Source organism: Pantoea sp. YU22, assembly GCF_003970755.1.
Taxonomy (GTDB): domain Bacteria; phylum Pseudomonadota; class Gammaproteobacteria; order Enterobacterales; family Enterobacteriaceae; genus Pantoea; species Pantoea piersonii.
The window spans coordinates 795564-852904 of the sequence record NZ_RYDU01000001.1; the positions used below are offsets into that span (position 1 = coordinate 795564).

General features: G+C 58.6%; 49 protein-coding genes (2 of these 49 cut by a window edge). 22 read left to right on the forward strand and 27 right to left on the reverse strand.

Features of this window, described 5'->3' with window-relative positions:
• Positions 1-1184, reverse strand: partial view of an L-rhamnose isomerase gene (locus EKL29_RS03870; protein WP_126688891.1) — the 5' portion only. The gene continues 73 nt to the left of window position 1, outside the view; 1184 of the gene's 1257 nt are visible here — the first part of the coding sequence; the start codon lies at positions 1182-1184; its stop codon lies beyond the left edge, outside the window.
• Entirely contained in the window at positions 1168-2649 is a 1482-nt protein-coding gene (rhaB, locus tag EKL29_RS03875) for a rhamnulokinase (RefSeq protein ID WP_126688892.1), read from the reverse strand. The genes EKL29_RS03870 and rhaB overlap by 17 nt, the downstream gene beginning before the upstream one ends.
• 290 nt (positions 2650-2939) lie before the next feature.
• Here rhaB and rhaS point away from each other — a divergent pair, with 290 nt between their 5' ends.
• Both rhaS and rhaR read left to right on the forward strand, forming a co-directional pair.
• Complete coding sequence (rhaS, locus tag EKL29_RS03880; protein WP_126688893.1) at positions 2940-3761, forward strand: HTH-type transcriptional activator RhaS; 822 nt, start codon at positions 2940-2942, stop codon at positions 3759-3761.
• 14 nt (positions 3762-3775) lie between these two features.
• Positions 3776-4648: an HTH-type transcriptional activator RhaR gene (gene rhaR / locus EKL29_RS03885; protein ID WP_120452674.1), complete on the forward strand. Its 873-nt coding sequence runs from the start codon at positions 3776-3778 to the stop codon at positions 4646-4648.
• Between the two features lie 196 nt (positions 4649-4844).
• Here the strand turns inward: rhaR and rhaT are convergent, their stop codons facing one another.
• Positions 4845-5879 (reverse strand): L-rhamnose/proton symporter RhaT, encoded by a 1035-nt coding sequence (gene rhaT, locus EKL29_RS03890; protein WP_126688894.1) that lies wholly within the window; start codon positions 5877-5879, stop codon positions 4845-4847.
• Positions 5880-6236: 357 nt separating this feature from the next.
• Here rhaT and EKL29_RS03895 point away from each other — a divergent pair, with 357 nt between their 5' ends.
• Together EKL29_RS03895 and EKL29_RS22990 are read left to right on the forward strand one after the other, a co-directional pair.
• Positions 6237-6560, forward strand: a complete 324-nt coding sequence (locus EKL29_RS03895; protein ID WP_120452678.1) for a hypothetical protein — start codon at positions 6237-6239, stop codon at positions 6558-6560.
• Between the two features lie 21 nt (positions 6561-6581).
• Positions 6582-6680 (forward strand): YoaK family small membrane protein, encoded by a 99-nt coding sequence (locus EKL29_RS22990; protein ID WP_143806249.1) that lies wholly within the window; start codon positions 6582-6584, stop codon positions 6678-6680.
• Position 6681: 1 nt separating this feature from the next.
• Here the strand turns inward: EKL29_RS22990 and EKL29_RS03900 are convergent, their stop codons facing one another.
• Entirely contained in the window at positions 6682-6948 is a 267-nt protein-coding gene (locus tag EKL29_RS03900) for a DksA/TraR family C4-type zinc finger protein (protein ID WP_120452680.1), read from the reverse strand.
• Positions 6949-7188: 240 nt separating this feature from the next.
• On the opposite strand from EKL29_RS03900, the gene aldA reads away from it, so the two are divergent.
• On the forward strand, positions 7189-8628 hold the full coding sequence (gene aldA, locus EKL29_RS03905) for an aldehyde dehydrogenase (RefSeq protein ID WP_126688895.1): 1440 nt from the start codon (positions 7189-7191) through the stop codon (positions 8626-8628).
• Positions 8629-8660: 32 nt separating this feature from the next.
• Here the strand turns inward: aldA and EKL29_RS03910 are convergent, their stop codons facing one another.
• The gene (locus tag EKL29_RS03910) at positions 8661-9935 is read right to left on the reverse strand and encodes an MFS transporter (protein WP_126688896.1); all 1275 of its coding nucleotides are present in this window, start codon (positions 9933-9935) and stop codon (positions 8661-8663) included.
• Positions 9932-11353 carry a M20 family metallopeptidase gene (locus EKL29_RS03915; protein WP_126688897.1) on the reverse strand — a complete coding sequence of 474 codons (1422 nt, stop codon included), beginning with the start codon at positions 11351-11353 and terminating at the stop codon, positions 9932-9934. Before EKL29_RS03915 ends, EKL29_RS03910 begins: the two co-directional genes overlap by 4 nt.
• Before the next feature lie 155 nt (positions 11354-11508).
• On the opposite strand from EKL29_RS03915, the gene EKL29_RS03920 reads away from it, so the two are divergent.
• On the forward strand, positions 11509-12420 hold the full coding sequence (locus EKL29_RS03920; protein ID WP_120452902.1) for a LysR family transcriptional regulator: 912 nt from the start codon (positions 11509-11511) through the stop codon (positions 12418-12420).
• Here EKL29_RS03920 and EKL29_RS03925 read toward each other — a convergent pair whose 3' ends face one another.
• The gene (locus tag EKL29_RS03925; protein WP_179256427.1) at positions 12421-14010 is read right to left on the reverse strand and encodes an ABC transporter substrate-binding protein; all 1590 of its coding nucleotides are present in this window, start codon (positions 14008-14010) and stop codon (positions 12421-12423) included.
• Positions 14011-14132: 122 nt separating this feature from the next.
• On the opposite strand from EKL29_RS03925, the gene pepT reads away from it, so the two are divergent.
• Entirely contained in the window at positions 14133-15359 is a 1227-nt protein-coding gene (gene pepT, locus EKL29_RS03930; protein ID WP_311778960.1) for a peptidase T, read from the forward strand.
• Between the two features lie 100 nt (positions 15360-15459).
• Here pepT and EKL29_RS03935 read toward each other — a convergent pair whose 3' ends face one another.
• Positions 15460-16239, reverse strand: a complete 780-nt coding sequence (locus tag EKL29_RS03935) for a transporter substrate-binding domain-containing protein (RefSeq protein WP_120452690.1) — start codon at positions 16237-16239, stop codon at positions 15460-15462.
• 17 nt (positions 16240-16256) lie between these two features.
• Positions 16257-17417 carry a methionine aminotransferase gene (locus tag EKL29_RS03940; protein ID WP_126688899.1) on the reverse strand — a complete coding sequence of 387 codons (1161 nt, stop codon included), beginning with the start codon at positions 17415-17417 and terminating at the stop codon, positions 16257-16259.
• Between the two features lie 129 nt (positions 17418-17546).
• On the opposite strand from EKL29_RS03940, the gene EKL29_RS03945 reads away from it, so the two are divergent.
• Positions 17547-18386 carry a LysR substrate-binding domain-containing protein gene (locus EKL29_RS03945; RefSeq protein ID WP_120452694.1) on the forward strand — a complete coding sequence of 280 codons (840 nt, stop codon included), beginning with the start codon at positions 17547-17549 and terminating at the stop codon, positions 18384-18386.
• On the opposite strand, the gene EKL29_RS03950 is transcribed toward EKL29_RS03945, so the two are convergent.
• From EKL29_RS03950 to EKL29_RS03965, 4 genes are all read right to left on the reverse strand, one after another.
• Positions 18383-20044 (reverse strand): methyl-accepting chemotaxis protein, encoded by a 1662-nt coding sequence (locus tag EKL29_RS03950; RefSeq protein WP_120452697.1) that lies wholly within the window; start codon positions 20042-20044, stop codon positions 18383-18385. The genes EKL29_RS03945 and EKL29_RS03950 overlap by 4 nt on opposite strands.
• Positions 20045-20254: 210 nt before the next feature.
• Positions 20255-21772 carry a carboxylesterase/lipase family protein gene (locus EKL29_RS03955; RefSeq protein WP_126688900.1) on the reverse strand — a complete coding sequence of 506 codons (1518 nt, stop codon included), beginning with the start codon at positions 21770-21772 and terminating at the stop codon, positions 20255-20257.
• A 98-nt stretch (positions 21773-21870) separates the two neighbouring features.
• Positions 21871-23214 (reverse strand): VOC family protein, encoded by a 1344-nt coding sequence (locus tag EKL29_RS03960; RefSeq protein WP_120452700.1) that lies wholly within the window; start codon positions 23212-23214, stop codon positions 21871-21873.
• 69 nt (positions 23215-23283) lie between these two features.
• Positions 23284-24618 carry an aromatic acid/H+ symport family MFS transporter gene (locus EKL29_RS03965; protein WP_120452702.1) on the reverse strand — a complete coding sequence of 445 codons (1335 nt, stop codon included), beginning with the start codon at positions 24616-24618 and terminating at the stop codon, positions 23284-23286.
• A gap of 323 nt (positions 24619-24941) precedes the next feature.
• Here EKL29_RS03965 and EKL29_RS03970 point away from each other — a divergent pair, with 323 nt between their 5' ends.
• Positions 24942-25862, forward strand: a complete 921-nt coding sequence (locus EKL29_RS03970; protein ID WP_120452704.1) for a LysR substrate-binding domain-containing protein — start codon at positions 24942-24944, stop codon at positions 25860-25862.
• Here the strand turns inward: EKL29_RS03970 and smrA are convergent.
• A complete protein-coding gene (smrA, locus tag EKL29_RS03975) occupies positions 25859-26425 on the reverse strand; it encodes a DNA endonuclease SmrA (protein WP_126688901.1) in 567 nt (188 codons plus the stop codon). The two genes, EKL29_RS03970 and smrA, sit on opposite strands and share 4 nt — an antisense overlap.
• A gap of 320 nt (positions 26426-26745) precedes the next feature.
• Between smrA and EKL29_RS03980 the strand changes: the two genes are divergently transcribed.
• Together EKL29_RS03980 and uspE are read left to right on the forward strand one after the other, a co-directional pair.
• A complete protein-coding gene (locus tag EKL29_RS03980) occupies positions 26746-27498 on the forward strand; it encodes an FNR family transcription factor (RefSeq protein ID WP_120452708.1) in 753 nt (250 codons plus the stop codon).
• Positions 27499-27672: 174 nt separating this feature from the next.
• Entirely contained in the window at positions 27673-28632 is a 960-nt protein-coding gene (gene uspE, locus EKL29_RS03985; RefSeq protein ID WP_120452709.1) for a universal stress protein UspE, read from the forward strand.
• Between the two features lie 29 nt (positions 28633-28661).
• Here uspE and pntB read toward each other — a convergent pair whose 3' ends face one another.
• Positions 28662-30050: a Re/Si-specific NAD(P)(+) transhydrogenase subunit beta gene (gene pntB / locus EKL29_RS03990; RefSeq protein WP_120452711.1), complete on the reverse strand. Its 1389-nt coding sequence runs from the start codon at positions 30048-30050 to the stop codon at positions 28662-28664.
• Positions 30051-30053: 3 nt separating this feature from the next.
• Positions 30054-31586, reverse strand: a complete 1533-nt coding sequence (pntA, locus tag EKL29_RS03995; protein ID WP_120452904.1) for a Re/Si-specific NAD(P)(+) transhydrogenase subunit alpha — start codon at positions 31584-31586, stop codon at positions 30054-30056.
• 535 nt (positions 31587-32121) lie between these two features.
• On the opposite strand from pntA, the gene ydgH reads away from it, so the two are divergent.
• The gene (ydgH, locus tag EKL29_RS04000) at positions 32122-33075 is read left to right on the forward strand and encodes a DUF1471 family protein YdgH (RefSeq protein WP_126688902.1); all 954 of its coding nucleotides are present in this window, start codon (positions 32122-32124) and stop codon (positions 33073-33075) included.
• A gap of 203 nt (positions 33076-33278) precedes the next feature.
• Positions 33279-34670 (forward strand): amino acid permease, encoded by a 1392-nt coding sequence (locus tag EKL29_RS04005; RefSeq protein ID WP_126688903.1) that lies wholly within the window; start codon positions 33279-33281, stop codon positions 34668-34670.
• On the opposite strand, the gene EKL29_RS04010 is transcribed toward EKL29_RS04005, so the two are convergent.
• A complete protein-coding gene (locus tag EKL29_RS04010) occupies positions 34667-35083 on the reverse strand; it encodes a hypothetical protein (protein ID WP_120452717.1) in 417 nt (138 codons plus the stop codon). The genes EKL29_RS04005 and EKL29_RS04010 overlap by 4 nt on opposite strands.
• Positions 35084-35258: 175 nt before the next feature.
• On the opposite strand from EKL29_RS04010, the gene rstA reads away from it, so the two are divergent.
• The 5 genes from rstA (at position 35259) to EKL29_RS04035 (ending at position 40513) form a co-directional block, all read left to right on the forward strand.
• Positions 35259-35996 (forward strand): two-component system response regulator RstA, encoded by a 738-nt coding sequence (rstA, locus tag EKL29_RS04015; RefSeq protein WP_120452719.1) that lies wholly within the window; start codon positions 35259-35261, stop codon positions 35994-35996.
• Positions 35993-37294, forward strand: coding sequence for a two-component system sensor histidine kinase RstB (rstB, locus tag EKL29_RS04020; protein ID WP_126688904.1), 1302 nt, complete (start codon positions 35993-35995; stop codon positions 37292-37294). The genes rstA and rstB overlap by 4 nt, the downstream gene beginning before the upstream one ends.
• A gap of 20 nt (positions 37295-37314) precedes the next feature.
• A complete protein-coding gene (locus EKL29_RS04025; protein ID WP_120452722.1) occupies positions 37315-38802 on the forward strand; it encodes a carboxypeptidase M32 in 1488 nt (495 codons plus the stop codon).
• Between the two features lie 155 nt (positions 38803-38957).
• Positions 38958-39419 carry an acid resistance repetitive basic protein Asr gene (asr, locus tag EKL29_RS04030; protein WP_120452906.1) on the forward strand — a complete coding sequence of 154 codons (462 nt, stop codon included), beginning with the start codon at positions 38958-38960 and terminating at the stop codon, positions 39417-39419.
• 284 nt (positions 39420-39703) lie between these two features.
• The gene (locus EKL29_RS04035) at positions 39704-40513 is read left to right on the forward strand and encodes a serine protease (protein WP_120452723.1); all 810 of its coding nucleotides are present in this window, start codon (positions 39704-39706) and stop codon (positions 40511-40513) included.
• A gap of 76 nt (positions 40514-40589) precedes the next feature.
• Here EKL29_RS04035 and EKL29_RS04040 read toward each other — a convergent pair whose 3' ends face one another.
• On the reverse strand, positions 40590-41165 hold the full coding sequence (locus EKL29_RS04040; RefSeq protein WP_120452725.1) for an Ail/Lom family outer membrane beta-barrel protein: 576 nt from the start codon (positions 41163-41165) through the stop codon (positions 40590-40592).
• Between the two features lie 231 nt (positions 41166-41396).
• Positions 41397-45299, reverse strand: coding sequence for an ATP-dependent RNA helicase HrpA (gene hrpA / locus EKL29_RS04045; RefSeq protein ID WP_120452727.1), 3903 nt, complete (start codon positions 45297-45299; stop codon positions 41397-41399).
• A gap of 254 nt (positions 45300-45553) precedes the next feature.
• Here hrpA and EKL29_RS04050 point away from each other — a divergent pair, with 254 nt between their 5' ends.
• Positions 45554-46153 (forward strand): FMN-dependent NADH-azoreductase, encoded by a 600-nt coding sequence (locus EKL29_RS04050; protein ID WP_120452728.1) that lies wholly within the window; start codon positions 45554-45556, stop codon positions 46151-46153.
• A 55-nt stretch (positions 46154-46208) separates the two neighbouring features.
• Here the strand turns inward: EKL29_RS04050 and EKL29_RS04055 are convergent, their stop codons facing one another.
• Genes EKL29_RS04055 through EKL29_RS04065 form a run of 3 tightly spaced genes read right to left on the reverse strand, consistent with a single transcriptional unit; the run spans position 46209 to position 49335 of the window.
• Positions 46209-46538, reverse strand: coding sequence for a YdbL family protein (locus tag EKL29_RS04055; RefSeq protein ID WP_120452730.1), 330 nt, complete (start codon positions 46536-46538; stop codon positions 46209-46211).
• Positions 46538-46726 carry a YnbE family lipoprotein gene (locus EKL29_RS04060; RefSeq protein ID WP_120452731.1) on the reverse strand — a complete coding sequence of 63 codons (189 nt, stop codon included), beginning with the start codon at positions 46724-46726 and terminating at the stop codon, positions 46538-46540. The genes EKL29_RS04055 and EKL29_RS04060 overlap by 1 nt, the downstream gene beginning before the upstream one ends.
• Positions 46723-49335 (reverse strand): YdbH family protein, encoded by a 2613-nt coding sequence (locus EKL29_RS04065; RefSeq protein ID WP_126688905.1) that lies wholly within the window; start codon positions 49333-49335, stop codon positions 46723-46725. Before EKL29_RS04065 ends, EKL29_RS04060 begins: the two co-directional genes overlap by 4 nt.
• A 144-nt stretch (positions 49336-49479) precedes the next feature.
• On the opposite strand from EKL29_RS04065, the gene EKL29_RS04070 reads away from it, so the two are divergent.
• Positions 49480-50472, forward strand: a complete 993-nt coding sequence (locus tag EKL29_RS04070; protein ID WP_120452735.1) for a 2-hydroxyacid dehydrogenase — start codon at positions 49480-49482, stop codon at positions 50470-50472.
• A gap of 1 nt (position 50473) precedes the next feature.
• On the opposite strand, the gene EKL29_RS04075 is transcribed toward EKL29_RS04070, so the two are convergent.
• The 3 genes from EKL29_RS04075 to EKL29_RS04085 form a co-directional block, all read right to left on the reverse strand.
• A complete protein-coding gene (locus tag EKL29_RS04075) occupies positions 50474-50743 on the reverse strand; it encodes a DUF333 domain-containing protein (protein WP_126688906.1) in 270 nt (89 codons plus the stop codon).
• A gap of 215 nt (positions 50744-50958) precedes the next feature.
• On the reverse strand, positions 50959-53085 hold the full coding sequence (gene feoB / locus EKL29_RS04080) for a Fe(2+) transporter permease subunit FeoB (RefSeq protein ID WP_126688907.1): 2127 nt from the start codon (positions 53083-53085) through the stop codon (positions 50959-50961).
• Positions 53082-53321, reverse strand: a complete 240-nt coding sequence (locus EKL29_RS04085; protein ID WP_120452741.1) for a FeoA domain-containing protein — start codon at positions 53319-53321, stop codon at positions 53082-53084. The genes feoB and EKL29_RS04085 overlap by 4 nt, the downstream gene beginning before the upstream one ends.
• A gap of 213 nt (positions 53322-53534) precedes the next feature.
• On the opposite strand from EKL29_RS04085, the gene EKL29_RS04090 reads away from it, so the two are divergent.
• Positions 53535-53717 carry a hypothetical protein gene (locus tag EKL29_RS04090; protein WP_126688908.1) on the forward strand — a complete coding sequence of 61 codons (183 nt, stop codon included), beginning with the start codon at positions 53535-53537 and terminating at the stop codon, positions 53715-53717.
• A gap of 12 nt (positions 53718-53729) precedes the next feature.
• On the opposite strand, the gene EKL29_RS04095 is transcribed toward EKL29_RS04090, so the two are convergent.
• Positions 53730-55511 (reverse strand): EAL domain-containing protein, encoded by a 1782-nt coding sequence (locus EKL29_RS04095; RefSeq protein WP_120452744.1) that lies wholly within the window; start codon positions 55509-55511, stop codon positions 53730-53732.
• 331 nt (positions 55512-55842) lie between these two features.
• On the opposite strand from EKL29_RS04095, the gene EKL29_RS04100 reads away from it, so the two are divergent.
• The gene (locus EKL29_RS04100; protein WP_126688909.1) at positions 55843-57288 is read left to right on the forward strand and encodes a methyl-accepting chemotaxis protein; all 1446 of its coding nucleotides are present in this window, start codon (positions 55843-55845) and stop codon (positions 57286-57288) included.
• A 4-nt stretch (positions 57289-57292) separates the two neighbouring features.
• Here EKL29_RS04100 and EKL29_RS04105 read toward each other — a convergent pair whose 3' ends face one another.
• Positions 57293-57341, reverse strand: the 3' portion of a protein-coding gene (locus EKL29_RS04105; protein ID WP_120452748.1) for a DUF3606 domain-containing protein. The gene runs 155 nt beyond the window's last position; the window shows 49 of its 204 coding nt (coding positions 156-204); its start codon lies off the right edge, out of view; its stop codon occupies positions 57293-57295.

Sequence of the window (57341 nt, forward strand, 5' to 3'; positions counted from 1 at the left end):
TGGCGCAGGCACCAGGCCTCCCATACCGCCTGCCACGGCAGCGATTTCTGCTCTTCCAGCAGCGCGAGGCGTGCGGTGTAATCCCCTGCTGCTTCGGCCTGACGCAGGCGCTCGGTCGGTTCCAGCAGCGCGCGCAGCAGCGCTTTTTTCGTGTTGCGCGTGCCAATGACCCAGGCGGCGATACGGTTAATAGAGGCGTCGAAGAAATCGAGCCCAATGTGCACTTTGTCGAACAGCTGATGACGCACGATTTCGCTGGCGATCGCCTGGGTTTCATCGTCCAGCAGCACCACATGGTCGCTGTCCCAGCGCACCGGTCGGCTGACGTGCAGCAGCAGGCGCGGCACGTAGAGCATGGCCGTAGAGATCTTGTCGGAGATCACTTCAGTCGGGTGAAAATGGCCCGCATCCAGCGTCAGCGCGGTCTGACGGCTGGTGGCGTAGCCCATAAAGAACTCGTTGGAACCGACGGTATAGCTTTCCGCGCCGATGCCGAACAGCTTGCTCTCTACCGCATCGATATGGTGCTGCGGATCGAGCTTGTCGGCGATCACCTCATCCAGCGCGCTCAGCAGTCGCTGACGCGGCGCAAGGCGATCGACAGTCAGATCCTTCATGCCGTCCGGCACCCAGATATTCATTACCGACGGCGTCCCGAGCTGCTCGCCAAAGTAAGCCGAGACGCGACGGCTCGCTTTACAGTGATCGATCCAGAACTGACGAATTGCCTTGTCAGGGTGTGAGAGCGTGAACCCGTCGGCGCTCAGCGGATGCGAGAAGCAGCTCGGGTTAAAATCCAGCCCCAGCTGCTGCTGTTTCGCCCACTCCACCCAGCCGGCGTAATGCTTCGGCTCAATGGCATCGCGCTCTACCGGCGTATCGCTTTCCAGATAGATAGCGTGCAGGTTCAGACGCTTAGGTCCTGGGATCAGCGACATCGCTTTTTCCAGATCGGCGCGCAGCTCAGCGGCGTTGCGCGCTTTGCCTGGATAGTTGCCGGTCGCCTGAATGCCGCCGGTCAGCGCGCCTTGCGGGTTCTCGAAGCCGCGTACGTCGTCCCCTTGCCAGCAGTGCATGGAGACCGGAACGCTATCCAGTCGCGCCATTGCCTGATCGACATCCACGCCAATATCGGCATAACGTTGTTTAGCCAGCTCAAAGGCTTGCTCAATCAGCTTTGTCATATGCGAGTTCCTTAGCAGGCTGAGTCAGCGCCGAGAAGCGTGCCTGGCAGGCACGAAAGGCGCTGTTGGTCAGCGGTTCAAATGTCTTTAATGGGAAGTTGTTTTCTACGCAGCGGCGAAAATCCGCGACGTCGGCCAGCTCGCCTAATGCGATAAGCTGGCAGCCGACATTGCCCAGCGTTGAGGCTTCCACCGGTCCGGCCAGCACCGGTATTTCACAGGCGTCGGCACAAAGCTGGTTGAGAAACTGGTTCTGGCTGCCGCCGCCTACAATATGCAGCTGACGAAACGCGCTACCGCGCAGCCCGGCCAGTTCGTTAAGCACTTCACGGTAGAGCAGCGCAAGGCTGTCGAAAATACAGCGCGCCAGCGCGGCGGCGGACTGCGGCACCGCCATATGCTGTTCGGCGCAGGCATTCTGAATTTCGTTCACCATGCTGTCGGGATTGATAAAGCGCGCGTCGTTAGGATTGATCAGCGCGCGGCAGGCAGGCTCTTTTTGCGTCTCCGCAATCAGCGTGCAAAGATCGTCAATCTGCAGCTCGGCGCAGACCCGCTGCAGCAGCCAGAGCCCCATAATGTTTTTCAGAACGCGATAGCCCTCTGCACCGCCCTCGTTGGTAATGTTAGCCTGGAGCGCGGCAGCGCTGGCGTAAGGCAGCAGGCTTTCGAATCCCATCAGCGACCAGGTGCCGGAGCTGAGATAGGCCGCGTTCTCCTGAGTCAGCGGCGTGGCAAGCACTGCGCTGGCGGTATCGTGCGTCGTAACGGCGATCACCGGAATGTCGACGCCGTTGGCGTTCTGCCAGTAACCGATAACATTGCCCGGCGACGTGGGCGTACCGAACCACGCAGGCGACGCGCCTGCCCAGTTGAGCAATTCGGCGTCCCACTCGCCGCTTTCGATATTCAACAGCTGCGTGGTGGTGGCGTTGGTGTATTCCCAGTTGAGCTTGCCCGTCAGGCGATAGTGCAGATAGTCGGGGATCATCAGCGCATGGGCGGCCTGCTCTTTCCAGTCAGGCTGCTGCTGGCTCAGGGCGCGGAACTGATAAAGCGTGTTAAACGGCAGAAACTGAATGCCGGTGCGGCCATAAATAGCCTCTTTACCCAGATCGCGCAGCGCCTGCTCCATCAGCCCGTGGGTGCGTTTATCGCGATAGCTCACCGCTTCGCCGACCCGATTGCCCGCCTTATCCAGCAGCACCATATCAACGCCCCAGGTGTCGATGCCGATGCTGTCCGGCACGATGCCTTCATCGCCCAGCTGCGCCAGCCCGGCGCGGATCTCGCGTTCAAGATGGTCGAGGTCCCAGCAGTCATAGCCGCCCCGACGTTCGCGAAGACTGGCGAAACGACGCACCTCGCGTAGATCGATTTGCTGTGATGCGGCGTCCCACCGGGCGAGCATCACACGTCCGCTGGATGCGCCCAAATCAACCGCAACGATATTTCGCTTACTCATGGCCCGTTCTTCCTTAGATATGATGCTGACAGAGTAAAAACGTTACGTGTTCGCCACCTTCCCCGTACTGCCAGCGCGGCTATGCCGCTGGCAGGTTTGCAAAGATGTTCGTGAGAGAGATCACAGAGGCGTAAGGGCGACAGATGTGAGCTTCGCCGCAATTCTTTTATCTGGCGGGAATATCTTGAATAAAAAGCGAATTTACTGCGCTTCGCAGTACAAAATTCAAGGTAAGCGGCGTGGGCGCTGAGTAGACTCGGTTACGCTTTTGTTAAACGAACGAGGCCACTATGACGATTTTACACAGCGCCGATTTCTTTCCTCAGGGCGATTACGCTATCGCTATCGAACCGCGTGTGCCGCAGCAGGCGTTTCCCGAGCATCACCACGATTTCCATGAAATCGTGCTGGTAGAACAGGGTTCGGGCATTCATGTGTTCAACGGCCAGCCGCAAACGCTGTGCGCCGGTTGCGTCTGCTTCGTGCGCGACCACGATCGGCATCTGTATGAGCAGACGGATAATCTCTGCCTGACCAACGTGCTCTACCGCAGCCCTGCCGCCTTTCGCTTTCTTTCGGGTTTGCAGGCGCTGCTGCCGAACGAGCGAGAGGGCAATTACACCTCGCACTGGCGCATAAATAGCAAAGCCATGACGCAGGCGCTGGATGTCGTGGCGAAGATGCGGCAGGATGAGGGCTGGTCGCTGGAGAAGCAGGCTCGCCAGGAGCAGCTCTTCTTGCAGCTGCTGGTTTTGCTGCGCGAAGCGTGCCGCAATGAACAGGCGCAGGATCAGGAAGCCCGCCTGCACCGTCTGCTCGACTGGCTTAACGATCACTACAGTGAAGATATTTTGTGGGACGCGCTGGCTGACCGTTTTTCGCTGTCGCTGCGCACGCTGCATCGTCAGATGAAGCAGCAAACAGGCAGTACGCCACAGCGCTATCTGAACCGCCTGCGGCTGCTGCAGGCGCGGCATCTGCTGCGCCACAGCGATCTGCGTATTACCGATATCGCCTTTCAATGCGGTTTCGGCGACAGCAACCACTTCTCTACTCTGTTTCGGCGTGAATTTGGCTGCGCACCGCGAGCGGAGCGCCAGCAGATGATGTAAAAAAGGAGCGAGCGATGACGCTGATACTGAGTCGGGACGACTATTTTCCCGCGCCTGGCCTGCCGGTTACGGTGGCTGAACGTATGCCACAACCCTCTTTTCCCGCCCACCGGCATGAGTTTAGCGAAATTGTCATCGTCTGGCGCGGCAACGGCCTGCATATTCTCAACGATCGCCCCTGGCTGATTACCTGCGGCGACGTCTTCTATATTCGCGACCAGGATTGCCACAGCTACGACAGCGTCAACGACCTGGTGCTGGACAATATCCTCTACTGCCGCGATCGCTTCGGTCTTGCTCTCGACTGGGGGCAGCTATTGCCGCCGCAAGGCGTTGACGCGCCGGGCTGCTGGCGTCTGACCACCCGTGGTATGGCGCTGGCGCGCGGCGTAATTAGCCAGCTGGAGCGCGAAAGCCGCAAGAGCGATCCCCTTTCCATTCAGCTTACGGAAGCGCTTTTTTTACAGCTGGCGCTTATTCTTCGCCGCCACGGCTATGCGGCAGATCGCCCCTGGGCGCTGCCGGAAGGCGAGCAGCTCGATCTACTGATGTCGGCGCTACAGGGCGCGGTGGCGCGCCCTTTCGATCTGGCGACCTTTTGCCAGCAAAATTCGCTGAACGAACGCGCGCTGAAGCAGCTCTTTCGCCAGCAGACCGGAATGACGGTCGGTCACTATTTGCGGCAGCTGCAGCTTTGTCAGGCAAAATATCTGCTGCGCACCCAGGATTGTCTGATCAGTGAAGTGGCGGCGCGCTGCGGCTTCGACGACAGCAACTATTTTTCGGTAGTGTTTACGCGCGAAACGGGTTTAACGCCCAGCGCCTGGCGCCAGCGGTTTGTGCCGCAGCGCTCGGGAAGCTCAGCACAGGACCGCGCGCCGTCCTGAAAAAGAGGTTGCCAGCAGGTTCCTGAACGGTTACTCCGTGCCAGCGCAGGTGAGATGGCCCGATCGCAAAGACGCAAAAGGCGGCATCCTTGCCAGCTCGGCCCGCGACATCCTTGTCGCGGGACGCTTTGCTCCTCGGTCCATCTCACCTGCTTAGCGAGCTTATGAGCTCTCTGTGAGCTAGTCGGATAAGCACTCAGGCGGCCAGTCCAAGCCCGACAATATTAGCGGCGATAATAATCACCACGCAGCCGATCGACAGTACGCTGACCGGACGGCGTCCAGCCGATTTCCACTCTTTCATCAGCAAACCAACCAGCCCGCCGCACAGCACATAGAGACTCATATGCAGCATCCAGCTGACATAGTCATACTGCGGTGGAATGCTGGCGTGGCCCCAGGCATAGAAGAAAAACTGCAGATACCACATGGTGCCGCCCAGCACCGCGAAGGCGATATTGGCGATCAGCAGCGGTTTCGCCACGGAGAGATCCTGCCGCAGCGACAGCTCCGGCTTAACCGTCAGGCGGATAAAACAGAACGCCAGGTTAACCAGCGCCCCGCCGCCCATAATCACCACGTAGCTTGGCAGCGCGACGTAGAGCGGATCGATGCCCAACTGCGCCGCCGCCTCATGCATCGGCTTAGCCGCATCCATGGCGAACGACATGCCTGCCGAAAAAATGCCGCACAGCACCGCCAGCAGCAGCCCTTTTTTGAGATTGAACTCTTCCGCATTGATCCCCAGCGCGCGCTCTTTCAGCAGGCCGGCGCGCGAAACAATCGCTACGCCCATCAGCGCCACGGCAACACCGAGCAGGGTTAACCGGCCGCCGGTTGAGGCGAACAGCTCGCCGAAGCGTCCCTGGATAAGCGGCGTCATCAGGGTACCGACCACCAGCGTAATGCCGATGGCGATGCCGATGCCCATCGACATGCCGAGATAGCGCATCGTCAGACCGTAGTTAATGTTGCCGATGCCCCACATTGCGCCAAACAGAAATACCGGCAACAGCTGAGAAAGGCTGAAGCTGCTGTAGTAGGCCCAGAAGTTCGGCAGCAGTACAGCACTCACGGCCCATGGCAGGATCAGCCAGGACATAAAGCCGCCTACTGACCACATCGTTTCCCATGACCACTTTTTCACCTGTTTAAACGGCGCGTAGAAACACGCTGCGCTGGCAGCACCGACGAGATGCCAGAAGATACCTGCGATAATGGCACTGTTCATTGTTATTCCTTGCGTAAGGTTGAGGCCTACAGGAAACCCGGTTCCTGATTAGCAGGCAGTCTACGGCGCGCCTGAACGCCTCAGCCTTTGGATGGCTGCCGACCGCAAAGCGGGAATGGCAATATCCACCAGTTAGTCCCTACGCGGATCACAGTTTCGACTTTGTCGGATTCGCCGCGCACAGACCTGTTAAGTCGCTTATTATTCAGCATTTTTTTGAAAAGTGCTGTGCCGCGCAGCACATTTAACCGTTGGCTGCCGCCTTTTCCCGAACCCTGGCAAAAAAGGAAAGATCGCTTCACTAATGCGCGTTAACGCCGTATAAGACGTAGAAAATCTTCTATTGCCGGGATTGAGATGACGGGAAAATGGTTAACGCTGTTTTTAACGCGTTCGGTAAGCCGCGCGATGCTGGATGACCTGCGTGCCATTCTGCCCGCCAGCGCGTTAAAGATTTTTATTAATGAACTGGAAGAGGCGCAGTACGCCACGCTGGAGTGTCAACAGGCGGAAGAGAACTGCGCGCTGATCGCCTCGGCGCTGGTGGTATGGCGTCAGCTGGGCCAGGTCCACACCATTACCTATAAAAAAGGGGAAGTGCTGCGCGACGTCAGCGACGCCAGCCAGTTTCAACTCTTCAGTATGCTGAAAACGCACCGTGCAGTGATGCAGGTCGCCTGACGCGGAGATAACGAGGTTTCTATGAGAGTGGGTATTCTGTTTCCGATCGCCATTATTGTCGCCGGCGTCGGTTTTCTGGCATGGTTTATCGGCAGCGGACTCGCCATGCCAGGTTCCTGAACTAACGCAGCTGGCTGTCTTTACTGCCGCGTCGGTTATAGAGGGCGCTGCCTTTTAGCTGCTTATCGTGCGCCTGCTGACAGGCCAGGCAGAAGCGTACGCCCGGCACCGCTTCACGGCGCGCCTGCGGTATCGGCTCGCCGCACTCGTCGCAAAACTCCGCGCTTTCGCCCTTGCTCATCGTGCCGCGCACGCGAGCGATCTCATCGTTAACTGTACTTTCGATCTGTTCCTGAACGGCGCCGTCTGACGCCCATCCGCTAGCCATAACATCCTCCTCATGCTTCCTGAAAGTGTTGGCCCAAAATCCGTTTTGCGCAACGTAGAGAAGATATGCGGGCCATAGCGGATGAATACAACCTTTTGTCGCCGTCATCACTTTAATCTGCGTTTGTTTGCCAGCGCCGCGCCGCGGATGGCAGCCAGACTAAGGTGTCGCGGTCTGTTTTGTTTCACGCTGCATTTATAAAACATTTTATTAACGTACCCGACATCGGAGATGCAGCAGATGACAACAGAACTAAAACATTACATTAACGGCGAATTTGTCGCGCACCAGAGCGATAAATGGATTGAGGTGATCAATCCTGCGACCGAAGCGCTGCTGGCTCGCATACCCGAAGGCTGCGCGCAGGAGGCCAGCCGCGCGATTGAGGCGGCCGAAACTGCGCAGCCCGCCTGGGAAGCCCTGCCCGCCGTTGAGCGCGGCAACTGGTTGCGCAAGCTGGCGGAGGCTATTCGCGACCGCGAGCCTGAACTGACCGCCACCATCGTCGCTGAAGGGGGCAAAACGCAGGGGCTGGCACAGACAGAAGTATTGTTTACCGCTGATTATCTCGACTATATGGCCGAGTGGGCGCGCCGCTATGAAGGCGAGATCGTCAACAGCGATCGCCCCAATGAAAATATTTTCGTATTTAAAAAGGCGATCGGCGTGACCACCGGCATTCTGCCTTGGAACTTCCCTTTCTTTTTGATTGCGCGTAAAGCCGCACCGGCGTTGATTACCGGCAATACCATCGTGATTAAACCAAGCGAACTGACGCCGCTCAACGCTGGCATCTTCGCCGAGATCGCGCATCACATCGGCCTGCCGCCGGGCGTAATCAATTTTGTCTATGGCTACGGCCCGGAGATTGGTCAGCAGCTGGCCTCTGACCCCAGAGTCGGTCTGGTCAGCCTGACCGGCAGCGTCGGGGCGGGCGTTGCCACCATGGCGGCCGCGGCGAAGAACGTCACCAAAGTTTCACTGGAGCTGGGCGGTAAAGCGCCAGCCATCGTGATGGATGATGCCGACGTGGACCTGGCGGTGAAGGCGATCGTCAGCTCGCGCGTAATCAACAGCGGACAGGTCTGCAACTGCGCAGAGCGCGTCTATGTGCAGGAAGGCATTTACGATCGCTTTATGACCGCCTTAACCGAGGCGTTTAAAGCCGTTAAATTTGGCGATCCGGCGGAGCAGCGCGAGATCGATATGGGACCGCTGATTACCGCCGCCGCGCTGGCGCGCGTAGAGAAAAAGGTAGCGGACGCCGTGGCGGCTGGCGGCAAAGTGGTGCTGGGCGGCAAACGCGCCAGCAGTAAAGGCTTCTTTTTCGAGCCGACCATTATCACCGACGTGCGTCAGGATATGGAGATCATGCGCGAGGAGATCTTTGGGCCGGTATTGCCGGTAATGACGTTCAAAACGCTGGACGAGGCCATTGCGCTGGCCAATGACTGCGAATATGGCCTGACCTCTTCTCTCTATACGCAAAATCTCAATACCACCATGGTGGCGCTGCGTAAGCTGAAATTCGGCGAAACCTATGTCAACCGCGAGAACTTCGAAGCGATGCAGGGCTTCCACGCGGGCTGGCGTAAATCGGGCATCGGCGGCGCGGACGGGCGTCACGGGCTGGAGGAGTATCTGCAGACGCACGTCGCCTATCTGCAGTTCACGCTGTAATTGTTAAGCCGCCCTGTACGGGCGGCTGTTTTTCATGCGACGCGATGACGGCAGCGCAGCAGTGCCGCGGCGCTCAGCAGCGATACCGCCATCAGGTAGTAACCCGGCGCAAGGCTGCTGCCGGTAGCGTTAATCAGCAGCGTGCAGATCAGCGGCGCGAAGCCGCCGAAAATCGTGACCGCGACGTTATAGCTGATCGCCATGCCGCTGGCGCGCGTGCCGAGCGGAAAAAGATCCGCCATCACCGAAGGCACAGTGGAGAAGTAGATCGATTTCAGCAGCGCCATCCAGCCCACCAGCAGCAGCAGCGTCAGCGGCGAGGTGTGATCCACCATATAGCGGAAGGCTGGATAAATCGTTACCAGCAACAGCAGCAGCGAACCCCACATCAGCGGCACACGTCCCACGCGCTCAGCCCAGAGCCCCATCAGCGGCGTCATCAGGGTCAGAATAATACCTGCCAGCAGCGTGGCGCTAAAGGCGACGCTTCCCGGCAGATGCAGCGTTTTGGTGGCATAGGTCGGCACATAGTTCAGCATGTAGTTTACCGCTGTTGAAATTACCATCAGACCGACCGCCAGCAGCATCAGCTCTTTCTGACGGCCAAACAGCTGCTTCAAAGGCGCTTCTGGTCTCTCCTGCTGCGTGAAGCTGGCTGGCTCATGAACGTGGCGACGGATATAAAGCCCCAGCGGACCGATCAGCAGGCCGAAGGCGAAAGGAATGCGCCAGCCCCACGACAGCATCTGCGTCTCACTGAGCATCTGCGTCAGTCCCAGCCCGAAAGCGGAAGCCATCAGCGTGCTCGCGCCCTGTGTCGCGAACTGCCAGCTGGCGATAAAGGCTTTACGCTCGGGAAAGTGCTCCACAAGAAACGCCGTGGAGCTGCCGAACTCCCCGCCCGCCGAGAACCCCTGAATCAGGCGCGCCAGCATAATCAACAGCGGCGCCGCCAGTCCGATGGTGCCGTACTCCGGCATAAAGGTGATCATCGCGCCGCCCAGCATCATCAGATTAATGGAGAGCAGCAGCGCCTTTTTGCGCCCGTGGCGATCGGCATAGTTGCCCAGCACCACCGCGCCGAGCGGCCGGATAAGAAAGGAGACGCCAAAGCTGCCGAAAGTCAGCAGCAGCGAAACGGAGGTGTCGCTGGTGGGAAAAAAGGCGTGCGCGATATAGCTGGCGAAAAAGCCGTAGACCGCAATGTCGAACCACTCCAGCGCATTGCCGATACAGGTAGCGAACAGGGTTTTATGCAGGCTCGGCTTGTTCTGAACCAGCGGAACCGCTTGCGTCAGGTTGCTCATGTGCGCGCTCCCTGATAAGCCTGCTGCCGCGCCAGCAGCGCCTCGCCCTCTTCGCCCAGCTGCCAGAACAGCCGCGTCATGATTAGCAAACCTTCGCGCGCTACGGACTTCAGCATATGCTCGTTAACGCCGTGCTGGCCGCAGGCGGGATAGGAGTGTGGCACCCACAGCGTCGGCAGACCAAGAATGTCGGAAAAGACCTCATTCGGCAGGGAGCCGCCCAGATTAGGCAGCAGCGCCGGTTTTTTGCCGCTGCTGGCGGCAAGGCTCTCCAGCGCCCAGGCGACCAGCGGGCTTTGGGGATCGAGACGCGTTGCGGGCGATCCGCGCAGGAAATCGACCTGAACATTGTCAAAACCCTGCGCGCGCAGATGCGCCTCGACGTGCGGCACCAGATTCTCCCAGTCGGTGCCCACCACAAAACGCAGCTGACACACGGCGGTCGCCTTACCGGGGATGGCGTTCATCGGACGCGCCGGGTTGCCGGTTTCGAACGCCAGCACCTCCAGCGTGTTCCAGCCGTAAAGGCGCTCGGCAGGGGTCAGGCCGGGTTCGCCCCAGTTTGCGTCCAGCGCCGGATCGCCCGGCATACCACCTGGCTCGATATCGCTAAGAATGGCGCGCACCGCCGCGCTCAGCGAGTCGGGCTTCAGCGCCTCGACCTGCAGCACGCCGTGCGTGTTGACCAGCGAGGCGATAGCGTTTGCCAGCTGCGTGCCGGGATTGCTTAACAGCCCGCCCCAGTTGCCGGAGTGGTAGGCGTTGTCACGCGCGTTGATGGTCAGACGGAAATTGGCCGCGCCGCGCGATCCCAGGAAAAGCGTAGGCCGCGGCGCGCTGACGCGCGGGCCGTCCGACGCGATAAAGAGGTCAGCGCGCAGCAGCGCCTGCTGCTGCTGGCACAGCTCGGCCAGCCCTGGCGAGCTAATCTCTTCGCCCATCTCGAACAGAATCTTGCAGTTAAAGCCGAGACGGCCGCCGCGCGCATGGTAAACCTGCTCCAGCGCCGCAAGATTAATAGTGTGTTGCCCTTTGTTATCGGCGCTGCCGCGCCCATACCAGCGATCGCCCTCTTCCGTCAGCCGCCAGGGCGCAAGGCCGTCACGCCAGTTTTCATCATCGCCGAACACCACGTCGCCGTGGCCATAAACGAGCAGCGTTGGCAGCGCCTCGTCCTCGATGCGCGTCGCCACCAGAAACGGGCGGTTTTCAACGACCGGATTATCGATAAAGTGCAGCGCAAACCCGAGCGCCGACAGCTGCGGCGCGATCTCTTCATGCAAATAGTGATGTAGCTCATCGTCGCGATCCGCGCGCTGGCTTTCGGTCACGCACGCCACGCGGCGCGCCAGAAGCTGTTTGAATTCCCCGCTGTCGAAGTAGCGCATCGCCTGTTGAATAGCCTGTTGTTCCGTCATGTTTGCCCTGTCTTTTTTTATTTTGCCGTCGCTCTATCTTTGCCAAAAGGTTGGCCTTGCCACAATTATCAATTTATCGACATAGCCTTGCTTTTAAAGCAAAGCTAAAATGCCCGATAAAGAAGCATGCACCGACGGGGTGCAGAGGTCAGATGATGCTGAGCAGTGAAATTCGTTATTTTCTTGCCGTCGCCAGCAGCGGTTCGCTGAGCGCCGCCAGCGAACAGCTTTTTGTGGCGGTATCGGCTATCAGTCGGCAAATTCAGCGGCTGGAGGCGCAGGTGGGCGCGCCGCTGTTCGATCGCCATGCGCGCGGCATGGTGCTTAATGAGGCGGGTGAAATCCTTGCCCGTCAGGTACGACAAAGCATGCTGGATATGGATTACGCGCTGGCGGAAATTAAAGGACTGAAGGCGATCCGCCGCACCCTGATCCGCATCGCCTGTACCGACGGCATGGCGTTCAGCCTGCTGCCCGGCCTGCTGGCGGAATTTCGCGCCCTTAATCCCGGCGTTTACTTCGCACTCAAGGTCGAGGGTTCCCAGGCGGTGGCCGAGCGGGTACGCGCTGGCGAATGCGATGTGGCGCTACAGTTCAGCCTGCATCCTGAGAGCGGCGTGGAAGTGATGGGCTCCTGGCCTGCCCCGGTGCTGCTGGCGATGCATAAAGATCATCCGCTGGCGCAGCAGCCAGCGCCGGTGACGCTGGAGGCGCTCAGCCCCTATCCGATGGCGCTGCCGGAGCAGAACACCACGGTGCGTCAGCTGTTCGATCTGGCCTGTCAGATGCGCGGCTGCGTGATTGAGCCGGTGCTGACCTGCGACTATTTCGCCACGCTCTACCACTTTCTGCTCAGCACGCCAGAGGCGATCACCATCAGCAGCGCCTTTACCCTGCTTAACGAAACGCAGCGCGATCTGGTGCTGCGGGAGATGGGCGTTGACCAGCTCAGCCAGCGTACGCTGCAGCTGCAGCGGGTTTCAGGGCGGCAGCGCAACGCGGCGCTGTCGCCCTTTCTCTCTTTTCTCCAGCAGCGCCTGAATGAGATCGCCGCCGGACTGGCGTAATTACTCGTTGATATCGACCGGGTAGAAGATGTGCTTGCCGAAGGGATCGATATCGTAGCCGCTCACCTCTTTACGCACCGGCTCGAAAATGGTCGAGTGCGCAATCATCACCGCAGGCATCTGGTCATGCATTATCTGCTGCGCCTGCAGATAGAGCGCAGTGCGCTTGCCCTGATCCGGCTCGGCGCGCGCCTCGGTAATCAGCTTTTCAAACGGCTGATAGCACCACTTCGAGGAGTTCGAGCCGCCCTGCGTCGATTTACAGCTGTAGAGCGGCCCGAAGAAGTTGTCCGGATCCCCGGTCGCGGTTGTCCAGCCCATCAGCGCCGCCTGGTGTTCGCCGCTGCGCACCCGCTTGAGATATTCGCCCCATTCGTAGGTCACGATGGTCGCCTTGATGCCGACCTTCGCCCAGTCTGCCTGGATCATCTCCGCCATACGGCGCGCGTTAGGGTTATAGGGACGGGAAACCGGCATCGCCCAGAGCGAAATTTCGGTGCCGGGAGCGATGCCCGCCTGCTTCAGCAGCGCTCGGGCCTTTTCCGGATCGTAATCATAATCCTTCAGATCTTTGTTTTCGCTCCAGACCCCTGGCGGCAGAATATTTTTGGCCGCGGTGCCGGTGCCTTTGAAGATAGCGTCGATGATGGCGGGCTTGTTGATCGCCATTGCCAGCGCCTGACGCACCTCGACCTTATCCAGCGGCGCTTTAGTGGTGTTAAACGCCAGGAAACCGGTATTCAGTCCCGCTTTATGCATCAGGTTGATAGCCTGATTGCTGCGCATTTTCTCCAGATCGGCAGGATTGGGGAACGGCATCACCTGACATTCCCCCTTCTCCAGCTTGGCGAGCCGAACCGAGGCGTCCGGCGTAATGCTGTAGACGATGCGATCCAGCTTCGCCTTGCCTGCCCAGTATTGCGGGAAGGCTTTATAGAGAATGCGGGAATCTTTCTGGTACTGCACCAGCTGGAACGGGCCGGTGCCGATGGGATCCATATCGACTTTTTCCGGCGTACCCGCCTTCAGCATCCGATCGGCGTATTCGGCGGAGTGGATGGAGGCGAAGTACCAGGCGAGATCGGCGAGGAATGGCGATTCCGCATGGTTAAGCGTAAAGCGCACGGTGTGGTCGTCGACGCGGTCGATGCTTTTAATCAACGTCGTCAGCTCCAGACTGTCGAAGTTAGCGTAGGTGCCGCCAGAGACGTTGTGGTAGGGATTTTTCGGATCCATCTGGCGCATAAAAGAGAAAATAACGTCATCGGCGTTGAAGTCACGGCTGGGTTTGAAGAGTTTGTTGCTCTGAAACTTAACGTTTTGACGCAGATGGAAGGTATAGACCTTGCCGTCCGGGCTGATCTCCCAGCTTTCAGCCAGGCTCGGCACCAGTTCAGTTGTGCCATATTTAAAATCCACCAGCCGGTTGAATACCGGCACTGCGCTGGCGTCCACGCTGGTTCCCGAGGTGTAGAGCTGCGGATTGAAGTTCTCCGGCGACCCTTCCGCGCAGTAAACCAGCGTTTTCGCGCTGGCGTTATGCGCCATGGCGGCGGTCAGCAACGCCAGCATCGCTATCTTCGCTTTCATCATTTCCTCACTTTTTATTGACTTCCGTTGGTCAGATTCCCTAAATGATCCAGGCGCTTTATGGATATCACGTTTTCGTAACATAGCGAACCCTGCTGATGGCAGACAAATAAGGAACAGTGATGACAGCCCTTGCAAATCAGTTAACCCAACGCTTTTTCCGTTACCTGGCCGTTAGCAGTCAGAGCGACGCTACATCGAACACTTTGCCGAGCACGCCCAGCCAGCACGCGATGGCGCGGCTGCTGGCGGAGGAGCTCACCGCTCTCGGCCTCGACGAGGTGGTGATCGACGACTGCGCCACGGTGACCGCCGTGAAGCGCGGCAACCGGCAGGATGCGCCGCGCATCGGTTTTATCACCCATATCGATACCGTTGACGTAGGCCTGTCGCCCGATATTCATCCGCAGGTCCTCACCTGGCAGGGAGAAGATCTGCTGCTCAACGCGCGCGAAGATATCTGGCTGCATCGGGACGCGCACCCGGAGATCGCGCCCTATCTCGGCGAAGAGATTATTTTCAGCGACGGCACCAGCGTGCTGGGCGCGGACAATAAAGCGGCGGTGACGGTGGTGATGACATTGATGGAGAATTTGCAGGGCGATCACGGCGATATCCTGGTGGCCTTTGTGCCCGATGAGGAGATCGGTCTGCGCGGCGCGAAAGCGCTGGATCTGGAAAAGCGTTTTAACGTCGATTTTGCCTGGACCATCGACTGTTGCGAACTGGGCGAAGTGGTATATGAAAATTTCAATGCCGCGTCGGCGGAAATAACCTTTACCGGCGTGCCTGCGCACCCGATGTCGGCCAAAGGCGTGCTGGTCAATCCGCTGCTGATGGCGCACGACTTTATCAGCCTGTTCGATCGTCGGGAAACGCCCGAGCACACCGAAGGTCGTGAAGGCTATATCTGGTTTAATGAAATGCAGGCGGGCGCCAGCCAGGCGACGCTAAAAGCCTCGATCCGCGATTTCGATCTGACGCAGTTTGCCGCGCGTAAAGAGCAGCTACATCAGGCGGTAGCAGAGATCGCCCGGCGCTACCCGACGGGCAGCGTCGCAATTCGCATCAGCGACATTTACAGCAATATCAGCAACGCCGTGGGCGAGGATCGTCGCGCTATCGATCTGATCTTCACCGCGCTGGCAGATCTAGATATTGAGCCGAAGGTGATCCCGATGCGCGGCGGCACCGACGGCGCGGCGCTCTCGGCGAAAGGCCTGCTGACGCCGAACTTCTTTACCGGCGCGCACAACTTCCACTCCCGCTTCGAGTTTCTGCCGATTTCGTCGTTTGTGAAGTCCTACCAGGTGGCGGAGAGGCTCTGCTTGCTGGCGGCGCAGCGCTAAATCATCGAAAAAGCAGCCAGGCGCAGGGCGCGGGTCATATCCTGTGCGACCGCCCCCTGCCCAGCCTGGTTCAAGGCGGCTGTCCGCCGCCTGCCTGCTCTTACTTTTTCACGCTGACGTCGATGCCGGGGAAATATTTCTCCGCCAGTTTTTTCACCGTGCCGTCATCCTGAATTTTAGTAATCGCCGCATCCAGCGCCTGCTTCAGTTGGGTATCGCCCTTACGCAGTCCAAAACCGATGCCGGTACCGAGAATCGCGTCATCTTCTACCGCTTTACCGGCAAAAACGAAGCCCTTGCCCTGCGGTTTATCGAGGAAACCTGACTGGCCCGCGGCAGACATCACCAGCGTGCCGTCAAGACGGCCTGCGACCATATCGTTATACACCTGATTCTGATCCTGATAAGAGGTCACGGTAACGCCCTGCGTTTCCCAGTGCTTTTTGGCGTAGGTTTCCTGAATCGACCCCTGCAGCACGCCGATATTCTTGCCCTTCAGCGCCTCAGCGGTCGGCTGCAGCTTCTCGCCCTCTTTGACGATCAGCATGCTCGGAATACGGTAGACAGGTTTGGTGAAATCGATGCTTTTCGCCCGCGCTTCGGTGATATTCATCGCTGAGTTAATGGCGTCGAACTTCTTCGCCTGCAGCGCCGGGATCAGCGCGTCAAAACTGCTCTCCACCCAGTGACAGTCGAAATTGCCGGTCGCGCAGATAGCTTTGCCCAGCTCGATGTCGAAGCCTTCCAGCTCGCCCTGCGCGTTACGGCTCTCAAACGGCGCATACTGCGACTCCAGGCCATAACGCAGCGTTTCCGCCGCCAGCGCATGCACCGAACTCATCAGCCCCAGCGCAAGAAAGAGCGCGTTTAGTTTTTTCATCTTATTTTCCCCTGAGATTAACCCTTCACCCGACAGAGCGCCTCTGCGCCGCGCTGCAGAGTGGCGTCGTCTTTTGCAAAAGAGAGACGAATCACGTTGTTATCGGTGCCGTCCATATAAAACGCCGAGAGCGGAATGGTTGCCACGCCGTGCTCGACGATAAGACGTTTTACCATCTCGCTGTCAGCTTCGTCACTGAAATGTCCGTAGCTGGCTAAAACAAAAAACGAACCGGCGCACGGCAGCAGCTTAAACGGCGAATCCTGCAGCAGCGACACCAGACGATCGCGCTTCTGCTGGTAGAACGCCGACAGCGACAGATAGTTTTCGGCGCGCTGCAGATAATGCGCAAAGCCAATCTGCATCGGCGTATCGGCGGCGTACATCATAAACTGATGCACTTTCACCAGCTCCTCCATCAGTTCGGCGGGCGCAAGACAATAGCCGACGCGCCAGCCGGTAACGTGAAAGGTTTTGCCGAAGGAAGAGACGATCACGCTGCGCTGCGCCAGCTCTGGATGGGTCGCCATCCCGCAGTGCGCGCGGCCGTCGAACACAATATGCTCATAGACTTCGTCAGAGAGCACCACAATATCGGTGCCGCGCGTCAACGCCGCCAGCTGCGCCAGATCGGCGGGCGTCAGCACCTGTGCGCTCGGGTTGTGCGGCGTATTAATAATGATCATGCGGGTGCGCGGCGTCAGCGCGGCGCGCAGCTCATCCCAGTTAATGGCATAGTCGGGGAACTGCAGCTTCAGGCCAACCGGCGTGCCGCCCTGCAAACGCACCACCGGCGCGTAGCTGTCGAAAGCGGGCTCGAAGAAGATCACTTCGTCGCCCTGGCTCACCAGCGTTGTAATCGCCATATAGATGCCCTGGCTGGCGCTGCCGCTGATCAGCACTTCGGTCGCAGGATCGTAGTGTTGACCATAGAGCGCGGCGACCTTAGCCGCCAGCGCCTCTTTCAGCGCAGGCCAGCCGGTCATCGGCGCATACTGGTTATGCCCTTCGCGCATGGCACGGCTGACCTCCACCACCAGTGCCGGATCGCACGGGAAGTTGGGCGCGCCCTGTGACAGATTGATCGCGCTGTGCTGCGCAGAGAGCTGACCGATGACGCTGAATATCGTGGTGCCTACGTCGGGCAATTTAGAGGTGACGTTAACGCTGCTTTTCATCGGACGAGCTCCTGCGCGGCTGCATAAAAATGTCGATTTAATTGATTTCTATTCAACGACCCGGCGCTTGAGCCGACAAGCGAATTGTTGTCATAATAGCCATGACTAAAATGCATAGCTGGAGTGATAATGCCGCGTTCTCTGCCGCTTAACGCTATACACGCCTTTCTGGTGACCGCGCGCCATCTCAACCTGACGCGCGCAGCGGGCGAGCTCTGTATTACTCAGGGCGCAGTCAGCCGCAAAATCGCCACGCTTGAACACTATCTGGGCTTCGCGCTGTTCGAGCGGCACGCGCGCGGCCTGCGCCTGACCGCACAGGGAGCAGCGCTGCTGCCAGAACTGCGCCAGGGTTTTGAACAGATGCTGAGCGCCACGGACAGGGCGATGCGCCATCACGGCGTCATTCGGCTAAAAGCGCCGACCTGCGCGATGCGCTGGCTGGTGCCGCGCCTGGTGGCGCTGGAGCAGCAGCGGCCGGAACTGCATGTCGCCCTGACCACCACGCTGGAGCATCACGCTCAGCTGGATGGATTCGACGCTGCCATCCTTTACGGTACGCCGCTGCCAGGGACGATACATCTGTTTGATGAGGCGATTACGCCGGTCATGGCCGCCGACATCGCGCCGCCCGCCTCGCCCGAGGCGCTGGCGGCGATGACCTTTCTGCATCCCACCAGCGATAGCCGCGACTGGCAGCTGTGGCTCGACGCCCAGAATACCAGGCTGACGATGACGCGTAATCAACACTTCAGCACCATGGATCTGGCGATCAGCGCGGCGATACAGGGTTTTGGCGTAACGGTAGCGGATATTAATCTGGTGGAGAGCGATCTGGCGAACGGACGCCTGATTGCGCCGTTCGCCAGTCGGGTGAAAACCGGGGCGGCCTACAGCCTGCTGCAGCGCCCGGTCAAAGATGCGCCGCCTTTCCTGTCGGATCTGGCGGCATGGCTGTCACGCGATTAAAAGGTTACCCATTCGCCGCTCTGGTCTGCCCCAGAGCGATGCGCTGCGGCTACGGACGGCGTAGCGCTGTTGCCGCGAGGCGGCGCGCTGGCAATCGGCTCGTGCGACGAAAGACGGAACCGGGAGACCGAGGCTTCCAGCGATTCGGTCTGACGCGCCAGCGCGGCGGCGGCGGATGAGACCTCCTCCACCAGCGAGGCGTTCTGCTGCGTCACGCTGTCCATTTCGGTGACGGCTACGCCAACCTGCGAAATGCCTTTGCTCTGCTCTTCCGACGCGGCGGCAATCTGTTTCATGATGGCGTCGACATCCTGCACCGACTTAAGAATATTGTGCATGGTGCTGCCGGTGTTGCTCACCAGGACCGCGCCTTTGTCCACGCGCTGTACCGAATCTTCAATCAGCGCGGCGATCTCTTTCGCCGCGGCGGCGCTGCGCTGCGCCAGATTGCGCACCTCGCTGGCGACGACTGCGAAGCCACGCCCCTGTTCGCCGGCACGCGCCGCTTCAACCGCTGCGTTCAGCGCCAGAATATTGGTCTGGAAAGCGATGCCGTTGATGACGCTGGTGATCTCGGCAATTTTTTTCGAACTGCCGGAGATGCCGTTCATGGTAGAGACCACTTCGCTCACCAGCTGGCCGCCCTGCTGCGCCGTTGACGAGGCGGTTTCTGCCAGCATGCTGGCCTGACGCGCGTTGTCGGCGTTGAATTTCACCGTTGCGGTCAGCTGTTCCATACTGGCGGCAGTCTGTTCCAGCGCCGCCGCCTGCTCTTCCGTGCGTGAAGAGAGATCGTTGTTGCCCGCTGAGATCTCTGCCGCGCCGCGCGAGATATTCTCGGTACCGCTGCGGATCGCGCTGACCGCTTCGCGCAGGCTCTCCTGCATGGCGCTCAGCAGCGGCACCAGCTTGCCGACGCAGTTGCGTCCGAACGGCGCAACCGGCTGGCTAAGATCGCCTGTGGCGATCACGGCGAAATGCTCACGGATGCGATCCAGCGGTTTCACCAGCATGGTGACCAGATAGCGATCGGTAAACAGCAGGATCACTAAGCCCAGAATGACCGCTGCCACCAGCGTAATTTTCGTCAGTACGGTGAGGCGATCGACTCTGACACGGGTCTGATCCAGCTTGACGGCCGCCGCCTGATTGAACGCCTCGGCGCTGGCGCCAAAAGCGCGGCTCAGCGCAGGGGTTACCGTACTGGCGTGCTGGCGATAGGCTTCCAGCGAGTCCTGACGCGCTTTCTGCAGCTGCGGCGTCACACCCTCATCCAGCAGCTTTTGCCAGCTGCCGATCACCTGGTCGACGATCTGCGCCTCCATCGGGCCTGGCGCCATCTGCTTAAACTGCGCCAGCTGTTGCGTCATATTGTTCAGCGCCTGCTGAACCGGCTGCCAGTCCGCCTCAGTCGGCTGCGCACCGCCCGCTTTGCTTTCCATAATGCGCGACAGGCGCGTGATGACGCGAAAATACTGGTCGTTGCCTTTGCTTAAGGTGGTCATCTGCGCCACCAGATGACGATCGACGTCGTTGCCCTCACTGAGCGAACCGAGCGAGTGCACGCTGAACCAGCCTACTGCGCACCACAGCAAGCAAAAGAGACCGAGTATCCACAACATGACGGTGCGAATCGTGAAATTTTTTAATATACCCATAGCCAAATCCTTGACGGTGAAAACCGAGAGGGGCCCGATAATCTCGGGCATAATGGCGTTATCGGCAGAAATTAAGGAAGATACAGCGGTTTAGTTAGCAATAAAGTTGCTTAATGCTTCTGGGAGGCTTAAGCATAACGTAATGATTTACAAAGGTTAGCATCGAAAATGCCGGGTAAAAATCAGTTCTGCTGCCTTAATAATTAGCCGTCAAAGCTTTACCATACTTTTCATCATCAGGCGAAACAGCCTCAGACGCGCGCGCATAAAATTGCGTTTGAGCAGTAGCGTCTTCTCACCGCCTTCACCGAACGACAGCGTGAGATCTTCGCCGGGATGCCAGGTGGGCCAGCTTATTTCGCCCTCCAGCCGGTGGCTGAATTCATTTGCGTCGCGCGCAAAGGCGAACCAGTAATCCGCCATACGCTGCGAAAAGGCGCGATCGCTGGCGGTGTAGGGGCGTTCACTGTCGGCAGGCTGCATCGTCGCCAGGGTATTAAGCGTATAGGGCACCTCATTGCCATGCCATGCGCCGTGCGGATAGAGATCGCGCGACTGTTCGGAAACATAGTCGAACCAGTAGCGCCAGCCCGGCATGCCGACGTTGTGCTGCGCGCGCATCAGGATCCACGGCATGACGCTAAAGGCCATATCGCGCGCTGCCGCACGTCCCAGCAGGCGATCGTCGTGAATATCGTATAGCCATTTCAGCAGCCGATAGCTGAGCGGCCTGCTGGCGCGCAGCTGTCGTATGACTGTGGCGGTATCCACATTAAAATAACCCAGCACGCTGGCTTCGTCGCTGTTGCTGCCAGCCATCAGCGGAATGCGATGCTGTCGCCCCGCCATAAAGGTGGGCAATACCGGCTGCGGCAACACGGCGTCGCCAGCAATCGGCACCGGCCCGTGCCACAAAGGCGACTCCAGCGGCCAGAAGGCGTCGGCAGGCAGTTCGCGTAGCTGCTGCGCGGTAGCGTTGCGCAAACCGAAATGCGCCGCGACCTGCTCGCCCACTTGCAAAGCCGCTTTACGCGGTTTGTCCGGCAGGCTGTAGGCGCTTTGCACGATCGCTTTATGAAACAGCCCCTCCGCCAGCGGCGAGCAGCAGAGCGAAAGCACGCTGCGCGCGCCGGACGATTCGCCAAAGATAGTGACGTTGTCACGATTACCGCCAAATGCAGGAATATTGCGCTGTATCCACTGCAGCGCCGCTATCTGGTCGAGCAGAGCGAAGTTATTAACGATGCCGCCGTCGCGGTACTCCGCGTCCAGCGCCGGATGCGCGAAAAAACCGAGATGACCGAGACGGTAATTCACCGTTACGACCACTGCGCCGCGCGCCGCCATCGGCTTGCCGTTATAGGGTGTCAGCCCGCCCGATCCCATAACGAAACCGCCGCCGTGCAGCCAGACCATCACAGGCAATGGCCGTGACGGCTCGACGTCAGGCGTCCAGACGTTGAGATAAAGGCAGTCTTCGCTGAGCGGGCCGGGATCGCCGCCGCCTGCGGCAACGCAGAGCGCGCGGTTCTGCCAGCAGGCGGCGCCGAATGCGGTCGCGTCGCGCACCTCCTGCCAGGGCGTTACCGGCTGCGGCGCGCGCCAGCGCAGCGCGCCCACCGGCGCGGCGGCATAAGGAATACCCTTAAAGACAAAGAGATCATCATCCATACTTCCTCTTAGCTCGCCTTCCGCTGTTCGGAGGCGCAGAGGTCGTCTGTTTTTCATTACCTGTTCCCTGATAAAGCGTTAAGGCATTATCTACAGGCCGTTAAGATATTGTCTATGTCCTTAGTGCATTTGCAGAATATGCTGAGCCGCCCGCGTTAAGCGTCGCTGATACCGCATCGTACCAGCGATTGCTGCTGACGCGCCTGATAGAGTTGCATCTCATCCTGCACCGACGCGCCCAGCGCCGCTTCAAAATCCGCCCTGCTGGCATTGCCTGCTGTACGCGCCTGCGCCTTATCGCCCAGGTTTGACTGGAATATACCTGCCGCGCTGACCGGCAGAAAATCTTCATAAACAACCGGATCGGCGATAATGCGTCCCTGCTCGATCAGCGTCGCCAGCGATTCGCCCGGACGCGGCGGCTGCGCCTCGCCCTTTTCGCTCAGCCGATAGTCGAACCAGGCGAGCTGCTGCTCGCGCAGGCTGCGCTCATCGTCGGGAAAATCGCGAAATACCTCGGCCAGCCGCTGCTGATGCTGCTGGTTGTCGGTGCCTGTGCCCGCTTCCGCCAGCAGACGATCGTACAGCGCGCGGCCTTTCGGCGTCAGCGCCACGCCGCGCTGCTCGATTTCGCCAAAGCGCGCGGTATGGGTGCCGCTCTCGCCCTGCTGGAAACGTACCGGCTCCTCCAGCGCCTTAAAACTGGTCTGCCGCAGCAAAATCGGCACTTCGCGTCGTGGCGGCCCTTCAATCAGGGCTTTTGGATCGATGCCGTATTCCGGCATCAGCGACTGCACCAGGTCGATGTCGAGCGTGCGCGGCGTCAGGTGATTGATATGGCATCCCGGAAAGCAGACCACGTCGGCAATCAGGCGATGCTGCTGGCTCAGCGCCTGATAGGTCTCGCTGTCGACAGTGCTCACGCCATGCCAGCGGAACGTCTCCAGCGCCTCTTTGACAAAGGCGTCGGCGTCCGCGTCACTGAGGCCGCCCTGCTGCTGATGTTGCGCGATCAGCGCCCGGCAGCGCGGCGTAAAAATGTCGCGCCGCGCCAGTATCGCCGCCGCTTTTTCCCGCAGCTGAAGATCGTCAATGAGCTCCAGCCGCAGCAGCGAGGTAAAAATGCGGAAGGGATTGCGGCGCAGCGCCGCGTCGCTGACCGGACGAAACGCGGTGGAGTGCACCGGCACGCCCGCTTGCGACAGATCGTAGTAGCCGACCGGCTCCATACCCATTACCGCGAACATCTGCCGCAGCGTCGCCAGCTCTTCAGCCGTGCCGACGCGAATGGCGCCGTGACGCTCCAGATTGAGGCGCTCAAGCTCGTCCGCCGCTTCCAGCCGCGCTTTCAGCGCCGGACGGTCGGCTAAACAACGCGCATTGACGCGCTGTACCAGCGTCATCAGCGTGCCATACTGCGGCACCTCCTGCTGATACATTGCGGACATCGCCTGTGAGAAGCGCGTACGAATAGCGTCCGCGCTGAGGAAGTGATTCATGGTGCCTGCTCCTGACATGATCGACGTTGCTGCTACTGTAGAGCAACGCGAAATCGGCAGGCAAAAAAGTTACGGATTTGTGATCGGCTTAAAGCCGAAGCGATTTTTCATCACCAGCATCAACGTGGTCAGCAGCGCGGGAATCGCCAGCAGGACGAAGATCAGGCTGAAAGACCAGCCGAGAGAGAGCATCTCCGCGCCGACAAAGGCGCTGAGGATAGCCCCGACGCGGCCAACACCATGCATCCAGCTTGAGCCCGTCGCGCGCGCATGGGTGGGATAGTAGCTGGCGGAAAGCGCATTCATGCCCGTATTGGCGCCGTTGAAACAGAAGCCGCTGAGAAAGGCGATGCCGCTCATCATCCCCACTTCTGCAGGCGAAAAGCCCAGCGTGACAATCGCCAGCCCACCGCAGAAATAGATGACCGCCAGTGCCAGATTCGCATTAAAGCGATCCATCAGCCAGCCGGCAAACAGCGAGCCAAGGGTACCGCCCGCCTGATACATGGCGGTGATAATAGCCGCGTCGGTAACTGACATGCCCAGCGTATTGATAAGCGATGGCAGCCAGCTGCCGATCAGGTAAACCAGAAACAGCCCCATAAAGTAGCCGCCCCACAACATCAGGCTGCCGAAAAGATAACGACGGGAGACGACGGTAGCGATTGCGCCCTGGGTCTGCGGCGTCGGCTCCTGCGAGTGAAACGCGCTGTCGGGTCGTGTGGCACCGGGCAGCATCCGCTCCAGAATAGCGTGAATGCGCGTCGCCGGCGCGCGGCGGCTAATCAGAAAACGCACCGACTCCGGCACACCGCGCATTAAAAACGGCAGGACCACCAGCGGCAGGATGCCGCCCAGCATCATGACCGCATGCCAGCTGTAGCGCGGCAGCAGCCAGGAGGCGGCAAAACCACCGCTGGCGGCGCCGAAGGTAAAGCCGCAGAACACCACGGTAATGATAAAGGCGCGGCGGCGCTCCGGCGCATATTCTGCCACCAGCGTACCGACGTTAGGCATTGCCGCGCCCAGGCCCAGACCGGTCAAAAAGCGAAACAGCATCATCTGCTCGATGTTATTTGCCAGCGCAGTGGCGAGCGTCCATAGCCCGAAGAAAAAGACGCTGAGGATAATCATCATGCGGCGGCCGTAACGATCGGCCAGCGGCCCCGCCAGCATGGCGCCGAGCGCCAGCCCGACGAGCGCCGCGCTGATCACTACGCCAAGCTGATGATTGGTGACACCCCAGCCCGCCTTGAGCGTCGGGGCGATAAAGCCCATCAGCGCGATATCCATGCCGTCAAGGGCGACCACAATAAAGCAGAGCGCAATCAGACGCTTTTGCCAACGGCTCAGCTCTGACTGATTGATTAACTGGCGAACGTCTACTGCTTCAATGCTGGTCACTGCGAACTCCTCACTGCGCTCATCTCTTGAAACATCAGTTTTGGTAAAAAAAACGGCAGCTATGATATCCCATCGTTAACAATAAGGCGTTCGATTTTTATATGATATTGAGAATTATTCAATATTTAGGGCTTAACGCGTTGAATTCGTTTTAATCTTATTTTGCAGGCTGGCAGACGCGTCACGCGGCTGAGATTATTTAGCTTTAAAAATCAATAACAAAGCTAAATCACCCCTTTTTGTTAATTTTATTTTGCAGCAAAGTTAACAAAACCCATCTTTACTGGTTGCCGTGTAGCGACAAAACTTATTAACTTTATGATATGGACAAAAATATCCTTTTCAATCAGCGCATTCGCTTGCGCCATCTTCATACCTTTGTTGCGGTGGCGCAACAGGGAACCCTGGGCCGCGCGGCGGAAACCCTGAGCCTCAGTCAGCCCGCCTTGTCTAAAACGCTGAATGAGCTTGAGGAACTGACAGGCGTTCGCCTGTTTGAGCGAGGCCGCCTGGGCGCGCAGCTTACCACCATGGGCGAACAGTTTTTGATCCACGCAGTGAAAGTGCTGGATGCGCTTAATCACGCAGGCCAGAGCTTTAACCTGCCGGTTTCAACCCGTCCGGTCGTGATCCGACTCGGTGCGCTCACTACGGCGGCGATGGGCATGCTGCCGCAAATCCTCGATCGCTTTCATCAGCAGCAGCCTCATGCGACCGTCCAGGTCGCCACCCTGCACAATAACGTGCTGCTGGCCGGGCTGCGTGCAGGCGAGTTCGATATCGGCATTGGTCGTATGGCGGACAGTGAAATGATGACTGGCCTGACCTACGAACTGCTGTTTCTCGAATCGCTGAAGCTGGTGGTGCGGCCGGAGCATCCGCTTCTGAGTGACAACGTCACGCTGTCGCGGGCCATGCAGTGGCCGGTCGTGATCTCGCCGGAAGGGACCGCGCCGCGCCGTATCGCACAACAGATGCTGGATGAACAGGGCTGCACCCTGCCCAGCACCTGCGTTGAAACCTCATCGACGTCGCTCGCGCGCCAGCTGGCGCTGCGGTATGACTACGTCTGGTTTGTGCCCTCCGGCGCCATCAAGGAAGATCTGGCGCACAATGCCCTGTGCGCCCTGCCCATCAGCTCGTCAGGACCGGGCGAACCGGTCGGCATTATCACCCGCACCGGCCAGCCCCTGAGTCTCAGCGCCGAAATCCTGATGGCGACCATCCGCAAAGCGCCGGACTAACGGCTGCGTTTAGCATGACGCTCACGGTTATCCAGCCGCGCTTTTTCTGTTTTACGCAGGCCGACGTAGAGCGCGCCCGCGCCACCATGCTGCGGCTGCGACGTGCAAAAGGTCTGCACGTCGTCAAACTGACGCAGCCAGCGCGCCAGGTAACTGCGCACAATATTGGCATGGGATTCGTTGTCGCGCCCTTTACCATGGATGATCAGTAAATTGCGCAAACCCTCTTTGCGCGCCTGCAGCATAAAGCTGAAGACTGCCTGACGGCAGGTTTCCACCGGCTGACGCAGCAGATTCAGGCTGGCATCCATCTTATATTCTCCCTTGCGCAGCTTATCCAGCACGCCCTGCTGTATGCCGTCGGCTTTATACTCCAGCGGCGTGGCAAGCGGAATAATGTCGAGGTAGCCGCGCGTCAGAAAGTTCTCTTCCGCAATCGTGGTTTCAGGACGACGCGGCGCTTTGGTTGAGGGCGATTTCAGCCATAAAGTACTGGCGCTATCTTTTAATGGAGTGACATCACCCATGGCATCCCGAAACAGGTCTTCATCGTCAAGGTTCATGGAATTTTCTCACGCCAGGTCAATAAGGAATTACAGAGATCACACTCGCCTCTGTAGATGCAATAGTAGCAAAGGGAAAAAACAGTGCGCCAGTGGTGAAGCGCGTCAGGAAGCCGTTTAAAAAACGCCCATCCAGATCAATAAAGTGGAAAGTTTTCGTGCCAAAAAGCAAAAATGTGACGTACAGGGCTTGTCAGAACGCGGCTCCGCGCCACGCCTGACATCCCTACACTTTCTGAGGCTAAAACTGCTCTGATGAGTTCATTTCAGCGGGAAAAATGATAAAATTGACACCAGTCAATAATCGTCGAGCGTACATTATGATCACTGAAAAACGCACCATTCGCCGTATTCAGTCGGGTGGCTGTGCCATCCACTGTCAGGACTGCAGCATTAGTCAGCTGTGTATCCCGTTCACCCTGAATGAACATGAGCTGGATCAGCTCGACAACATTATCGAGCGTAAAAAACCTATTCAGAAAGGCCAGACGCTGTTTAAAGCAGGCGACGATCTGAAATCGCTCTACGCTATCCGCTCCGGCACGATCAAGAGCTACACCATTACTGAACAGGGCGACGAGCAGATTACTGGCTTTCACCTGGCGGGCGATCTGGTCGGTTTCGATGCGATCATGAACGGCAATCATCCCAGCTTCGCCCAGGCGCTGGAAACGGCGATGGTGTGCGAGATCCCATTCGAAACGCTGGACGATTTATCAGGTAAAATGCCTGCCCTGCGTCAGCAGATGATGCGTTTGATGAGCGGTGAAATCAAAGGCGACCAGGATATGATCCTGCTGCTGTCGAAGAAAAATGCTGAAGAACGTCTGGCTGCGTTTATCTGGAACCTCTCGCGTCGTTTTGGCCAGCGCGGCTTTTCCCAGCGTGAATTCCGCCTGACGATGACGCGCGGTGATATCGGTAACTACCTTGGCCTGACCGTCGAAACCATCAGCCGCCTGCTCGGTCGTTTTCAGAAATCGGGCATGCTGGCGGTAAAAGGCAAATATATCACTATAGAAAACCATGACCTGCTTGCTGAACTGGCCGGTCAGAGCGTTCAGGCTGCTTAATTAATTGGCCGGCTAATGATTAGAGTTGCAGGTATGCGCGCAATGCCTCTGCAACTCTGATCGCCGGCGTAAATTTGTTAGTTTATTGATCCCACAGTAACTTTTCCGCTTCTTCCCGCTCCTAACTTAGGCTATCTTTAAACCAGTTCGGCCTGGTTTAAGGAGTTATTCCCTATGTCCCGCTACCAAAATATGCTGGTCGCTATCGATCCCCAGCAAGACGATCAGCCTGCGTTACGACGCGCGGTTTACCTTAATCAGCGCATCGGCGGCAAAATTAAGGCCTATCTGCCGATTTATGACTTCTCTTATGAGATGACCACGCTGCTCTCGCCAGATGAGCGTTCATCCATGCGGCAAGGCGTTATCAGCCAGCGCACCGAATGGATCCGCGAGCAGGCGCGCGCCTATCTCGAAGCGGGCGTGGATATTGAAATCAAGGTGGTATGGCACAATCGCCCCTATGAAGCGATTATTCAGGAGGTGCTGGCGCACGGGCACGATCTGGTGCTGAAGATGGCGCATCAGCACGATCGGCTGGAGGCCGTGATCTTTACGCCTACCGACTGGCATCTGTTGCGTAAGTGCCCTTGCCCGGTGTGGATGGTAAAAGATCAGCCCTGGCCGGAAGGCGGCAAAGCGATAGTAGCCGTGAATCTCGCCAGTGAAGAGCCGCACCACGATGAGCTGAATCAGAAGCTGATCCGGGAAACTACCCGGCTGGCGGAGATGGTGAATCATACTGAGGTGCATCTGGTCGGCGCCTACCCGATTACGCCGATCAATATAGCTATCGAACTACCCGACTTCGACCCCAGCGTCTACAACGATGCGATTCGTGGCCAGCATCTGGTGGCGATGAAAGCGCTGCGTCAGAAATTTTCAATTCGCGAAGAGTTCACTCACGTCGCAAAAGGGCTGCCTGAAGAGGTCATTCCCGATATCGCCGGTCAGCTCAGCGCCGGGATTGTGGTGCTCGGCACTATCGGCCGTACCGGTCTGTCAGCGGCGTTCCTTGGCAATACGGCGGAACAGGTTATCGATCATCTGCGCTGCGACCTGCTGGCGATCAAGCCTGACGACTTTAATTCGCCCGTTACGCTTGATGATGATGAAGAGGATGATGACGAATAACAAGGGCGGCCAGCTGGCCGCCCTTTTCTTTACAGCGCTTTGAGTATCCCTTCCACGCTCGCTTTGGCATCACCGAACAGCATCTGCGTATTCTCTTTAAAGAACAGCGGATTCTGCACGCCGGCGTAGCCGGTATTCATCGAGCGTTTAAACACGATAACGTTTTGCGCTTTCCACACCTCAAGCACCGGCATGCCCGCAATAGGACTGCGCGGATCGTCCTGCGCCGCCGGATTGACGGTGTCGTTAGCGCCAATCACCAGAACGGTATCGGTGTCGGAAAAGTCATCGTTGATCTCATCCATCTCCAGCACCACGTCATAAGGCACTTTCGCCTCTGCCAGCAGCACGTTCATATGGCCCGGCAGACGCCCGGCGACCGGATGGATGCCGAAGCGCACCTTGATGCCGCGCGCGCGCAGCTTTTCAGTGATCTCCGCCACCGGATACTGCGCCTGCGCCACCGCCATGCCGTAGCCAGGCGTGATAATGACCGAAGAAGATTGCTTCAGCAGCTCGGCCGTCTCTTCCACGCTGATTTCGCGGTGCTCGCCCGCCTCTTCGCTTTCGCCGCCTGCGCTGCTGTCGGTGCCGAAGCCGCCAGCGATAACGCTGATAAAGGAGCGGTTCATCGCCTTACACATAATGTAAGAGAGAATGGCACCCGACGAACCCACCAGCGCACCGGTCACGATCAGCAGGTCGTTGCTCAGCATAAAGCCCGCCGCCGCCGCCGCCCAGCCGGAGTACGAGTTGAGCATTGACACCACCACCGGCATATCGGCGCCGCCGATAGAGGCCACCAGATGCCAGCCGAACGCCAGCGCGATCAGCGTCATCAGCAGCAGCGAAAAGCCCTGCGCGCCGCTGCTGTCGGTACGCACAAACCACAGCAGCAGCAGGAAGGAGACCACCAGCGCCAGCAGGTTAAGCTTGTGGCGATGCGGCAGCATCAGCGGGCGCGATGAGATTTTGCCGCGCAGCTTGCCGAACGCGACCAGCGAACCGGTAAAGGTTACCGCGCCGATAAAGATGCCGAGGAAGACTTCCGTCAGGTGAATATTTTCCATCACCGCAGGCAGACCCGGCCCATGATCGATATAGCTGTTGAAGCCCACCAGCACGGCGGCCAGACCGACGAAGCTGTGAAGTATAGCCACCAGCTCCGGCATTTCGGTCATTTCAACCTTCTTCGCCAGGCGCACGCCGATCGCGCCGCCGATAACCATTGCCAGCAAAATCCACGCAACGTTGCCGCTGTCGGGACCAAAAATAGTCGCCAGCAGCGCCAGCGCCATCCCGCTGATGCCAAAGAGATTGCCCTGCTTCGAGGTCTCATGTTTCGAGAGCCCCGCCAGGCTGAAAATAAAGAGAATCGCGGCAACAATGTATGCTGCAGTCACTAATCCGCCAGACATCTGTTACCCCTTACGAAACATTTTCAGCATGCGCTGGGTGACGGTGAAACCACCGAAAATATTGATGCTGGCGATCAGCACCGCAATAAATGAGATAAAAGTGACCCAGCCGCCATGTCCCATTTGCAGCACCGCGCCGACCACAATAATGCCGGAAATGGCATTGGTTACCGACATCAGCGGCGTATGCAGCGCATGGCTGACGTTCCACACCACGTAGTAGCCGACCACGCAGGCGAGCGCGAACACCGTAAAGTGCGACAGGAACTCGGCAGGCGCGACGTTGGCAAGGCAGGCAAACAGCACGACCGCCAGCGCCAGCAGCAGATACTTGCGCCATGACGGCGCAGGTTTCGCCGCTTCCTTGACCGCAGGCTGCGCCGCGGCGGGCGCCGCTTTCGGCGCAGCGGAGACCTGAATCGGCGGCGCAGGCCAGGTGATTTCGCCGTCGCGGATCACGGTCACGCCACGGACCACGACATCCTCGAAATCTATGGCGATCTCGCCGTTCTTCTCTTTGCACAGCAGCTTCATCAGGTTAACCAGATTGGTGCCGTAAAGCTGCGAGGACTGGGTCGGCAGGCGGCTGGGCAGATCGGTATAGCCAATGATCTTCACGCCGTTATCGGTAACGGTAACGCGATCGGCCTGGGTCAGCTCGCAGTTGCCGCCGGTTTGCGCCGCCAGATCGACAATCACGCTGCCTGGCTTCATGCTGGCCACCATCTCGGCGGTGATCAGTTTCGGCGCGGGCTTGCCTGGGATCAGCGCCGTCGTGACGATAATATCGACCTCTTTCGCCTGCGCGGCGAAGAGCGCCATCTCCGCTTTAATAAAGGCTTCGGACATCACTTTCGCATAGCCGTCGCCGCTGCCCGCTTCCTCTTCAAAATCGAGCTCCAGGAATTCGGCGCCCATGCTTTGCACCTGCTCTTTCACTTCCGGGCGGGTATCAAAGGCGCGCACGATAGCGCCGAGGCTGCCCGCCGCGCCAATAGCCGCCAGTCCGGCGACGCCAGCGCCGATCACCATCACTTTCGCCGGCGGCACTTTACCCGCCGCGGTAATCTGCCCGGTAAAGAAACGGCCAAATTCGTGAGCGGCTTCGACAATGGCGCGATAGCCCGCAATGTTCGCCATCGAGCTGAGCGCATCCAGCGACTGCGCGCGCGAGATGCGCGGTACGGCGTCCATCGCCATGAGGGTGACCTGCCGCGCCGCCAGCTTCTCCAGCAGCGCCGCGTTTTGCGCCGGCCAGACAAAGCTCACCAGCGTGCTGCCCGCTCGCGTCAGGGCGATCTCCTCATCGTCAGGCGCATTCACCTTCAGCACGATATCGGACTGCCAGATCTGCTGACCATCGCAGAGGCTGGCGCCTGCGGCGACATAACTTTCGTCATCAAAACTGGCGCGTTTGCCCGCATCGTGCTCGACAGCAACGCTAAAACCCAGTTTGATAAGCTGCTCAACGGTTTTCGGCGTCGCCGCCACGCGCGCCTCGTTGGGCAATCGCTCTTTGGGTATTCCAATTAACATATTCATCCCTTTCATCACGTGATGATGGCCTGTCGATTGCATAGCGACACAGCGCCTGAAACAGGATTTCAGGCGCTTATGAACGGAATGCACTTGTATCAAAGTATTTATAACCTACTGAAAATATGAACAGCGATCTACAACCAGAACGCCCGCCGGTGACATTCATACGATTATTCAGCGTCCCAGGAGAAAAGCCGCGCTATGCGACTGCGAATTGAAAAGTTTGAAATATATTCTGCTAAGCAGAATCGAATCATGACGAATTTCTTGTTAATAAAAACCTTTATTTAACAATGCATTAACTGATTAACCACTAAGCGTTACCATCTTAAGTGATAATCGGTACAAAAAATGGCCGTAGCAAATTTGCATGACGTCATGATGAATTTAACTATCAATTTCCCGAGATTTGTCGCATAAATTGGCTGCGACAGCCTGTTTATAACATGCAATAATCAGCGGCTAATCTGTTATACATCAAGAGTCCAGCACGTTTTCGTACTCATTTTGCGTAAGGCGAAGGATCATTTTTATGAAGCTGAAGAACACCATTCTGGCGTCAACCTTGTTATCTCTGCTCGCGGCCAATGCATTCGCCGCGCAGGAACTGACGCCGGAAAAAGCGGCCGAGCTGAAACCATTCGAACGTATTAACGTCACCGGCCGCTTTAATGCGATTAACGACGCTGCCGACGCGGTGTCGAAACGTGCGGATGAGCTGGGCGCAGCCTCTTATTACATTCAGGGCATCAACGACAGCAACGGCAACAGCGGCAACTGGCGCGTTACGGCTGACCTTTATAAAGCTGACGCGCCGAAAGCCAGCGACGACACTACTTACCGCGTGATTAACGGCGTTAAAGAGCTGCCGAAAGCGGAAGCTTACCGCCTGGAGCCGTTTGACACCGTGAGCGTCAGCGGCTTCTTCTCCAGCCAGCCGGACGTCAACGACGCCATTAGCAAAGCAGCGAAAGAAAAAGGCGCGGCCTCGTTCTATATTGTGCGCCAGGTCGACGCCAATAACGGCGGCAACCAGTACATCACCGCCTATGTTTATAAAGCTGACGCGAAAGAGCGTAAGGTACAGAGTCCGAACCTGATCCCGGCCGATTCCGAAGCGGGTAAAGCGGCGCTGGCGGCCGGCGGCGAAGCGGCGAAGCGCGTCGAAATCCCGGGCGTCGCCTCGTCAGAAACGCCGAGCAGCAGCGTGGGCCGCTTCTTTGAAACCCAGAGCTCTACCGGCCAGCGCTATACCGTGAAGCTGGCGAACGGCAAGTCGGTTCAGGAAGTGAACGCCATTACCGCCGCGCAGATGCAGCCGTTTGACACCGTTACCTTTACCGGCCACTTCGGCACGCCGACTGAAATCTCTGAAGAAGTGGCGAAACGCGCCGCCGACAAAGGGGCGAAGTACTATCATGTTACCCGCCAGTGGCAGAACCAGAGCGGCGGCAACCTGACCGTCACCGCCGATCTCTTCAAGTAATTTCCTTCAGGGCGGCGCCCGCCGCCCTACTGTTTGCATTATCCCTTCACAATTTTGCATAACCACGCATTGCCATCCTTTTTCGCACTCCGTAGAATCTGCGCGCTGCTTTTAGGTGAATTAGTCATGTAAAAGCAAAAAAGCGCGGTTAAATTCGTCGCTCAGAACATAATCCAGCCACTTATGCTAGCGGGAAGGGTATTTTGGAGAAAAAATTAGGTCTCAGCGCGCTTACTGCGCTGGTACTCAGCTCAATGCTGGGCGCAGGCGTGTTCAGTTTGCCGCAGAATATGGCAGCGGTAGCCGGACCGGCCGCTCTGCTGATCGGCTGGGTCATTACCGGCGTCGGCATTCTGTTTCTGGCGCTGGCCATGCTGCTGCTGACCCGGCTGAAGCCGGAGCTGGATGGCGGCATCTTCACCTATGCGCGTGCCGGTTTCGGCGAACTCCTTGGCTTCTGCTCCGCCTGGGGCTACTGGCTATGCGCCGTTATCGCCAACGTCTCCTATCTGGTGATCGTCTTCTCCGCGTTGAGCTTTTTTACCGATACCCCCAACCGGGTGGTTTTCGGCGACGGTAATACCTGGCAGGCGATGCTGGGCGCGTCTCTGCTGCTGTGGATGGTGCATTTTCTGGTGCTGCGCGGCGTGCAAACCGCCGCAAGCATCAATCTGCTGGCGACGTTAGGCAAGCTGGTGCCGCTGCTGCTGTTCGTGATGCTGGCGGTAGCGGCGTTTAATTACGACCGGTTCCATTTTGACTTTTCCGGCCTCTCGCTCGGTAAGCCGCTGTGGGAGCAGGTGAAGCAGACCATGCTGATTACCCTGTGGGTGTTTATCGGTGTGGAAGGCGCGGTGGTGGTGTCCGCCCGCGCGCGTCAGAAAAAGGATGTTGGTCGCGCCACCCTGCTGGCGGTGCTGGCGGCGCTGCTGGTCTATCTGCTGGTGACGCTGCTGTCGCTGGGCGTCGTACCGCGCGCCGAGCTGGCACAGATGCGTAACCCGTCAATGGCGGGACTGATGACACGTTTGATGGGCCACTGGGGCGATGCGGTGATTGCGGCCGGTCTGATCGTTTCGGTATGCGGCGCCTACCTGAGCTGGACCATTATGGCGGCGGAAGTGCCTTTTATCGCCGCGCAGCAGGGCGCCTTTCCCCGGAGCATTGCGCGCCAGAATGGTCGCAACGCGCCTGCCGCGTCCCTGTGGCTGACCAACGGCAGCGTGCAGATCTGCCTGATACTGATTGCCCTGACCCACGCCGATTACAATACGCTGCTGACTATCGCCTCTGAGATGATACTGGTGCCTTATCTGCTGGTGGGACTCTATCTGGTGAAGCTGACGCGTGGAAAAGCGCAGCCGCTGGCGCTGGCGGTGGGACTCGGCGCCAGCTTTTATGGGCTGTGGCTGCTCTACGCTTCCGGGCCGCTGCATCTGCTGCTTTCGGTGGTGCTTTACGCGCCTGGCCTGCTGCTGTTTCTGTTCGCCCGGCGCGGCGGACGCGGCGATATCTCGCTGACGCAGCTGGAGCGTGTGGCTATCGGCTTGTTAATGGCGGCGTCGCTGCCCGCAATGTGGCAGCTGATGGTTTAGTGCGGCTGACCGGGGATCGCCACGCACAGCAGGTCGTCGCGCTGTGTGAGGTTGAGCGGTTTGCGGTATTCCTGATGGATAGCATCCAGCTGCTGCTCGGAGAGCGGATAAGGCAGCTGGATATCAAAACGGCTGATGTGCTGCTGTTCTGCCAGGGTGATAAGACGGGCGATATTGATTTCGTCGCTGACCTGGGTCGAAATGATTTGCAATGCTAATTCTTTCAGATGCTCGTCGCTCGCCTGTACACTGCGGGCCGAGGATTTGCGCGTCACCATGCCAAAAATCGGCATCACGCCATAAATGGCGTCGACGAAACTCCAGCGTTTTTTGCACGAGGCGGAGAGAAAATCGCTATAGTTTAAGCAGATGCGGTCACTGTATACGGCTGAAGCCAGCTCTTTATCAGACACCCTCTCTCTCCCTCTGTTTTTCATTACGGTTCAGAACCTTGCTTAAACGCAGAGTTAATGATGGCACATTTTGCCGTGCAGATACCAGTAACGCAGGGATATTTCGTGCGGCGGCATAGTGCTCAGGACCGGGAAAAGCTATGCTGCTCGCCAGGCTAATTTGTCGCAGTGGATTATGAATAAAATCGTTTTTGTTGAAGACGAGCCGGAAGTCGGTTCGCTGATTGCGGCCTACCTTGGCCGTCATGATATTGAGGTGATTGTCGAGACGCGCGGCGACCGCGCTGAAGCGGTGATCGCGGCCGAACAGCCGGATCTCGTCATGCTGGATATTATGCTGCCGGGCAAAGACGGCATGACGCTGTGCCGCGATCTGCGCAGCCAGCGACAACAGTGGCAAGGCCCGATTGTGCTGCTCACCTCGCTCGACAGCGACATGAACCATATTCTGGCACTGGAGATGGGCGCACAGGACTATATTCTGAAAACCACGCCGCCTGCGGTGCTGCTGGCGCGGCTGCGGCTCCATCTGCGCCAGGCGCAGCAGGGACAAAGCGATGAGACGCCCACGCCTGCCGTGGCGCAGAAGCAGAAGCTGCTACGCTTCGGCTCGCTGACCATCGACGCGCTGAACCGCGAAGTCACGCTCTTTAGCGAGCAAATCGTGCTCTCGACCGCCGATTTCGACCTGCTGTGGGAGCTGGCCAGCCATGCAGGACAGATCCTGAACCGCGATGCGCTGCTGAAGACCCTGCGCGGCGTCAGCTATGACGGCATGGATCGCAGCATCGACGTGGCGATTTCGCGCCTGCGTAAAAAGCTGCACGACAGCGCCACCGAGCCTTTCCGTATCAAAACCATTCGCAACAAAGGCTATCTGTTCGCTCCACAGGCGTGGGATACGCAGGCATGAGAAAGTTGTTTATCCAGTTTTATCTGCTGCTGTTCGTCTGCTTTCTGGTGATGGCGCTGCTGGTGGGTCTGGTCTACAAATTCACCGCCGAACGCGCCGGAAGACAGTCGATGAACGATCTGATGGCGAGCTCGCTCTATCTGATCCGCAGCGAGCTGCGCGAAATCCCGCCGCGCGACTGGAACAAGACGATTAAAAGCCTCGACCTTGGCCTGTCGTTCGACCTGCATATCGAACCGATGAGCAAATATCAGCTCGACGAACCCGATATGCGTCGCCTGCGCGCCGGTGAAATCGTCGCGCTGGACGATCAGTACACGTTTTTACAGCATATTCCGCGCAGCCATTACGTTCTTTCCGTCGGCCCTATCCCCTATCTTTTCTACCTGCATCAGATGCGGCTGCTGGATATCGCGCTGCTGGTGTTTATCGGCATGTCGCTGGCGCTGCCGGTCTTTATCTGGATGCGACCGCACTGGAAGGAGATGCAGCGTCTGGAGATTGCGGCGCAGCGTTTTGGCCGCGGCGAGCTCGATGTCCGTACCCATTTTGACAATACCTCCAGCCTGTTTCGCCTGGGTATCGCTTTTAACCAGATGGCGGAGAACATTAACACGCTGGTAGCGAGCAAAAAGCAACTGATTGACGGCATCGCTCACGAGCTGCGTACGCCGCTGGTGCGTCTGCGCTACCGGCTGGAGATGAGCGACAATCTTACCGCAGGCGAATCCGCCGCGATTAACCGCGATATCGGCCAGCTGGAGAGCCTGATTGAGGAGCTGCTGACCTATGCGCGTCTCGATCGGCCGCGCGTCGACCTCAACCTGACCTCGCTCGACCTGGCGCACTGGCTGCGCGAGCATATTAACGACGTGCGCGCCCTCAATCCGCAAACCCAGATCGATCTCGACCTGCCGCAGCGCGAAAACCACGGCGTGTCCGACACCCGCCTGATGGAGCGCGTCCTGGATAACCTGGTCAATAACGCACTGCGCTACGCCGGCCACCGGCTGCGCGTCAGCCTGTGGTTCGACGGCGCGCTCGGCTGCTTGCAGGTTGAGGATGATGGCCCCGGCATTCCGCCTGAGGAGCGCGAACGCGTCTTCGAACCTTTTGTCCGTCTCGATCCGAGCCGCGATCGCGCCACCGGCGGCTGCGGTCTGGGGCTCGCGATCGTTTACTCCATCGCGCAGGCGTTAGGCGGCCACGTCAGCATCGAAGGCAGCCCGCTGGGCGGGGCCAGCGTTCGCTTTTGCTGGCCGGTTGATCTACCTTTGCGTAAGCTTTCCGCGCGATAAACCCTTACAAGGAGTTTCTGATGCCTACTGCTTACCAACAACTTAGTGCGACTTTTCAGCGGCTTTCCCGCTTCGGCCACCTGATGGCGGTCGCGGGCTGGGACATGCAAACCATGATGCCGACGGGCGGCAGCCAGGCGCGCGGCGAAGCGCTGGCGGAGATGGGCGTGCTGCGTCATGAGATTCTGACCGATCCGCACGTCGGTGAGCTGATTAAAGAGGCCGAACAGGCCGATCTTAACGACGTCGAGCGCGCCAACCTGCACGAAATGCAGCGCGCGTGGCAGCAGGCGTCGCTGCTGCCCGCCTCGCTGGTGGAAGCGAAGTCGCTGGCCGGTTCGCGCTGCGAGCACGCCTGGCGCGAACAGCGTCCGGCGAACGACTGGCAAGGCTTTGCCGTCAACCTGAAAGAGGTGGTGCGCCTGAGCCGCGAAGAGGCGCAGCTGCGCGCAGAGGCGAATGGCACATCGCGCTATGATGCCCTGCTGGATCTCTACGAGCCCGGCATGACAGGCGCGAAACTGGATGCAACCTTCGGCGAGCTGAAGAGCTGGCTGCCCGATCTGCTGCAGCGCGTGGTGGAGAAGCAGGCGCAGGAGAAGATCGATGAGCCGCAAGGTCCCTTCGCCATTGCCGCGCAGCGCGAGCTGGGCCTGAATGTCATGGCGACGCTGGGCTTTGATTTCCGCCACGGTCGACTTGACGTCAGCGCACATCCTTTCTGCGGCGGCGTGCCGGAGGATGTACGTATTACCACGCGCTATAACCAGAATGAGTTTCTCAGCGCACTGATGGGCGTGATCCATGAAACCGGCCATGCGCGTTACGAGCAGGGTCTGCCGCAGCAGTGGCGCAACCAGCCGGTCGGTCAGGCGCGCTCTACGGCGATCCATGAGTCGCAAAGCCTGTTTATGGAGATGCAACTGGGCCGCAGCCGTGAATTCCTGCAGCGCATTCTGCCGCAGGTGCGCGAGAAGCTGGGCGAGCAGCCTGCGCTACAGCCCGACAACTTTGTGCGTCTGGCGCAGCGCGTTAAGCCCGGCTTTATCCGCGTCGACGCCGATGAGCTGAGCTATCCGGCGCACGTCATCTTACGTTTCGAGATTGAGCGCGCGCTAATCGAAGGCGAGATCGAGGTCGACGATATTCCCGCGCTGTGGGATGAAAAGATGCAGCAGTCGCTGGGTATTGATACGCGCGGCAACTACCGTGACGGCTGTATGCAGGATATTCACTGGACCGACGGCGCCTTCGGCTACTTCCCGACCTATACGCTGGGCGCTATGTACGCGGCGCAGCTCTTCCAGGCGGTGAAAAAAGCGCTGCCGGACTTAAGCGACCGCCTTCAGCATGGGGAGCTTCAGCCGGTATTTGACTGGCTGCAGCAAAACATCTGGCAGCACGGCAGCCGCTTCCCTACCGAACAGTTGCTGATCAATGCCACCGGCGAAGCGCTTAATCCACGCTTTTTCCGCCAGCATCTTGAACAACGCTACCTGAATCGTTAATCTGTGCGGCCTTCCCGGCCGCCTTTTTCCCGCTTTGTACAATCGGTTACACGCCGATACCAAACACCCACGGAAACTGTTCCTCGCATTTTATATAGTCTTTTCACCGGCCCCGCAGTGGGCTACACATGAAAAAAATGTTCGAGGAATTTGCAATGAAAAAATTGTTTGCACTGGTCATCGCCGCTGCTATGGGTCTCTCTTCTGTTGCTTTCGCTGCTGACACCACCGCTGCGCCAGCTGCAGCAGCTCCTGCTGCGACCACTACCACGACTAACGCTGCGCCGGCTGCTAAAACCACGCATAAAGTCGCGCACAAGAAACACAAAGCCGCTCAGAAAGCTCAGGCTGCTAAAAAGCACCACAAAAAAGCTGTGAAAAAAGACGCTGCGCAGAAAGCTCAGGCCGCTAAAAAGCACCACAAAGCTGCCAAGAAAGAAACTGCACAGAAAGCCCAGGCTGCTAAAAAACACCACAAAGTAGCTAAGAAAGCGGCTGCACAGAAAGCTCAGGCTGCTAAAAAACACCACAAAGCAACCAAAAAAGCTGCTGCTCCGCAGAAAGCCCAGGCTGCTAAAAAGCACCACAAAGCAGTTAAAAAAGCCGCTGCTAAATAATTAAGGTTGCGCACCTGCGCCTTAAGAAGCGTTGAATAATAAAAACACCCGGTTCTGCCGGGTGTTTCGTTACTGGAGTTGCGGAAATGGTGCGTCGCTATCGTTTTGAAATTATTCTGCTGGTGATGATCCTCTGCGGCGTCATCGCGGCCTTCTTCTTTATTTAGTCGTTGTAGCGTGCTGATTATTCCAATAAATCTCCCTTTTTTACCGCTCACCGACTATAGTTATTGCGCATGCGTGATGACAATAACCTCTTTTTAAATCTCGCCATTGAGAGACCTATGCGCCTGGCTATTTTGCTATTGACTGGATTGTTCTGCTTCACCACTCTGGCTCACGCCGATGATGACGACGATGCACCGAATCCCGATGAAATCAAAATGCTTTTCTTTGGCAAAGATCACCGGAAAGCGATCGGCGACGTTACCGCCGCTCCCTGGGACGCCATTGGTCAGCTGGAAACTGAGAGCGGCAATCTTTGTACCGCCACGCTGATTTCCGCCCACCTGGCGCTGACGGCGGGACACTGCTTACTGACGCCGCCGGGCAAATTCGATAAGCCGGTTGCGCTGCGCTTTATGGCCAGCGATCGCGGCTGGCGTTATGAAATCCATGATATCGACGCGCGCGTCGAGCCGGCGCTGGCGCGCAAACTAAAAGCTGACGGCGAGGGCTGGATAGTCCCGACCGACGCCGCGCCTTTCGATTACGGCCTGGTTATTCTGCGCAACCCGCCTTCCGCGATTACGCCGATCCCGCTGTTTGACGGATCGCGTAGCGATCTGACCGCCGCCTTAAAAGAGGCGAGCCGAAAAGTGACGCAGGCGGGCTATCCGGAAGATCACCTGGATACGCTCTACTCCCATAGCGACTGCCTGATTACCGGCTGGGCACAGCGCGCCGTGCTCTCTCATCAGTGCGATACGCTACCGGGCGACAGCGGCTCACCGCTGCTGCTGAAAAACAATAATGGCTGGCAGCTGATTGCGGTACAAAGTTCGGCGCCAGCGGCGAAAGATCGCTATCTGGCCGATAACCGCGCTATCGCCGTTACCTCGTTCCGCGACCGGCTGGAAGCGCTGGCGCAGTAACGCCAGCGTGGCGACAACATGCCAAAAGGCGCAGCTGAATTATCAGCCGCGCCTTTTTTAAGGGTGAAGGCCAGATTTAGAAGCTGTAGCCCAGGTTCACATTGAAGCCGTTAATCGACATGTTTTTATCAGCAACGTCGAGACGCGATCCCTCATAGCCGATATCTATCGCCAGGTTCTCGACCGGATTAATTTGCACGCCAGCGCCATACATCAGAGATGTTTTATTCTCTTTGAGCCTGGTTTCGCCCATATAAACGTAGCGCCCTTCATAGTTATACCAGCCTTCGCGATAGTCGACTTTATTATAATTTACGCCGAGCAAACCGTAGAGGCTGATATATTGACTGAAGCGCCAGGCAGGCCCGACGGAGAGCGAGTAATATTTCACTTTCGCATGGCTATCAAATCTATCCATAGAGTCGATGTCGGGCGTGTAGCTTCCGCTGCCGCTCATCCAGGTAAGCGAGCCAATAAGGCTCAGCGGTGAGTCCCATTCATAGCGGTATTTAAGGTTTATCCCGTTAATATCCTTGAAATCCTGGACCTTACTTTGCGCATACCCAAGAGTGAACGTATGTTTATCGGCATAGGCATTAACGTTTGCTCCCAGAGCGAGCATAACAAGGCTGACAAAAACAGACTTTTTCATAACCATCGTCCTTAACTGAATAAAATAATCTGGCGCCCCTTTCGCGCCGCGCTGATTCTATCGAAAAAAAGCAGTGATGGCCTTACCGTCGCTTTATATTTCGCGTCCATTTTCGGGATAGCTGTAAAGAGAAATTGAGCAACGGCGTTATAACCTTTGCCTTGCCCGTTTTATTCGCGTCAAAAAAAAGCCGCAGCGTCTCCGCTGCGGCTTCCTGCGATGCGACGGCTGTTATGCCGCGTACTGCTCCATTGTTTGCAGGATGCGCTTGTCGGAAACGGGATAAGGGGTGCCGAGCTGCTGCGCGAAGTAGCTGATGCGCAGCTCCTCGATCATCCAGCGAACCTCCTTCACCTCTTCATCATCCTGACGCTGCGGCGGCAGTTTATTACGCCACGCCTGCCAGGCCTGCTCCACTGCCTGCACCTTCAGCATGCGCGCGCGATCGCTGTGCGGATCGGCAGGCAGTTTTTCCAGGCGACGCTCAATGCCATGCAGATAGCGCAGCGTGTCGCCCAGGCGTTTCCAGCCGTTGCCGGTAACGAAGCCGCGATAGACCAGACCGCTCATCTGCGCCTTGATATCTGACAGCGCCAGCGCCATCGTCATATCAACGCGCCCTTTCAGCCGCTTGTTGATGTTGAACACCGCCGTCAGGATCTGCTCAACCTGTTTCGCAATCTCTACCACCGTATCGTTTAGCTCAGCGCGCACTTTCTCGCGCAGCTGCTCGAAGTTTTCCTGCTGCCAGGCCGGGCCGCCCGCTTCCGCCATTAGCTTGTCAACGCCGCAGGCGATGCAGTCGTCGATCAGATCCAGCACTTTTCCGTATGGGTTGAAGTAGAGTCCCAGCTTGGCTTTATTCGGCAGCTTTTCGTGCAGGTATTTTATCGGTGAAGGGATATTCAGCAGCAGCAGACGACGCTGGCCGCGCCACATCATTTTCTGCTGCTCCTGCTCGCTGTCGAACAGGCGTATCGCCACGCTATCCTTCTCATCGACCAGGGCTGGCCAGGCCTTGACCTGATAGCCGCCGCGCTTCTGCTCATAGCTGCGCGGCAGATCGCCAAAGCTCCAGATATGCAGGCCGTTCTGCTCCAGCCCGTCATCCGCCACTTTTGACAGGGTCTCCTGCACTTTTTCCTTGAGCTCGGCTTTCAGCGCGCTGAGATCTTTACCCTCTTTCAGCTTGCGGTTGTGTTCGTCTACCACGCGGAAGGTCATTTTCAGGTGATCGGGCACCTGATCCCACTGCCAGTTTTCCCGCTCCAGCGTCACGCCGGTCATACGGCGAAACTCTTTCGCCAGCGCGTCGAGCAGCGGCATCTCCATCGCAGTAACGCGCCCCAGGAAGGCGTCAGCGTAATTAGGCGCGGGCACCAGATTACGGCGCAGCGGCTTCGGCAGCGACTTAATCAGCGCAATAATCAGCTCGCGGCGCACGCCGGGGATCTGCCACTCGAAGCCCTGATCCTCGACCTGATTAAGCAGCGGCAGCGGGATATGCACCGTCACGCCGTCGGCGTCCGCGCCCGGCTCGAACTGATAGCTGAGCTTCAGCTTGAGGTTGCCCTGATGCCAGAAGTTGGGATAGTCGAGCTGGCTGACCTTCTCCGCGCCCTCTTTGATCAGCATCTGTTTGTCAAAGCTGAGCAAATCGGGATTATCGCGGCTCGCCAGCTTCCACCAGCTGTCGAAATGTTTCGCCGACACCACGTCCTGGCCGACGCGCTGGTCATAAAAGCCGAACAGCGTCTCATCATCGACCAGAATGTCGCGACGACGTGATTTGTGCTCAAGGTCTTCGACCTCGCTGCGCAGTTTCTGGTTGTTGCGGAAAAAGGCGTGGCGCGTCTGCCAGTCGCCTTCCACCAGCGCATGACGGATAAAAAGCTCGCGACTCAGCGCGGGATCGATACGCCCGTAGTTCACCTTGCGCGCGGCCACGATCGGCAGACCGTACAGCGTGACTTTCTCCTGCGCCATCACCGCGCCCTGACCTTTTTCCCAGTGCGGCTCGCTGTAGCTGCGCTTGATCAGGTGCTGCGCCAGCGGCTCGATCCACTCCGGATCGATACGCGCCGCGATCCGGCCCCACAGGCGGCTGGTTTCTACCAGCTCGGCGACCATGGTCCATTTCGGCGGTTTTTTAAACAGCCCTGAGCCGGGGAAAATGGCGAAACGCGCGTTGCGCGCGCCGGTAAACTCCTGCTTCTCGGCGTCTTTCATGCCGATATGCGACAGCAGGCCGGTCAGCAGCGCGCAGTGCACCTCGCGGAAGCCCGCCGGTTCGCTGTTAACCGGAATACCCAGCTCACGCACCACCTGGCGCAGCTGGGTATAGATATCCTGCCATTCACGCACGCGCAGATAGTTCAGGAAATCCCCTTTGCACTGGCGGCGGAACTGGTTGCCCGACAGCGCTTTCTGCTGTTCGCCCAGGTAATTCCAGAGGTTAACGAAGGCGAGAAAGTCCGACTCTTTGTCGGCGAAACGACGATGTTTCTCATCGGCGGCCTGCTGTTTCTCTACCGGGCGCTCGCGCGGATCCTGAATCGACAGCGCCGACGCGATAATCATCACCTCACGCACACAGCCGAAGCGCTGCGCCTCCAGCACCATGCGCGCCAGACGGGGATCAACCGGCAGCTGCGCCAGCTGACGGCCAGAGCTGGTCAGCTTGTAGTGGCCGGTCTCGTCGTTGAGCGTTAATGCGCCAAGCTCTTCCAGCAGGCGCACGCCATCCTGAATATTGCGCTTGTCGGGCGCTTCGACAAAGGGAAACGCGGCGATATCGCCCAGCCCCAGCGCCGTCATCTGCAGAATAACCGACGCCAGGTTAGTGCGCAGGATCTCCGGATCGGTAAAGGCCGGGCGGCTGAGGAAGTCATCCTCGGAATAGAGCCGGATACAGATGCCATCTGAAACGCGGCCGCAGCGCCCTTTACGCTGGTTAGCCGACGCCTGTGAAATCGGCTCGATCGGCAGACGCTGCACCTTAGTGCGATAGCTGTAGCGGCTAATGCGGGCGGTGCCGGGATCGATAACATATTTGATGCCTGGTACGGTGAGCGACGTTTCCGCTACGTTGGTCGCCAGCACGATGCGGCGTCCGCTGTGCGACTGGAAAACCCGGTTCTGCTCGGCGTTCGACAGGCGCGCATAGAGCGGCAGAATTTCCGTATGCGGCAGATCGCGCTTCGCCAGCGCGTCGGCGGTGTCGCGAATTTCGCGCTCGCCGCTCAGAAAGATCAGAATATCACCGCGCCCTTCGTCGCTCAGCTCGTCGACCGCGTCGAAGATCGCCTGCAGCTGGTCGCGCTCACTGTCGTCCGCCTCTTCCACCACCGGCCGGTAACGCACCTCGACCGGGAAAGTACGGCCCGACACTTCAATAACGGGCGCGTTATGGAAGTGGCGCGAAAAGCGCTGCGGATCGATGGTCGCCGAGGTAATGATGATTTTCAGATCGGGACGGCGCGGCAGCAGCTCGCGCAGATAGCCGAGCAGGAAATCGATGTTCAGGCTGCGTTCGTGCGCCTCATCGATAATGATGGTGTCATACTGCAACAGCAGGCGGTCCTGCTGGATTTCCGCCAGCAAAATACCGTCGGTCATCAGCTTCACCTGGGTGGTTTCGCTGACCTGATCGTTAAAGCGCACCTTATAGCCGATGCAGCCGCCGAGCGACGTTTCCAGCTCATCGGCGATACGGTTGGCGACGGTGCGCGCCGCCAGACGACGCGGCTGGGTATGGCCGATCAGCCCTTTCACGCCGCGCCCCAGCGCCAGACAGATTTTCGGCAACTGGGTGGTTTTACCCGAACCGGTTTCGCCAGCGACGATCACCACCTGATGATCGCGGATCGCTTCGGCGATCTGCTGCTGCTTCTGGCTGACGGGCAGATTATCGGGAAAGGTAATTTTTGGCGTCGCGGCGGCACGCGCGGCGACGCGCTGTTCCGCTGCGGCGATCTCCTGACTGATTTCGTCGGCGACGCCCTGCTGCGCAGCGGGGTTGTTCACCTTGCTGGCGCCGCGCAGACGGCGCTGAAGGCGTTGACGGTCACGCAGCATCAGGTTGTCGAGTCGCGACCACAGCGATGCAAAGGGAGAGGAAACCGGTGATGACATAGTAATGGAGTACCTTCTCAGACGGAGCCGCTGCACGCTGCAGCGTCCGGTAACCGGGTTAACCGGCTGATTCTAAAAATTGTATCGGCAAAGAGTAACACATTTCAGCCCGCTCAGCTGCGCCTTGCCTGCCTCGCTTATTCAAGAAATTCGAACATAGCTCTCGAAATATTGCGCTTTTCCCGCGCGCTTAATGACCGTAGAGTGTAACCCATTGAGCGGGAAGCCTTCCGCGTAACAAACAGGAAACAGCAATGAGCAAAGTATTAGTTCTGAAATCCAGCATTCTGGCTGGTTACTCACAGTCAAGCCAACTGGCCGATTTCTACGTTGAAGAAGCGAAAGCGAAAGGCGATCAGGTGACCGTTCGCGACCTGGCTGCCGATCCGATTCCGGTACTGGATGGCGAGCTGGTCGGCGCGCTGCGTCCGTCAGACGCCCCGCTCTCTCCGCGTCAGCAGGAGGCGCTGTCGCTCTCCGATGCTCTGATCGCCGAGCTGCAGGCGCACGACGTGGTGGTTATCGCCGCGCCGATGTACAACTTCAACATCCCGACCCAGCTGAAAAACTATTTTGACCTGGTTGCACGTGCCGGCGTGACCTTCCGCTACACCGAAGCGGGCCCGGAAGGCCTGGTGAAAGGCAAGCGCGCAGTCATCCTCTCCAGCCGCGGCGGCATTCACAAAGATACCCCGACCGATCTGCTGACCCCATACGTGAAGCTCTTCCTGGGCTTTATCGGCATCACTGACGTAAACTTTGTTTTCGCCGAAGGCATCGCTTACGGCCCGGAAGTGGCCACCAAAGCGACTGAAGAAGCGAAAACTGCGATCAAACAGATCGTTGCTGCCTAATCATCATTATTATTATTCAGACTGTTTCAGTTGCCAGGCATGATGCCTGGCTTTTTTATTTCTGCATCCACAGGCCGTTAAGGCCGCGCACATACTCCCCTGCGCCTGCGCGTTCGACCAGCTTAGCGCCGGCGATTTGCGCAACCTGATCCCTGGTAAGATTGTTCTGCTGCGCGATACGCTGATATTCGGCGCTGCGCCCGTCGTTGACGCGCTTCACCAGCGCCTGCGTCTCGCTATCCTGCTGGCGCGCGGCGAGGTAGCCGCTAAAGGTTTCCCCGACGCGCCCCTGATGACGAGCCTCATCCAGCGTTAACGCCAGCGCAGGCTGCGCCGCACCGATAAAGAGCAGCGCGGCGATCAGCGGTTTCGCCAGGGCGCGCATTAGAAAAGACCGCTCTGGTTTTTCAGCAGCGCCTCCACATCTTTATCCACTTTGATATGGATCTCATGTTCAATTTTCACATTCATATTGATAGTGATCGGCTCCTTTGGCGCGGCCACCTCAATGCGCGGCACGCAGCCAGTCAGCGGCAGCCCGACTGCCAGCATCAGTAACGCCCGGAGGCTCATGGTTTTTGATCCCTTTTAGTCGGCAGAGTGGCGTTCTGTTCCACCCAGGATTGCAAATTATCGCCAAAGCGCAGGCTGCGCCAGAGTTGAAACAGGTTCTGCTGATGGCGGTAGTTCAGATTTACGGTCTGGTCGCGGTTGCTGAAGCGGCTGGTGCCCTGCACCTGTGCCTGCATGGCGAGGTTGCCCAGGTTATCGAGATCGAGCGTCGCCCACGAGCGCGAGATCTCCATATAGCGCAGCCAGTCCATTGCCGCGCCCGCCGCAACGTTGTTAGCGGTAATCGCGTCGGCCATATCTTTGTCCATGCGGAACGTCAGGGAGCCGTTGTTGGCGATCCAGCCGTTCTGCACCAGCCAGTGCGGGTTGTTCACCCACAGCGGCAGCTCGCCGTTGATCTTGCCGGACATGGCGAACTGCGTCGGTTTCAGCGCCGAGACCAGCTTGCTCAGGCTGATATCGCGCAGGCTCAGCTTTGCCGCCTCGTGCTGCGGCAGGCGTAGCGCGGCCAGCGTTACCTTACCGCCCAGCACCTCCATACTGACATCCTGCAGCGTCAGCGGCTGCGCCTCGCGCCAGGGATAGTAGCCCTGCAAATCGGCGCGAATATTCTTCATGGCGAACTGGTTGGCGACTTCACCGATACGCAGCGACACCGGACCGCGCACGCCGAGCTGCCACTGCTGATCTTTAAGACGGAACGGCAGCGAGAAATCGACGCCGTTGATCTGGTTGTCCGGCGTCCAGAGGCTGCCCTGCTTCACTGTCCAGTGACCGCCGGCGCTAAAGCCCTCTTTCGCCGCGGCGGAAAAGGCCACCTGGGCGCGCAGCTCGCCCGAGCGTATTTTCATCTTGAGATCCGGGTTCAGCAGCGGCTGAAAGACCGTCAGAGACTGTGTCGGCCACCAGGCTTCGCCGCGCAGGCGTGCACCGTCCCAGCGGCCATGCACGCGCAGCGGGCCTATCGCCTGCGCCTGCAGCTGACCGCGCCAGACAAAATGGCTGGGATCCTGGCCTTTCGCCTCAAAGCTCAGCGACGAGGCGGGCAGGCGACCGTCAAAATCAAAAAGCGTCTCTCCCGCATCGATGCGGAAGCCGCCATTAAAAGCAGGCCGTTGTGCATCACGCTGCCAGTTGACCGGCGCGCTTAACGTCAGGCGCGGCCGCGAAACCTGCGCCATGCCGTACTGCATCTGATTGAAACCGGCATTAAGGCTGTCGAGATGAATAAGCGTGTCGCGCCAGCCGCCAGCGCCCTGTATGGTCCATTTTGCGTTGAGGGGCAGCATGTCGCCCGCTCCCCAGTAGCGCCACTTCCACTCTCCTTTATCTGGCCAGAAATCGGCCGCGCGGCCGTCCAGGTGAAGTCTGAACTGGCCAAAGCTCGGATCGTGCGCCTTAAGGATTGCCTGTAAACGCCCGTCGACGCCCTGCGACGCGAGCCGCACGCCCGCCAGCGGCCAGCGCGCTTCGTCCACTTCCAGCGTAGAGAGCAGGCGGCCGCGCAGACGCAGCAGCGCGCCGGGCTGAAATGTCAGCTGCGGATCGAGCAACGGCCCGCTGAGATCGCCCGGCAGCGAGGCGTAGAGCTGCATCGCCGCCAGTTTGCTTTCGCCGGTAAGGCGCAGCGGCAGCGCGCTGTCGGTCATACTCAGCCTGCCCGGCCCGATGCTCAAGACCGCGTTGCCTTTGCCGCCGCGCCCCTGCGTCAGAACGTTGAGACGGCCAGCGATCTGCGTCTCCTCCAGCCCCTGCTGCCAGTTATCCAGCGTAAGGTCGAGAAAGCCGGAGAGCGTCTGATCGCCGGTCGGCCAGCGATAGTGCCCTTTCAAAATGCGGATCTGTCGGGCATCGGCCTGCCACGGCAGCGTTAACAGCGGCTCTCCGTCGCCGGTGGTATAGAGCGCAAGCTTTCCCTGCTGCTGTTGCCAGTCGAGCGTCAGCCGCAGCGGTTCGCCAGCGTACTGCAGTTCGCCTGCCAGCTGGCCGCTGACCGGCAGGCCGTTGGCAAACTCAGGCAGATCGAACTGACCATGAAGCGTAACAGGCTCCGGCAGCGCGTTGTGGCGCAGCGTCAGCTGCTCTACCGTGAGCTGCTGCCCCTGCAGGTTAGCATCGATACTGAGGTTTTCGCCGCGATAGTGCAGCGTCTGTTTGTCGGGGGTCAGAGCGAGGTCGAAACCGCCGGCATACTGCTGCCAGGGCGCAATGCTGAGATTATCGAGATGAATATCGGCGCCCGGTAACAGCTGCTGCCACGCTGCCAGGCTTTTAGGCGCGCCGGGCTGCTCGCTTTGCGGCAGCTTTTGCAGACAGTCGCTGTTGAGCGTGACCTGGTGCGCATTCAGCCGCCAGCGCTTTTCATGCCAGCCGAGCGAAGCCTGCGCGACGCTCGCCAGCACGCATTCGCCCGCCAGGTAGCGCACCTCCGGAAACCATAAGCCACCGTTGCGCCAGCGCGGCGATCCATCCAGTACGATACGCGTCTCCGCTGGCAGCCAGATGCCGGCCAGGCGCGGCAGCCATTGCGTAAGGGTAAGCAGCAGCCCCAGCAGCAGTAGCGTCAGCGCCAGTAGTGCAGCGAGTAGTCGGCGGAGGCTCCGCGGCATGGCAGTAATATTCCTTTTTCCTGACAGGATCCTGACAGTGATGATGGCATGTAATCGGCCAGAGTTGAAGGCGCGCTACCGACAGCAGCAAAACTGGCAATTAAACGTTATGCTGTGTGAATACCCGAGTACAGGAGCGTAACGATGAAAATCGCGGTTTATAGCACGAAGCATTATGACCAGAAATATTTCGATCAGGTTAACGAAGGCTACCGTTTCGATGTGGTGTACTTCGACTTTTTACTGACGGAAGCGACGGCCAAAAATGCCGTCGGCTGCGACGCCGTATGCATTTTCGTTAACGATGACGCCAGTCGTCCGGTACTGGAGGAGCTGGCGTCGCTGGGCGTGAAGTATATCGCGCTGCGCTGTGCTGGTTTCAACAACGTCGATTTAGCGGCGGCGGCGGAGCTGGGCCTGAAGGTGGTGCGCGTGCCCGCTTATTCGCCGGAAGCAGTGGCGGAGCATACGGTAGGCATGATGTTAACGCTTAACCGCCGTATCCATCGCGCCTGGCTGCGCACGCGCGACGCCAACTTTTCTCTCGACGGGTTAACCGGCTTTAATATGCACGGCAAAACGGCGGGCGTCGTCGGCACTGGCAAAATCGGTGTGGCGACGATGCGCATTCTGAAAGGCCTCGGCATGCGTCTGCTGGCGTTCGATCCCTATCCGAGCGAGCAGGCGCTGGAGCTGGGCGCGGAGTACGTCGACCTGAAAACCCTGTTCGCCGAATCAGACGTGATTACGCTGCACTGTCCGCTGACGCCGGAGAACCACCATCTGTTGAATGCCTCGGCCTTCAGCCAGATGAAAGATGGCGTGATGATTATTAATACCAGCCGCGGCGCATTAATTGATTCTCAGGCGGCGATTGAGGCGTTAAAGCAGCAAAAAATCGGGTCGCTCGGCCTGGATGTCTACGAGAACGAACGCGACCTGTTCTTTGAAGACAAGTCTAACGACGTGATTCAGGACGATGTGTTCCGTCGGCTCTCCGCCTGCCACAACGTGCTGTTTACCGGCCATCAGGCCTTCCTTACCGCTGAAGCGCTGACGGCGATTTCAGAAACGACCTTGTCGAATATCAACCAGCTTGAGCACGGCGAAACCTGCCCGAATCAGCTTTCCGCCTAGTTTAGCGGGCGCAGTTGCCGCCGATCAGCGCCTGTTCGTCGCAGCGGCGTCCGTTCGCCAGCTGGCACATGCCGATGCGCGTGCCGTCCAGCTGGTGAGAAAAGGCAAGGGTTCCACCTGCGCTGGCGCAGTTGCTTTCAGCCAGAGACGACATAACGACGTGCGGTTGAATATGGGCTGCGGTAGCTTGTTGCGGCGGTTCGTTATTGCTGCTGCTGCATGCGGAGAGCAGCAGCGCGGCACCGGCCAGCAGAAAGGTGGCTGCTTTCATCAGTCGGACTCCGGAAGTGTTAGGGTTAGAGGCCGGTCAAGCATAAGACAGGCACAGCAGTCGGTCGATAGAGAACACAGCTTTTTACAAAATTTTCCCTGCCACTTTGCAAGCGGAATTATCCTGTTTCGCGCCTTTATCCTTGTTAATCAGCTTCTCACGCTTACGTCAGGCAGGTGGTAACGCGCCATAACAGACGCGTTTACCTTTTCCCGTTAATGTCCGCAACCTTTGCATCCGCCGCATCCGCCCTCTTTAACGGGCTGCAGCGCAGGCTGTCTGGTGAAGCGCAACTGGCGCAGAAGCGTGACGGCTGCGACGCCTGCGGCAATGACCCCTGCTATACAGATCAGACTGAAACCGGGATGCTGAGTGAAGGTGCCGGTTTGGTAAACCAGGGTGGCGGCACCATAGGCCACGATCGTTCCCCAGATCAGGGCGAACCACATCCACTGACGTCCCGCCTCTTTCGCTAAAGCGCCCATCACCGAGGCGCACGGCACGTAGAGCAAGACGAAGACCAGATAGCTATAGGCCGCCAGCGAGCTGCCGAACATCGTCTGCATCACGCCTACCGCGCCCTGGCTCATCTCGCCGTCCCCTTTGCTCGCTTCAACCGGATTAAACAGCGTCTGCGGGCTGAGCGCCTCCTTCAGGTTTTGCCAGGTTTCATCCAGCGCGTCGGCAAAGACCGCCGACAGGCTCTGCGCAGGCCCGGCGTCTGGCGCGTTTTGCGGCTCCGCCATATAAAGCGCGTTCAGGGTGCCGACCACGCTCTCTTTCGCCATTGCGCCGGTTACCAGTCCGACCGTCGCCTGCCAGTTATCGGCCCGAACGCCCATGGGGGTAAACAAAGGCGTCAGGTAACGGCTGGCTGAGGCGAGCACGGAGTCGTCGACGCGCTGCGCGATCTCGCCTTTCGCCGTCAGGCCGGAAAGCAGACTGATGATTACGCAGGCTGCGACGATCACCGCGCCCGCGCGGATAACAAAGGCGTGTAGCCGAAACCAGGTTTGTAGCAGCAGGCTACGCATGACCGGCACATGCCACAGCGGCAGCTCCATAATGACGCGCGACGACGCCCCCTTCAGCAGGGTGTGCTTTAACACCAGCCCGGTGAAGACAGCCGCCACAATGCCAAGCAGGTAGAGCGTAAAAATTAGCCCGGCGCCGGCGTTGCCAAAAAAGGCCGTGGAGAAAACGGCAAATATCGCCAGCCTGGCACCGCAGGACATAAAGGGCGCCATCAGCATCGTGACCAGCCTCTCCCGCTCGGTTTCAAGCGTTCGCGCGCCCATCACCGCCGGCACGTTGCAGCCAAAGCCAACGATCAGCGGGACAAAGGATTTTCCCGGCAGGCCAAGCCAGCGCATAAGACGATCGACGACAAAGGCGGCGCGCGCCATATAGCCGGACTCTTCCAGCACCGTCAGAAAGAAGAACATCAGCGCCAGCTGCGGCACCAGCGGCAGTACGGTGGCGATCCCGCCGCCAATGCCCTGCGCCAGAAACGAGGTGAGCCAGCCGGGAAGATGGAGCGTCGCGCAAAGCTGGGCGGTACCGTCGATAAACAGCGCGGTAGAGCCCTTGTCGAACACCGGCTGCAGCGCGCCGCCGATATTAATGGAGAGATAGAACATCAGGTACATCACCCCCAGAAACAGGGGAAAACCGAGCCAGCGATTAAGGAACAGATTATCCAGTAGTTGCGTCAGACGGTGGGCGGTATGAGACGCCTGATCGCAGGTTGCCTCACAGATCGCATTGATGCGCGCCAGACGCGCCTCATGGCTCACCTCTGCCCGGTTCACCAGCAGCGCCGCGGCAGGCGCGGCAGCGACGCGATCGATGGCCGCCAGCAGGTCCGGCAGCCCTTCCGCGGTCGAGGCGGACATCGATACCACCGGACAGCCCAGCTGCGCGGCCAGCGTATCGGCATCCAGAGTAATGCCGCACTTTCTGGCGACGTCGGCCATATTAAGCACCACGATCATGGGCAAATTCAGCTCGCGCAGCTGCAAAGTGAGCCACAGGCTTTTTTCGAGGCTGGAGGCGTCAACCACGTTGATTAACACATCCGCCTGGCCGCTCATAACGTAGCTGCAGGTCACCCGCTCGTCGGCGGACATCCCGTCCTCGGCGTGTACCGTTTCAAGAGAATAGATACCCGGCAAATCAATCAGGGTCACGGACGATTGCCCCGTAGCGAAAGTGCCCTGCTTACGCTCAACGGTAACGCCCGGCCAGTTGCCGGTGCGCTGGCGCAGCCCGGTCAGCAGGTTGAAAAGCGTGGTTTTACCCGCGTTAGGGTTGCCAGCCAGTACGGCATTAATGCTTTTCATGCGCCCTCACCTCCGTTAACTGGTTCAAGACGCAGCATCGCCAGTTCAGATTTACGTAGCGCATAGCTGGTGTGGCGAATACGAACTTCAGCCGGATCGCCCAGCGGAGCGAACCTGACGATATCGATTACCGCGCCCGGCACGAAACCCAGTGAAAAAAGTTTGCGGCTGAACAGCCTGGACAGGTCGCTCTGGAAACCTGTAATGCGCCATTGAGTGCCAGGTTTTATCAACATGATCTCATCTCCGATAGGTCTGTGGCGCAACTATGCGATTGCGAACAATTCTCGTTATTGATTTAGATCGCGTTTGTCGCGGGAACCGGAGCAAATAGTGGTGGGGTTTAAGCAGGGTTGACGTTGCGGCTTCTCTCTGGCCTGGGTCGTTATACGCTTGTTGACGCAACAGCACAGAGAATTGGCGCACCTGTTCTGAATGGATGCTTCCCCATGTTGAAATCTGCTGCGCTTTTCGCCTGTCTGCTGCTCGTCAGCTGCGCGGCGACGCCCGACCGTCAGGCAAAGAATCGTGACGCGCTGCCCGAGTGCGTTTCGCATGACAGCGAGATTGACTGCACATGGAGCGATGTGCCCGACGATCCCTCCTCTGACGCGGCACGGGATGCGCCATAAAAAGCGCGAGCTTCAGCTGCATTTATTGCGCAGCTTCCAGTTCAGCCACGCATCAAGCTCCCGATCGGGAAGCGGTTTGGCATAAAAATAGCCCTGAGCCTGGTCACAGCCATATTCACTCAGCATACCTGCCACATCGGCGCTCTCTATTCCTTCGGCCAGCACGACATAGTCCAGCTCTTTCAGCATGGTGATAATATTTCGCGCAATGATGCGCGACGCGGTATCGGATGAAAGCCCGCTAATTAAAGAGCGGTCCAGCTTGATAACGTCCAGCGGCATGCGGCGAAGGTAGCTGATATTGCTGTATCCGGTGCCAAAATCGTCCAGCGATATGCCAAAACCGCGCAGCTTGAGCATCTCCAGACCGCGCATGGCTGCCGGACTTTCAATCAGGCGTTCAGTCTCCAGACACTCCACGCCAAGCAGCGAGGTGGGTAGCCTGACTTTCAACATTTTATCTTCAAGAAGGTCCGCAAATCCGGGACGGGCAAAATCGTGCAGGCTGACGTTGACCGACACGGGCAGCTGTATGCAGTGATTACGCAACCTCGCCAGGCGCGCAATAGCGCGATCGATAACCCAGGCGTTCATGTCATGCAGCAGCTCTGTCTGCTCCGCCAGCGGGACGAAAGCGGAGGGCGATAATTCCCCCAGTACGGGATGACGCCAGCGAATAAGCGCCTCCAGTCCGACAGGTGCGCCTGTCTGCAAACAGATTTTGGGTTGATAGGCCAGATAAAGGCCCTCGTCGCGCTGTAAAGCCGAGGCCAGCTCATGCATCAGGGTAAAGTCGCGCGTGCGGCGAACGTCCTCTGCTGCGCTGAAGGTTCGCGTCGGCACGCCGCTGCCAATCGCTTCATGAAGCGCGCTAAGCCCGCGACGCAATATCTCCTGCGCGGGTAACGCCACAGCCGTAAAGTTCACTTCCCCGGTAAAGGTCGTCAGGGTGACAGAGAGCCCTTCCCCCAGATCCGCGCTGATGCCCTCCATGCGATCCGCCACCCGGGCTGCGCTCAGCCCGCTGCTTTCGCTGACCAGTAGCGCAAAACGTCCGGTCGCCACGGTGTAAAGCAGATCGCCCGGCCCAAGACGGAGGCGCAGAGGCAAAAGCGTAGCGACATCTTTTAGCAGCCCCTCCACCGGTCCCATTCCCATAGAGCGCGCCAGTTCATAAGCGCGCGGCATGTCGATACAGTCGATCAGCACCAGCCGACGCGGCAGATTGTCGCCGCCCGTTGCCAGATATTGCAGATCGCGGATCAGGCGCTGGCGATTGGGCAAACCGGTGACGGGATCGGTAAAGCCGGCTGAGTGCCAGGCTTCCAGAAAAGAGATGACCAGCGCAGCCAGCAGCGTCAGCGCGGTAAGCTGCTCGGCGCTCAGCAGATGCGGCTCGCCGTCGGTGACGCAGAGCGTTCCGAGTATATGACCATTGCGGCTTTTCAGCGGAACGCCGGCGTAGAAGCGGATATAGGGCTCGCCGACGACAAACTTATGCTTTACAAAACGGGCATCCAGCAAGGTGTCCGACACCACCATCGGCGTTTCGTTATCTATCACATAGCGGCAAAGCGAATCTTCACGCGTCGAGTGCCTGAGAGAGAAGTTGCGCGCGGCCCTGATGTACTGAAATTCATCGTCAACGATGGAAATAAAACAGCCAGGAATGCCGAGCGCCTGGCTTGCCAGCCGGACAAATTTTTCGAGTACGCCATCACGGCTTTCGTCAGGTTCACGAAACGCCTCAAGCGCGCGGGTGCGACTCTCTGGGTCGACAGAACATGTTTGCATGGATCCTCCGGCCCGCCCCACCTCTGGAACGAAACAGAAATAAAAAGTGTGTAATCAACAGGCCGGATAAATCCTGTCAGGACAACAGGAAAAAAGCAGGTTTCTGGTACCAAATTTTAAGCGCATTCCGCTGCCCAGGCACAGCAAAATATTTAAAACAATGCCAAAAAATCCGAAAGATAAAAAAATTACAAAATGATCGTTTTCTTTTTCCTGTTTGGCTGCCAGACTGTAGCCAGCCATAAGATAGCGCGCAATTAAATAGCAGGCTACTTTAATTATAAAATACGATAAACATTTACACAGCGATAACAACACCGGGGAATCCTCTATGTATTTTCTCAGAAACTTTACTATCCGCAGGGTCGTACAGGTCATTTTGCTTGCCGCCCTGCTTGTCGTCGCGCTGGCAGGCACCTACGGTTCTGCTGTTCTGCATGATATGCACCAGCGAGACGGGGGCAGAGACGCCCTCACCGCGCAGCTTCTCTTTCTGACGCGTGCCGGGAATGTAATGGCTTCAGGCTCCCCTGCGGAAAAAGCGGCGCTGCAGGCAGATCTGCCCCAGGAGGCCGCCTGGGCGCCTGTGCGTCGTGCGCTGAGCGAGACGCCTGCGCTGTTTTCGGCTGCGTCAAATGAGCGCCTGGTCTGGCTTCAGCATCAGCTTGCGTCGGACGAAGCGGCGATGACCCGGGATCGCCATCGCCTCGAAGCCGCCTTTATTATCGCAGCGCTGGTGACGCTGGGGTTGCTGGCTTTTTGCGACCGCTTCCTGATAACGCACCTTGTTAAACCGCTTGGCGTGATGCGTGAGTATTTCAAGAGGATTGCCGCGGGCGATCTCTCGCGAGAGCCGCAAGAATTTGGTCGTAACTGTGTGGGCCAACTGGTTCCGCTGGTCAGGCTGATGCAGCAAAGCTTGCTGACTACCGTGCTGTCCGTACGCGATAACACGGTTGTTCTGCGTCAGGAAGCGGCTGATATCGCAGCCGGCAACACCGATCTCTCCGATCGCACTACCCGTCAGGCTGCGGCGCTTGAGCAGACCGCAGCCAGCATGGAAGAGCTGACCGCAACGGTAAAAAACAACGCGCTGAGCGCGCGGGAAGCCCGCGAGCTTGCAGGTGCGACTACTCATACCACGCAGCAAGGAGAGACGCTGGTGACATCGGTCTCGACGCTGATGAGCGATATCGCCGAAGAGGCGGAAAAAATCCGTCAGTTTACGGCCACCATCAACAGCATCGCATTCCAGACGAATATTCTGGCGTTAAATGCAGCCGTTGAGGCGGCGCGAGCCGGTGAACAGGGCCGCGGCTTCGCCGTCGTCGCCTCTGAGGTGCGGACACTGGCCCAGCGAAGCGCCGCTGCCGCCAAAGAGATCGAAGGGTTGATTAGCGGCGCGGTCACGCGCGTGCAGGAAGGCGCGGAGGTTGCCGCACGGGCGGGCGACACCATGGGAAGCGTGACGAAGAGCGTTGCTGCCGTGAACGATCTTATCGGGCAAATCGCTCTGGCCTCAGATGAGCAGAGTAAAGGCATTTCTCAGGTAACGCTGGCTATTGCCGATCTTGACCGCGTGACGCAACAGAACGCCTCGCTCGTTCAGCAGGTCACCGCCTCCGCCGGCAGCCTCAGCGGACGAACGGAAACCCTTGCCAGCGCGATCAGCCACTTTAAAACTGCTGACCTGCCGGCGGAAGACGGGCATCTTCTCGCTAGCCCCAACGGCGTTAACCCGTTTGCGGCGGCGCAGAGGTTAAGCGGCATACGCTAAACCATCAGGAACAGGGGCGGCGCGGCGGCGGGTTGTCTTCCAGCCAGCTGCGC

Excerpts from the sequence above, each read along its gene's own strand:
- EKL29_RS03950 (WP_120452697.1), bottom strand. The coding sequence starts at position 20,044 with ATGGGTATATTAAAAAATTTCACGATTCGCACCGTCATGTTGTGGATA.
- EKL29_RS04090 (WP_126688908.1), top strand. The coding sequence starts at position 53,535 with ATGTTGAAATCTGCTGCGCTTTTCGCCTGTCTGCTGCTCGTCAGCTGC.
- EKL29_RS03895 (WP_120452678.1), top strand. The coding sequence starts at position 6,237 with ATGACGGGAAAATGGTTAACGCTGTTTTTAACGCGTTCGGTAAGCCGC.
- EKL29_RS04070 (WP_120452735.1), top strand. The coding sequence starts at position 49,480 with ATGAAAATCGCGGTTTATAGCACGAAGCATTATGACCAGAAATATTTC.
- hrpA (WP_120452727.1), bottom strand. The coding sequence starts at position 45,299 with ATGTCATCACCGGTTTCCTCTCCCTTTGCATCGCTGTGGTCGCGACTC.
- uspE (WP_120452709.1), top strand. The coding sequence starts at position 27,673 with ATGTCCCGCTACCAAAATATGCTGGTCGCTATCGATCCCCAGCAAGAC.
- EKL29_RS03915 (WP_126688897.1), bottom strand. The coding sequence starts at position 11,353 with ATGACGGAACAACAGGCTATTCAACAGGCGATGCGCTACTTCGACAGC.
- EKL29_RS03910 (WP_126688896.1), bottom strand. The coding sequence starts at position 9,935 with ATGAGCAACCTGACGCAAGCGGTTCCGCTGGTTCAGAACAAGCCGAGC.
- EKL29_RS03925 (WP_179256427.1), bottom strand. The coding sequence starts at position 14,010 with ATGAAAGCGAAGATAGCGATGCTGGCGTTGCTGACCGCCGCCATGGCG.
- feoB (WP_126688907.1), bottom strand. The coding sequence starts at position 53,085 with ATGAAAAGCATTAATGCCGTACTGGCTGGCAACCCTAACGCGGGTAAA.
- EKL29_RS03980 (WP_120452708.1), top strand. The coding sequence starts at position 26,746 with ATGATCACTGAAAAACGCACCATTCGCCGTATTCAGTCGGGTGGCTGT.
- EKL29_RS22990 (WP_143806249.1), top strand. The coding sequence starts at position 6,582 with ATGAGAGTGGGTATTCTGTTTCCGATCGCCATTATTGTCGCCGGCGTC.
- rhaR (WP_120452674.1), top strand. The coding sequence starts at position 3,776 with ATGACGCTGATACTGAGTCGGGACGACTATTTTCCCGCGCCTGGCCTG.
- ydgH (WP_126688902.1), top strand. The coding sequence starts at position 32,122 with ATGAAGCTGAAGAACACCATTCTGGCGTCAACCTTGTTATCTCTGCTC.
- EKL29_RS04050 (WP_120452728.1), top strand. The coding sequence starts at position 45,554 with ATGAGCAAAGTATTAGTTCTGAAATCCAGCATTCTGGCTGGTTACTCA.
- EKL29_RS03920 (WP_120452902.1), top strand. The coding sequence starts at position 11,509 with ATGCTGAGCAGTGAAATTCGTTATTTTCTTGCCGTCGCCAGCAGCGGT.
- EKL29_RS04100 (WP_126688909.1), top strand. The coding sequence starts at position 55,843 with ATGTATTTTCTCAGAAACTTTACTATCCGCAGGGTCGTACAGGTCATT.
- rhaT (WP_126688894.1), bottom strand. The coding sequence starts at position 5,879 with ATGAACAGTGCCATTATCGCAGGTATCTTCTGGCATCTCGTCGGTGCT.
- EKL29_RS03955 (WP_126688900.1), bottom strand. The coding sequence starts at position 21,772 with ATGAAAAACAGACGACCTCTGCGCCTCCGAACAGCGGAAGGCGAGCTA.
- EKL29_RS04055 (WP_120452730.1), bottom strand. The coding sequence starts at position 46,538 with ATGCGCGCCCTGGCGAAACCGCTGATCGCCGCGCTGCTCTTTATCGGT.
- EKL29_RS04075 (WP_126688906.1), bottom strand. The coding sequence starts at position 50,743 with ATGAAAGCAGCCACCTTTCTGCTGGCCGGTGCCGCGCTGCTGCTCTCC.
- EKL29_RS03945 (WP_120452694.1), top strand. The coding sequence starts at position 17,547 with ATGCCGCGTTCTCTGCCGCTTAACGCTATACACGCCTTTCTGGTGACC.
- smrA (WP_126688901.1), bottom strand. The coding sequence starts at position 26,425 with ATGAACCTTGACGATGAAGACCTGTTTCGGGATGCCATGGGTGATGTC.
- asr (WP_120452906.1), top strand. The coding sequence starts at position 38,958 with ATGAAAAAATTGTTTGCACTGGTCATCGCCGCTGCTATGGGTCTCTCT.
- EKL29_RS04065 (WP_126688905.1), bottom strand. The coding sequence starts at position 49,335 with ATGCCGCGGAGCCTCCGCCGACTACTCGCTGCACTACTGGCGCTGACG.
- rstB (WP_126688904.1), top strand. The coding sequence starts at position 35,993 with ATGAGAAAGTTGTTTATCCAGTTTTATCTGCTGCTGTTCGTCTGCTTT.
- rhaB (WP_126688892.1), bottom strand. The coding sequence starts at position 2,649 with ATGAGTAAGCGAAATATCGTTGCGGTTGATTTGGGCGCATCCAGCGGA.
- aldA (WP_126688895.1), top strand. The coding sequence starts at position 7,189 with ATGACAACAGAACTAAAACATTACATTAACGGCGAATTTGTCGCGCAC.
- EKL29_RS03900 (WP_120452680.1), bottom strand. The coding sequence starts at position 6,948 with ATGGCTAGCGGATGGGCGTCAGACGGCGCCGTTCAGGAACAGATCGAA.
- pntB (WP_120452711.1), bottom strand. The coding sequence starts at position 30,050 with ATGTCTGGCGGATTAGTGACTGCAGCATACATTGTTGCCGCGATTCTC.
- EKL29_RS04095 (WP_120452744.1), bottom strand. The coding sequence starts at position 55,511 with ATGCAAACATGTTCTGTCGACCCAGAGAGTCGCACCCGCGCGCTTGAG.
- EKL29_RS03935 (WP_120452690.1), bottom strand. The coding sequence starts at position 16,239 with ATGAAAAAACTAAACGCGCTCTTTCTTGCGCTGGGGCTGATGAGTTCG.
- EKL29_RS04060 (WP_120452731.1), bottom strand. The coding sequence starts at position 46,726 with ATGAGCCTCCGGGCGTTACTGATGCTGGCAGTCGGGCTGCCGCTGACT.
- EKL29_RS03970 (WP_120452704.1), top strand. The coding sequence starts at position 24,942 with ATGGACAAAAATATCCTTTTCAATCAGCGCATTCGCTTGCGCCATCTT.
- EKL29_RS04085 (WP_120452741.1), bottom strand. The coding sequence starts at position 53,321 with ATGTTGATAAAACCTGGCACTCAATGGCGCATTACAGGTTTCCAGAGC.
- EKL29_RS04035 (WP_120452723.1), top strand. The coding sequence starts at position 39,704 with ATGCGCCTGGCTATTTTGCTATTGACTGGATTGTTCTGCTTCACCACT.
- rstA (WP_120452719.1), top strand. The coding sequence starts at position 35,259 with ATGAATAAAATCGTTTTTGTTGAAGACGAGCCGGAAGTCGGTTCGCTG.
- EKL29_RS03940 (WP_126688899.1), bottom strand. The coding sequence starts at position 17,417 with ATGAAAAGCAGCGTTAACGTCACCTCTAAATTGCCCGACGTAGGCACC.
- rhaS (WP_126688893.1), top strand. The coding sequence starts at position 2,940 with ATGACGATTTTACACAGCGCCGATTTCTTTCCTCAGGGCGATTACGCT.
- EKL29_RS03960 (WP_120452700.1), bottom strand. The coding sequence starts at position 23,214 with ATGAATCACTTCCTCAGCGCGGACGCTATTCGTACGCGCTTCTCACAG.
- pntA (WP_120452904.1), bottom strand. The coding sequence starts at position 31,586 with ATGTTAATTGGAATACCCAAAGAGCGATTGCCCAACGAGGCGCGCGTG.
- pepT (WP_311778960.1), top strand. The coding sequence starts at position 14,133 with ATGACAGCCCTTGCAAATCAGTTAACCCAACGCTTTTTCCGTTACCTG.
- EKL29_RS04040 (WP_120452725.1), bottom strand. The coding sequence starts at position 41,165 with ATGAAAAAGTCTGTTTTTGTCAGCCTTGTTATGCTCGCTCTGGGAGCA.
- EKL29_RS04025 (WP_120452722.1), top strand. The coding sequence starts at position 37,315 with ATGCCTACTGCTTACCAACAACTTAGTGCGACTTTTCAGCGGCTTTCC.